At 59.6% G+C, this 54,549-nt stretch carries 58 protein-coding genes (2 of these 58 only partly in view); 33 read left to right on the plus strand and 25 right to left on the minus strand.

The features are described 5' to 3' along the window. On the plus strand, positions 1-41 hold the 3' portion of the coding sequence (locus ACA046_RS07585; RefSeq protein WP_003210667.1) for a YcgL domain-containing protein. 253 nt of this gene lie to the left of the window's left edge; only the last 41 of its 294 coding nucleotides appear in the window; its start codon lies beyond the left edge, outside the window; it ends in the stop codon at positions 39-41. Between the two features lie 117 nt (positions 42-158). Further along, complete coding sequence (locus ACA046_RS07590; protein WP_497676210.1) at positions 159-1,091, plus strand: D-2-hydroxyacid dehydrogenase; 933 nt, start codon at positions 159-161, stop codon at positions 1,089-1,091. A 36-nt stretch (positions 1,092-1,127) separates the two neighbouring features. On the opposite strand, the gene ACA046_RS07595 is transcribed toward ACA046_RS07590, so the two are convergent. Further along, positions 1,128-1,721 carry a nitroreductase family protein gene (locus ACA046_RS07595; RefSeq protein WP_459026791.1) on the minus strand — a complete coding sequence of 198 codons (594 nt, stop codon included), beginning with the start codon at positions 1,719-1,721 and terminating at the stop codon, positions 1,128-1,130. Positions 1,722-1,874: 153 nt separating this feature from the next. Here ACA046_RS07595 and ACA046_RS07600 point away from each other — a divergent pair, with 153 nt between their 5' ends. Continuing rightward, a complete protein-coding gene (locus tag ACA046_RS07600; protein WP_459026793.1) occupies positions 1,875-2,324 on the plus strand; it encodes a YcgN family cysteine cluster protein in 450 nt (149 codons plus the stop codon). Between the two features lie 12 nt (positions 2,325-2,336). Continuing rightward, a complete protein-coding gene (locus ACA046_RS07605; RefSeq protein WP_497676211.1) occupies positions 2,337-3,575 on the plus strand; it encodes a hypothetical protein in 1,239 nt (412 codons plus the stop codon). Positions 3,576-3,681: 106 nt separating this feature from the next. On the opposite strand, the gene ACA046_RS07610 is transcribed toward ACA046_RS07605, so the two are convergent. From ACA046_RS07610 to ACA046_RS07620, 3 genes are all read right to left on the minus strand, one after another. Beyond that, positions 3,682-4,032: a YgaP family membrane protein gene (locus ACA046_RS07610; protein WP_497676212.1), complete on the minus strand. Its 351-nt coding sequence runs from the start codon at positions 4,030-4,032 to the stop codon at positions 3,682-3,684. A gap of 69 nt (positions 4,033-4,101) precedes the next feature. Then, positions 4,102-4,569, minus strand: coding sequence for an RNA methyltransferase (locus tag ACA046_RS07615; RefSeq protein ID WP_167662725.1), 468 nt, complete (start codon positions 4,567-4,569; stop codon positions 4,102-4,104). 163 nt (positions 4,570-4,732) lie between these two features. Beyond that, the gene (locus tag ACA046_RS07620) at positions 4,733-5,107 is read right to left on the minus strand and encodes a YajD family HNH nuclease (RefSeq protein ID WP_003210675.1); all 375 of its coding nucleotides are present in this window, start codon (positions 5,105-5,107) and stop codon (positions 4,733-4,735) included. 150 nt (positions 5,108-5,257) lie between these two features. Between ACA046_RS07620 and ACA046_RS07625 the strand changes: the two genes are divergently transcribed. Beyond that, positions 5,258-6,172: a ParB/Srx family N-terminal domain-containing protein gene (locus ACA046_RS07625; RefSeq protein WP_497676213.1), complete on the plus strand. Its 915-nt coding sequence runs from the start codon at positions 5,258-5,260 to the stop codon at positions 6,170-6,172. Positions 6,173-6,731: 559 nt separating this feature from the next. Then, positions 6,732-7,616, plus strand: a complete 885-nt coding sequence (gene rarD, locus ACA046_RS07630; protein ID WP_258344222.1) for an EamA family transporter RarD — start codon at positions 6,732-6,734, stop codon at positions 7,614-7,616. Positions 7,617-7,638: 22 nt separating this feature from the next. On the opposite strand, the gene ACA046_RS07635 is transcribed toward rarD, so the two are convergent. Then, positions 7,639-8,325, minus strand: coding sequence for a spermidine synthase (locus ACA046_RS07635; protein ID WP_497676214.1), 687 nt, complete (start codon positions 8,323-8,325; stop codon positions 7,639-7,641). Positions 8,326-8,403: 78 nt separating this feature from the next. On the opposite strand from ACA046_RS07635, the gene ACA046_RS07640 reads away from it, so the two are divergent. Then, positions 8,404-8,691 carry a hypothetical protein gene (locus tag ACA046_RS07640; RefSeq protein ID WP_017479183.1) on the plus strand — a complete coding sequence of 96 codons (288 nt, stop codon included), beginning with the start codon at positions 8,404-8,406 and terminating at the stop codon, positions 8,689-8,691. Here the strand turns inward: ACA046_RS07640 and ACA046_RS07645 are convergent. Both ACA046_RS07645 and ACA046_RS07650 read right to left on the minus strand, forming a co-directional pair. Next, complete coding sequence (locus ACA046_RS07645; RefSeq protein ID WP_076014807.1) at positions 8,688-9,161, minus strand: cyclic nucleotide-binding domain-containing protein; 474 nt, start codon at positions 9,159-9,161, stop codon at positions 8,688-8,690. The genes ACA046_RS07640 and ACA046_RS07645 overlap by 4 nt on opposite strands. Positions 9,162-9,245: 84 nt before the next feature. Beyond that, on the minus strand, positions 9,246-11,300 hold the full coding sequence (locus tag ACA046_RS07650) for a S9 family peptidase (RefSeq protein ID WP_497676215.1): 2,055 nt from the start codon (positions 11,298-11,300) through the stop codon (positions 9,246-9,248). A gap of 21 nt (positions 11,301-11,321) precedes the next feature. Here ACA046_RS07650 and ACA046_RS07655 point away from each other — a divergent pair, with 21 nt between their 5' ends. The 3 genes from ACA046_RS07655 to ACA046_RS07665 are packed head-to-tail and all read left to right on the plus strand — an operon-like array spanning position 11,322 to position 13,228. Next, positions 11,322-11,867 (plus strand): MFS transporter, encoded by a 546-nt coding sequence (locus ACA046_RS07655; RefSeq protein WP_459026803.1) that lies wholly within the window; start codon positions 11,322-11,324, stop codon positions 11,865-11,867. Positions 11,868-11,897: 30 nt separating this feature from the next. Continuing rightward, a complete protein-coding gene (locus ACA046_RS07660) occupies positions 11,898-12,674 on the plus strand; it encodes a class II glutamine amidotransferase (RefSeq protein WP_003210683.1) in 777 nt (258 codons plus the stop codon). A gap of 11 nt (positions 12,675-12,685) precedes the next feature. Next, positions 12,686-13,228, plus strand: a complete 543-nt coding sequence (locus ACA046_RS07665) for a DUF2937 family protein (protein WP_017479178.1) — start codon at positions 12,686-12,688, stop codon at positions 13,226-13,228. A gap of 6 nt (positions 13,229-13,234) precedes the next feature. Here the strand turns inward: ACA046_RS07665 and ACA046_RS07670 are convergent, their stop codons facing one another. Next, complete coding sequence (locus tag ACA046_RS07670) at positions 13,235-14,164, minus strand: LysR family transcriptional regulator (protein ID WP_497676216.1); 930 nt, start codon at positions 14,162-14,164, stop codon at positions 13,235-13,237. 176 nt (positions 14,165-14,340) lie between these two features. Here ACA046_RS07670 and ACA046_RS07675 point away from each other — a divergent pair, with 176 nt between their 5' ends. Genes ACA046_RS07675 through ACA046_RS07685 form a run of 3 tightly spaced genes read left to right on the plus strand, consistent with a single transcriptional unit; the run spans position 14,341 to position 16,705 of the window. Beyond that, positions 14,341-15,084, plus strand: coding sequence for a 5-oxoprolinase subunit PxpA (locus ACA046_RS07675; RefSeq protein WP_497676217.1), 744 nt, complete (start codon positions 14,341-14,343; stop codon positions 15,082-15,084). Continuing rightward, a complete protein-coding gene (locus tag ACA046_RS07680; protein ID WP_459026810.1) occupies positions 15,081-15,785 on the plus strand; it encodes a 5-oxoprolinase subunit B family protein in 705 nt (234 codons plus the stop codon). The genes ACA046_RS07675 and ACA046_RS07680 overlap by 4 nt, the downstream gene beginning before the upstream one ends. Then, positions 15,782-16,705 carry a 5-oxoprolinase subunit C family protein gene (locus ACA046_RS07685; RefSeq protein WP_459026812.1) on the plus strand — a complete coding sequence of 308 codons (924 nt, stop codon included), beginning with the start codon at positions 15,782-15,784 and terminating at the stop codon, positions 16,703-16,705. Before ACA046_RS07680 ends, ACA046_RS07685 begins: the two co-directional genes overlap by 4 nt. A 136-nt stretch (positions 16,706-16,841) precedes the next feature. Here ACA046_RS07685 and ACA046_RS07690 read toward each other — a convergent pair whose 3' ends face one another. From ACA046_RS07690 to ACA046_RS07700, 3 genes are all read right to left on the minus strand, one after another. Continuing rightward, positions 16,842-18,020, minus strand: a complete 1,179-nt coding sequence (locus ACA046_RS07690) for a vWA domain-containing protein (protein ID WP_003210689.1) — start codon at positions 18,018-18,020, stop codon at positions 16,842-16,844. A gap of 11 nt (positions 18,021-18,031) precedes the next feature. Further along, positions 18,032-18,877, minus strand: coding sequence for an AAA family ATPase (locus ACA046_RS07695; protein WP_003210690.1), 846 nt, complete (start codon positions 18,875-18,877; stop codon positions 18,032-18,034). A gap of 236 nt (positions 18,878-19,113) precedes the next feature. Then, positions 19,114-20,190 carry a DUF748 domain-containing protein gene (locus tag ACA046_RS07700; protein ID WP_076014800.1) on the minus strand — a complete coding sequence of 359 codons (1,077 nt, stop codon included), beginning with the start codon at positions 20,188-20,190 and terminating at the stop codon, positions 19,114-19,116. Between the two features lie 123 nt (positions 20,191-20,313). Between ACA046_RS07700 and cysK the strand changes: the two genes are divergently transcribed. Both cysK and ACA046_RS07710 read left to right on the plus strand, forming a co-directional pair. Continuing rightward, positions 20,314-21,288, plus strand: a complete 975-nt coding sequence (gene cysK / locus ACA046_RS07705) for a cysteine synthase A (RefSeq protein WP_063032516.1) — start codon at positions 20,314-20,316, stop codon at positions 21,286-21,288. Between the two features lie 186 nt (positions 21,289-21,474). After that, positions 21,475-22,413 carry an aspartyl/asparaginyl beta-hydroxylase domain-containing protein gene (locus tag ACA046_RS07710; RefSeq protein ID WP_076014799.1) on the plus strand — a complete coding sequence of 313 codons (939 nt, stop codon included), beginning with the start codon at positions 21,475-21,477 and terminating at the stop codon, positions 22,411-22,413. Between the two features lie 43 nt (positions 22,414-22,456). Here the strand turns inward: ACA046_RS07710 and ACA046_RS07715 are convergent, their stop codons facing one another. Both ACA046_RS07715 and ACA046_RS07720 read right to left on the minus strand, forming a co-directional pair. Next, positions 22,457-22,630, minus strand: a complete 174-nt coding sequence (locus tag ACA046_RS07715; protein WP_159442631.1) for a hypothetical protein — start codon at positions 22,628-22,630, stop codon at positions 22,457-22,459. A gap of 43 nt (positions 22,631-22,673) precedes the next feature. Continuing rightward, positions 22,674-23,216, minus strand: coding sequence for a hypothetical protein (locus ACA046_RS07720; protein WP_497676218.1), 543 nt, complete (start codon positions 23,214-23,216; stop codon positions 22,674-22,676). 448 nt (positions 23,217-23,664) lie between these two features. On the opposite strand from ACA046_RS07720, the gene ACA046_RS07725 reads away from it, so the two are divergent. Then, positions 23,665-24,525, plus strand: coding sequence for a DMT family transporter (locus ACA046_RS07725; protein WP_459026820.1), 861 nt, complete (start codon positions 23,665-23,667; stop codon positions 24,523-24,525). Between the two features lie 31 nt (positions 24,526-24,556). On the opposite strand, the gene ACA046_RS07730 is transcribed toward ACA046_RS07725, so the two are convergent. Both ACA046_RS07730 and ACA046_RS07735 read right to left on the minus strand, forming a co-directional pair. Beyond that, positions 24,557-25,453, minus strand: coding sequence for a DMT family transporter (locus tag ACA046_RS07730; RefSeq protein ID WP_459026822.1), 897 nt, complete (start codon positions 25,451-25,453; stop codon positions 24,557-24,559). A gap of 72 nt (positions 25,454-25,525) precedes the next feature. Next, a complete protein-coding gene (locus ACA046_RS07735) occupies positions 25,526-27,151 on the minus strand; it encodes a methyl-accepting chemotaxis protein (RefSeq protein ID WP_497676219.1) in 1,626 nt (541 codons plus the stop codon). 411 nt (positions 27,152-27,562) lie between these two features. Here ACA046_RS07735 and aceK point away from each other — a divergent pair, with 411 nt between their 5' ends. The 9 genes from aceK to ACA046_RS07780 all read left to right on the plus strand — a co-directional run bounded on the left by aceK (position 27,563) and on the right by ACA046_RS07780 (position 39,094). After that, a complete protein-coding gene (gene aceK / locus ACA046_RS07740) occupies positions 27,563-29,284 on the plus strand; it encodes a bifunctional isocitrate dehydrogenase kinase/phosphatase (protein ID WP_459026826.1) in 1,722 nt (573 codons plus the stop codon). 70 nt (positions 29,285-29,354) lie between these two features. Further along, positions 29,355-33,266, plus strand: coding sequence for an ATP-dependent RNA helicase HrpA (gene hrpA / locus ACA046_RS07745; protein WP_497676220.1), 3,912 nt, complete (start codon positions 29,355-29,357; stop codon positions 33,264-33,266). 228 nt (positions 33,267-33,494) lie between these two features. After that, positions 33,495-34,616 carry a beta-ketoacyl-ACP synthase III gene (locus tag ACA046_RS07750; RefSeq protein ID WP_497676221.1) on the plus strand — a complete coding sequence of 374 codons (1,122 nt, stop codon included), beginning with the start codon at positions 33,495-33,497 and terminating at the stop codon, positions 34,614-34,616. 25 nt (positions 34,617-34,641) lie between these two features. Beyond that, positions 34,642-35,256 carry an RNA polymerase sigma factor gene (locus tag ACA046_RS07755; RefSeq protein ID WP_017479164.1) on the plus strand — a complete coding sequence of 205 codons (615 nt, stop codon included), beginning with the start codon at positions 34,642-34,644 and terminating at the stop codon, positions 35,254-35,256. Continuing rightward, entirely contained in the window at positions 35,250-35,483 is a 234-nt protein-coding gene (locus ACA046_RS07760) for an anti-sigma factor family protein (RefSeq protein ID WP_167662711.1), read from the plus strand. The genes ACA046_RS07755 and ACA046_RS07760 overlap by 7 nt, the downstream gene beginning before the upstream one ends. 338 nt (positions 35,484-35,821) lie before the next feature. Next, positions 35,822-37,156, plus strand: a complete 1,335-nt coding sequence (locus ACA046_RS07765) for an OprO/OprP family phosphate-selective porin (protein ID WP_497676222.1) — start codon at positions 35,822-35,824, stop codon at positions 37,154-37,156. 229 nt (positions 37,157-37,385) lie between these two features. Then, positions 37,386-38,510, plus strand: a complete 1,125-nt coding sequence (locus tag ACA046_RS07770) for a GNAT family N-acetyltransferase (protein WP_497676223.1) — start codon at positions 37,386-37,388, stop codon at positions 38,508-38,510. Positions 38,511-38,589: 79 nt separating this feature from the next. Further along, a complete protein-coding gene (locus tag ACA046_RS07775; protein WP_497676224.1) occupies positions 38,590-38,868 on the plus strand; it encodes a BrnT family toxin in 279 nt (92 codons plus the stop codon). Further along, on the plus strand, positions 38,846-39,094 hold the full coding sequence (locus tag ACA046_RS07780; RefSeq protein ID WP_459026839.1) for a BrnA antitoxin family protein: 249 nt from the start codon (positions 38,846-38,848) through the stop codon (positions 39,092-39,094). Before ACA046_RS07775 ends, ACA046_RS07780 begins: the two co-directional genes overlap by 23 nt. A 54-nt stretch (positions 39,095-39,148) precedes the next feature. On the opposite strand, the gene aqpZ is transcribed toward ACA046_RS07780, so the two are convergent. The 5 genes from aqpZ to ACA046_RS07805 form a co-directional block, all read right to left on the minus strand. Continuing rightward, the gene (gene aqpZ / locus ACA046_RS07785; protein WP_318302372.1) at positions 39,149-39,847 is read right to left on the minus strand and encodes an aquaporin Z; all 699 of its coding nucleotides are present in this window, start codon (positions 39,845-39,847) and stop codon (positions 39,149-39,151) included. Between the two features lie 179 nt (positions 39,848-40,026). Then, a complete protein-coding gene (locus tag ACA046_RS07790; protein ID WP_459026841.1) occupies positions 40,027-41,859 on the minus strand; it encodes an ABC transporter ATP-binding protein in 1,833 nt (610 codons plus the stop codon). An 83-nt stretch (positions 41,860-41,942) separates the two neighbouring features. Beyond that, positions 41,943-42,506: a peptidylprolyl isomerase gene (locus tag ACA046_RS07795; RefSeq protein ID WP_076014786.1), complete on the minus strand. Its 564-nt coding sequence runs from the start codon at positions 42,504-42,506 to the stop codon at positions 41,943-41,945. A gap of 3 nt (positions 42,507-42,509) precedes the next feature. Next, positions 42,510-43,313 carry an alpha/beta fold hydrolase gene (locus ACA046_RS07800; protein WP_076014785.1) on the minus strand — a complete coding sequence of 268 codons (804 nt, stop codon included), beginning with the start codon at positions 43,311-43,313 and terminating at the stop codon, positions 42,510-42,512. A gap of 13 nt (positions 43,314-43,326) precedes the next feature. Continuing rightward, positions 43,327-44,250, minus strand: coding sequence for a PA3225 family LysR-type transcriptional regulator (locus ACA046_RS07805; RefSeq protein ID WP_459026844.1), 924 nt, complete (start codon positions 44,248-44,250; stop codon positions 43,327-43,329). 49 nt (positions 44,251-44,299) lie between these two features. On the opposite strand from ACA046_RS07805, the gene ACA046_RS07810 reads away from it, so the two are divergent. The 5 genes from ACA046_RS07810 (at position 44,300) to ACA046_RS07830 (ending at position 47,916) form a co-directional block, all read left to right on the plus strand. Then, positions 44,300-44,614, plus strand: a complete 315-nt coding sequence (locus ACA046_RS07810; protein WP_459026846.1) for a 3-phosphoglycerate kinase — start codon at positions 44,300-44,302, stop codon at positions 44,612-44,614. A gap of 151 nt (positions 44,615-44,765) precedes the next feature. Further along, entirely contained in the window at positions 44,766-45,365 is a 600-nt protein-coding gene (locus tag ACA046_RS07815; RefSeq protein ID WP_459026848.1) for an FMN-dependent NADH-azoreductase, read from the plus strand. Positions 45,366-45,568: 203 nt separating this feature from the next. Next, complete coding sequence (locus ACA046_RS07820) at positions 45,569-46,438, plus strand: carboxylate/amino acid/amine transporter (protein WP_459026850.1); 870 nt, start codon at positions 45,569-45,571, stop codon at positions 46,436-46,438. A gap of 141 nt (positions 46,439-46,579) precedes the next feature. Next, entirely contained in the window at positions 46,580-47,551 is a 972-nt protein-coding gene (locus tag ACA046_RS07825; protein WP_497676225.1) for a hypothetical protein, read from the plus strand. Between the two features lie 2 nt (positions 47,552-47,553). Continuing rightward, a complete protein-coding gene (locus ACA046_RS07830) occupies positions 47,554-47,916 on the plus strand; it encodes a hypothetical protein (protein WP_497676226.1) in 363 nt (120 codons plus the stop codon). Positions 47,917-47,963: 47 nt separating this feature from the next. On the opposite strand, the gene ACA046_RS07835 is transcribed toward ACA046_RS07830, so the two are convergent. After that, complete coding sequence (locus ACA046_RS07835; RefSeq protein WP_459026856.1) at positions 47,964-49,262, minus strand: mechanosensitive ion channel family protein; 1,299 nt, start codon at positions 49,260-49,262, stop codon at positions 47,964-47,966. A gap of 193 nt (positions 49,263-49,455) precedes the next feature. Between ACA046_RS07835 and ACA046_RS07840 the strand changes: the two genes are divergently transcribed. Beyond that, complete coding sequence (locus tag ACA046_RS07840; protein WP_459026858.1) at positions 49,456-50,802, plus strand: DEAD/DEAH box helicase; 1,347 nt, start codon at positions 49,456-49,458, stop codon at positions 50,800-50,802. Between the two features lie 46 nt (positions 50,803-50,848). On the opposite strand, the gene ACA046_RS07845 is transcribed toward ACA046_RS07840, so the two are convergent. Next, positions 50,849-51,124 (minus strand): hypothetical protein, encoded by a 276-nt coding sequence (locus ACA046_RS07845; RefSeq protein WP_457347187.1) that lies wholly within the window; start codon positions 51,122-51,124, stop codon positions 50,849-50,851. A gap of 154 nt (positions 51,125-51,278) precedes the next feature. On the opposite strand from ACA046_RS07845, the gene ACA046_RS07850 reads away from it, so the two are divergent. Next, a complete protein-coding gene (locus ACA046_RS07850; RefSeq protein WP_497676227.1) occupies positions 51,279-51,668 on the plus strand; it encodes a transcriptional regulator in 390 nt (129 codons plus the stop codon). 3 nt (positions 51,669-51,671) lie between these two features. Here ACA046_RS07850 and ACA046_RS07855 read toward each other — a convergent pair whose 3' ends face one another. The 3 genes from ACA046_RS07855 to ACA046_RS07865 form a co-directional block, all read right to left on the minus strand. Then, positions 51,672-52,538: a DUF6279 family lipoprotein gene (locus ACA046_RS07855; RefSeq protein WP_497676228.1), complete on the minus strand. Its 867-nt coding sequence runs from the start codon at positions 52,536-52,538 to the stop codon at positions 51,672-51,674. Positions 52,539-52,604: 66 nt separating this feature from the next. Then, the gene (locus tag ACA046_RS07860; protein ID WP_003210721.1) at positions 52,605-53,330 is read right to left on the minus strand and encodes a TorF family putative porin; all 726 of its coding nucleotides are present in this window, start codon (positions 53,328-53,330) and stop codon (positions 52,605-52,607) included. A gap of 206 nt (positions 53,331-53,536) precedes the next feature. Continuing rightward, complete coding sequence (locus ACA046_RS07865; protein ID WP_003210722.1) at positions 53,537-53,716, minus strand: PFL_1563 family small protein; 180 nt, start codon at positions 53,714-53,716, stop codon at positions 53,537-53,539. 324 nt (positions 53,717-54,040) lie between these two features. On the opposite strand from ACA046_RS07865, the gene ACA046_RS07870 reads away from it, so the two are divergent. Beyond that, a protein-coding gene (locus ACA046_RS07870; protein ID WP_008438162.1) for a CvfB family protein crosses the window boundary here: on the plus strand, positions 54,041-54,549 show its 5' portion. It continues 328 nt past the right edge of the window; 509 of the gene's 837 nt are visible here — the first part of the coding sequence; it begins with the start codon at positions 54,041-54,043; its stop codon lies off the right edge, out of view.

Below are 54,549 nucleotides of genomic sequence, written 5' to 3' on the forward strand. Positions count from 1 at the left end.
ACTTGCCCGAAGAGCTGCTGCGACGTAATGACCCGATGTGATCGGTCAGTGCCCCGTCCGGGGCACATTCATCAATGGAATTCAATTTTTGGCGGCGGCCGCAAGGGACAGTGAAGTGGACCGGCGGCCGCCTGCAGTGTTTTTGAAAGGTTTGAACCATGCGCGTTCTGATTGCTGAACACGATCACCCGCTGTACGCCCGTCTGCTGCGCGAAGCGGCGCCGGACCTTGAGGTCATGACCAGCGGCGACTCCGCTGAATTGTCGCGCCTGGCGGCCGACTGCCCGGTGTGGCTGGGCCAGCCGGATCTCCTGGCCACCTTGTTGCGCCAGGGCCATCAGCCACAATGGCTGCAATCGACCTGGGCAGGCATCACGCCGCTGCTGGCTGAAGGCCTGCCCCGGGATTATCGCCTGACCCGCGCCGTAGGCATTTTTGGCCAGGTGATGGCCGAATACGTGCTGACCTACATGCTCGGTCATGAGCGTGAAGTGCTGGCGCGCCTGGTCAGCCAGGTCGAGCGCAAGTGGGATAACCGCATGGGCCAGAGCCTGGCGGGGCGCAAGGTGCTGATCGTGGGTACGGGTGATATCGGCCGTAGCGTTGCGCAGTTCCTGCAGCCGTTTGGTGTTGAGTTGTATGGCATCGCCAGCGAAGCCCGTGAGCAGGCGCCGTTTATCGAAGTCGCCGGGCTGGAAGAGTTGCCGCGCCTGGTGGGCGAGGTGGACTACGTGGTCAACCTGCTGCCCAACACGCCGAACACCCATGATTTGTACAATGCGGCGTTGTTCAAACAGTTCAAGCCGACCGGGTTGTTTATCAACGTCGGGCGCGGTGTGGCGGTGGTCGATGCGGACCTGGTGGAAGCCTTGAAGGAAGGCCATCTGGCGGGCGCGGTGATTGACGTTTGCCGGCAAGAACCATTGCCACAGCGCCATCCGTTCTGGACCGCCTGGGGCTTGCTGCTCACCGGCCACAGCTCGGCGCCGACTTCGCCGGGGATGATGGTGCAGTTGTTTGTCGAAAATTTACGGGCGTACCAGGCGCAGGAAACGTTGCGCGGTGAAGTGAGTTTCGAGCGCGGTTACTGATAGCGCGGGAGCCGGGAAGCCGGCTCCCGCATTGCCTTACAGGTTGAAATCCCCTTCCGATACCAACTCGTTCAACGGCTTGCGCGGGCTCGGGGTTTCCCGGGCTTGCAGGTAATCGGCCAGGGTCGATTTGTCACCCAGCTTGCCAATCGCCACGGCGGCGTGCAGGGCGTAACCTTCAGGAATCTTCAATTCCTTGCGGGTCAGTTCCTGGTCGAAACCGGCCATGCCGTGGGTGTGCCAGCCGCTGAGGCTCGCTTGCAGCGCCAGGTGGCCCCAGGCCGAACCGGTATCAAAGGTGTGCCACAGGGCCGGGGTTTCTTCGGTGGCGCCCGGTACCAGGAAGTCGGTTTTCGACGCTACGATTACCAGTGCCGAGGCATGCTGCGCCCAGCCACGGTTGAATTCGTTCAGCAGGCCCAGGAAACGTTCCCAGTTCGGCGTGTCGCGGCGCGCGTAGAGAAAGCGCCACGGCTGCGAGTTGTACGCCGATGGCGACCAGCGCGCGGCTTCGAAGAAGCTCAGCAGGGTGTCCACCGGGATGCTTTCGCCGGTAAAGGCGCGCGGTGACCAGCGGTCGGTAAATTGTGGGTGGATCGGGTAGTCGGCGACGCGTGGGTTGCTGCTCATTGGGCTGATCCTGATGAAAAACCGGGGTTCAAAACTACTTCGCCGCCGGGTGGCTGACAAGTCTTGTTCTACCGGCAGTCGTAAGCGCTTGGCCCCGGGGCCCATGGGCACTAGACTGGCGGCCTTTTAACATACCGATACTGATGTAGAGCCATGGCCGCTAAAGTCGAACCTTTCTGGATCCGCAAAACCCTCGAACAACTCGACCAGGATGAGTGGGAGTCGTTGTGCGACGGCTGCGGCCTGTGCTGTCTGCAAAAGCTCGAGGATGAAGACGACAACAGCGTCTATTACACGCGCATCGCCTGCAAACTCCTGGACCTGAAAACCTGCCAGTGCACCGATTACCCCAACCGCCGGGACTCGGTGCCCGATTGCATCCAGCTCACCCCGGGCCAGGCCGACCAGTTCAAATGGCTGCCGCCTACCTGTGGTTACCGGCTGGTCAGCGAGCGCAAGGAGCTACCGCTTTGGCACCACTTGGTTTGCGGTGATCGCGAAGTCGTGCACCAGCAACGCATATCCCAGTCCGGGCGCATGCTCAGCGAAGGCAGCGTGCCCGAGGATGACTGGGAGGATTACCTGATTTTCCGTGCGGGCTGAAAAGGAGTGTGTATGACGGTTGGAGCCAAGCTGGCGGCAAGCCTGCTGTTGCTCGCATTGAGTACGTCGGCGTGGGCTGCGAAGAAAGTCGACCTGGACTATCACGTCAAGCTGCTGCCCCAAAGTGATCAGGCAGAGGTGCGCTTGAGCCTGTCTCAGGGCTCTGCTGTGCGCAGCCTCAACTTCGACCTGGGTCGCGACGGCGACTACAGCGACTTCAAGGCCGATGGTCAATGGCAGGTGTTGCCCGGCAATACGCCGGGTGACAGCCGTGGCCTGTGGCAGCCCGGCGCCGACAAGGCCAGCCTGACCTACCGTGTACGCCTGACCCACGCACGCAAGAAGGGCGTTTACGAAGCACGCATGAGCCCGAGCTGGGCGCTGTTTCGCGGCGAAGACCTGGTGCCCGCCGCACGCCTGGATCAACAGGACGGCATTGAGCTGGTGTCGCGCCTGATGTTTGAACTGCCCGCCGGCTGGAAAAGCGTCGAGACGTCCTGGCCGCGTATCGGCAAGAATAAATTTCGCATCGATAACGTTTCCCGCCTGTTTGACCGGCCTACCGGCTGGATGCTCGCCGGCAACCTGGGCAGCCGCCGGATGCGCCTGGGGGAAACCGAGATCACCGTGGCTTCACCTAAAGGTCAGGGTATGCACCGCATGGATGTGCTGACCTTGCTGACGTTTGTCTGGCCCCAAGTACAAGCGGCGTTCCCACGGCACCCGGCAAAACTGCTGGTAGTAGGCGCCAGTGACCCAATGCGGCGTGGTGCTTACTCGGCGCGGGACTCGATCTACCTCAACAGCCGTACACCGCTGGTCAGTGAAAACGGCAGCAGCCCGTTGATCCGTGAAGTGGTGCAGGCCATCGGTCGCTTCAACGACCATCAAGGCAGCGATTGGATCAGCGAGGGCTTGGCGCAGTATTACGCCATTGAGCTGATGCGCCGTGCGGGTGGCATCAGTGACGATCGTTACGCCGCGATACAGGCCCGGCTGGCCAAGGAAGGCAAGGACGTGACCACCCTGCGGGTCGAGCACGCCAACGGCGCGACGGTGTCACGGGCGGTGGTGCTGTTGCAGGAACTGGACCGCGAGATTCGTGTGAAAACCCACAACAAACGCTCGCTGGATGATCTGACTCAGGCGGTGATGCGCTTGAACAGCATCAGCACAAAGGAGTTTGTGCAGTTGGGCGAGAGCATTATTGGCGAGTCGTCGGTAGTACTCGATACCAAACTGCTGCACTGAAACCAATGTGGGAGCGGGCTTGCTCGCGAAAGCGGTGTGTCAGAAACACTTTCGGTGACTGACACTCCGCTTTCGCGAGCAAGCCCGCTCCCACATTTGATCGAGGTTAACCCGTGGTTTTGGTCGCTTTTTCGGCCGCCACTTCTGCCTTGGTCTTGAGGTTTTTCAATTCCTCACCGGCGCGTTCGATCTTGGTCCGCACGGTGTTCATCTCCTGGCGGCTGCGCTCCAGCAACTCTTTCGCCGAGCTGTGCCCGCTGATTCCGCGCGCCAGCGCCACGCCGCCAATCGCTACTTGGATCAAACCGAAAAAGCCGCCACGGCGCAGGCCTTTGCCCATCATCACTATACCGCCAGCCAGGGAGCCGATGCGTTCCCAGCCCTGGACGTTTTGCGTGGGCTGGCTCTCGAACGGCGTGGACCGGATAACGGGTCGCAGGGTTTTGCTGTCGCTCATGATCTGTCTCCAACAAAGGCTTATTGATATGCAACTGACTGCACACAGGCCTCGGACGTTCCCAAAAAATCAGTACTTGGGACCCGAACGGGTGTTGTTGCCCTTGGCCAAGCGGTCGTAGAGCACCACGTTGACGGTGGCGGCGAGGTTCATGCAGCCGGTGGTCGGGATGTAGATCACGTCTTCACACCAGTCGCGAATCTCTTTATCCAGGGAGCCGTCTTCCGGCCCGAAGATATACAGCGCGCGGTCCGGGTGGGTGTACTCGGGGAGAGGGCGTGCGCCTTCCACCAGCTCGACGGCGACGGGGATGCAGCCCAGGGGCAGGATCTTTTTCAGGTCGTCGATACCGATCAGCGGAATGTCGTGGTGGACCTTCTTGGTGTCGGTAATAAAGTCCCGGGCCCGCTCATAGCGCTTGCCGGTGTAGAACACCGAGGCCACGCCGTAGCAGCCGGCGGCGCGCATCACCGAACCGACGTTTTCGGGGGATTTGGGGTTGTACAGACCGATGCAACTGTAGCGTTTAGTGCCCACGGGAAAGGGTGCCTTCGAGAAAAGCCGCAATTATACGGCCTCGGGCTAATGTATTGCTTGGGCGATCGCTATCGCGGGCAAGCCCGGCTCCCACATTTGGAATGCATTCCCCTGTGGGAGACGGGCTTGCCCGCGATGGGGCCGTCACATTCAGCGAAGATACTCAGTCGTCTTTCTTCATCAGCCCGGCCAGCGCCGCAAACGGGTTGTGGGTCGCCTTGGCAATCGTCGGGCTGCTGGTGGAGCCTTCGCCGAAATACTGCTGGTCGGTATAACGCGAGTGTTCGTTGTCGTGGCAATACAAGCACAGCAACTCCCAGTTGGAGCCGTCCTGGGGGTTGTCGTCATGGTTGTGGTTGCGGTGGTGTACGGTCAGTTCGCTCAGGCGCTTGCCGGCGAATTCGCGGGCGCAGCGGCCACACACGTGGGGGTACATCTTCAGGGCTTTGTCGCGGTAGCCCATTTCCCGGTCACGCTGGGCATCGGCGAGGATGCGGTCCAGCTTGGCGGTGTGGGAGGGCGGGTTGGTCGAGCTCATCATGGCTCCTGTCTTTTAGTGGATCACGGATAGCGTTGATTCTAGCTGCTTGCGGGGCAATAAACCTCCGGCTTTTTCAGCTGCAGTACGCGCAGGTGTCGGGGGATTGTTTGTAGTATCGGTGAACTGAATTCATAAGGAGCGGTACCCATGCGGATGCATACAGGATGGTGGGCGTTGCTGTTATTCGCCGTCAGCGTTCAAGCCCAGGCGTTATCCACGCCCAAGCCGGGCCAGGTGATTGATGTGGCACTGGAACAACTTCATCCGACCCAGGCGGTCATCGGCTTTGATCAGATCCATTACAAGCTGGGGGTGTTCGCCGAATCACCCAAGTTGGTGTTCGACGAATATTGCGAAACCAATGGCCAGGGCGGCACCAAAAAGGTTCCCAAGGATGCGAACCTGCAGAATCCCGACAGCTTCACCTGCAAAGAGCCGGTGGGCACTCATCCGGCGGACATGAAAACCGTGGTGGTCGGTCCCGCAGGCCAGTTGTACCTGACTGACGGTCACCACAGTTTCAGCACTTTGTGGGAGCAGCCGGGCGCCGGGCCGCAGTTGAAGATGTGGGTAAGGGTGACGGACGATTTCAGTAATAGCCCGGACATGGCAACCTTCTGGAAACGCATGGAACAAGGCCACAAGGTCTGGCTCAAGGACCGCAACGGCCAAGCCATAACGCCTGCGCAACTTCCCGCGCACTTGGGCTTCAAGAACCTGAGTGACGATTCCTTCCGCAGCCTGGTGTACTTCGCCCGCAAGGCGTCCTATGGCAAACCGAATTCGGGCGCGGTCGTGCCAGAGTTTCTGGAGTTTTATTGGGGCAACTGGCTGCGGCCGCTGATTGACCTGCGCGCCTTCAACCTGAACAAGCAGGGCGGGTATCAGGATGCGATCGAAGCGGTCGCCCAGCGCATGGTCAGCCTGGCGCCGGATGCGCCGGTGGGAGACAGCGGCTTCAACGCCCGGCAACTCGGCGGTTTCACCACGCTGAATCGCAAAGAACTGAAGAGTACCTTCGAAAAGAAAGTGCCCTACGTTATCGACAGTAGAAGCAAATAGTTGGCGGCTGGCGGGGGCGGCCTTGTGTCGCTTCTGCAAAGTGTATAGCGGCTAAATATACAGTAATGGTCGACCTGATATCGATATAAATGCAGTTAATTAGTTGAAATCTAAAAATAGTTAGAGCGGGCAAGAAAGTAGTGGACTAACGTTGGCAGCTTCTTTAGTGTGGCGTCTCCTGGCCCACTGTCAGGTATTCAATGGCCCAGGTCTTTCCTGGCAACTGTTAGTTTCCCGTAAATCGGGATTTCCCTTCACGATATCAGCCCCTGTGGCTGACGTTGTGGCGTTTCAAATCAGAGGCGCTCGTCCAGAGCGTGCTGCTTCCAATGACCGAAACCGGGTTGGTTGAAGAGTCTGATGATCGTCTTGCAAATAATAAAAAAATCGACGAATTAACCTGTTCTCGTAAGTTTATAACTTAGGGCTTATGTCTTCATGAGTTATAAATTTGTGGTGCCTGTTAATAAGTTCTGATCTTCATCTCGCTCCTATTCGCACTGCGTGAATATAACGACCGGCTTCAATTTAAAACATGCAATTTTTTGTAGAGGCTGTTGTGTCTAAAGGTGTTGTTCTGGCGGTTTCCGCTTCCTTCCTGTTTGGTGTGCTGTATTTCTTTACCTCCCTTCTTGAGCCCTTGAATGGTCAGCAGATATTTGGCTGGCGAATGCTCATTTCGTTGCCCTTCATGACGTTGCTGCTGGTCGTCTCCGGGGACTGGAAGTGGGTGCCGCTGATCTACAAACGGCTGCGGGAGAAACCCGCGCTGCTGCCCTGTGTCGTGGTCACCAGTGCGCTGGTGGGGGTGCAGTTGTGGATATTCATGTGGGCGCCCCTCAATGGCCACGGCCTGGATGTGTCGCTGGGCTATTTCCTGTTACCGCTGACCATGGTCATCACTGGCCGCATCGTTTACGGCGAACGCCTTTCACATCTGCAAAAGATAGCCGCAGCGCTGGCGGCGGTGGGCGTGGCCAATGAGTTGTACCGCACGGGCGGGTTCTCCTGGACCACGTTGGTGGTGTGCGTGGGTTATCCAATGTATTTCGTGCTGCGTCGGCGTTGCGGCACCGACAACCTGGGCGGGCTGTGGCTGGACATGATGCTGATGATCCCGGTCGCACTGTGGTTCGGCCTGGGTGGCGAGCCGATCAGCGAGACCCTGGCGCAACGCCCGGCGCTCTATTGGCTGGTGCCACTGATGGGATTGGTCAGCGCAGCGGCGGGTTATTCCTACATCATGGCCAGCCGGCTGTTGCCGTTCAGCCTGTTCGGTTTGCTCAGTTACGCAGAGCCGGTGCTGCTGGTGGCTGTGTCGCTGATGCTGGGAGACGCCCTCAAGCCGGGCCAGTGGATGACCTACCTGCCGATCTGGCTGGCGGTGGTTGTGTTGGTGCTGGAAGGCTTGAGGCATTTGAATCGACTGCGCCGGTCGATCTGACGGCAACCCACGCAGTTAATGCTTAGCCCTTGAGCTTTTCAGCAATCCAGATGGTATGCCGCGTGCCCTTGTTGCCATGGGCAAACACCTGCACTTCCTCGGCCTTGAAGCCGGCCTTACGCAGTTTGTCGCTGAACTGTTTGTCGGCGCTGGCCGACCACGCGGCCAGCACGCCCTTGGGGCGCAGGGCCTTGGCGCAGGCGCTGAGGCCGCCAGCGGAATACAGCCAACTGTTGGCTTTTTGCGTCAGGCCTTCGGGGCCGTTGTCGACGTCCAGCATGATCGCATCAAAGCCCTGGGGCTCGGCCTGCAGCACCTTGGCCACGTCTTCCAGGCGGATCACGGTGCGCGGGTCCAGCAGCGGGCGGCCGGACTTTTCCCCCAGCGGCCCGCGATTCCATTCCACTACGCCAGGCACTAACTCGGCGACCACCACTTCGGCAGTCTTGCCCAAATGCTTGAGCGCCGCCGCCAGGGTAAAGCCCATGCCCAGGCCGCCAATCAACACCCTGGAGCCGGGCCGACCGGCGACCTTACGGCACGGAATCTCCGCCAGCGCATCCTCGGAACCGTGCATGCGCGTGTTCATCAACTGGCCACCGTCACCGCCCTGAATCTTGATGACAAAATCCTCACCGTATTCGAACAGGCACAAGGCACCGCCGTTGTCGGGGATCGGGGTGGTGTCCAGCAGAACAAAACGTTTCATGGAAATCTCATTGGGAAGGGCATTCTTGCGCGGTTGGGAGTAGCCTTACGACTTTACGGTCAGGCCATGGAGCCATCGATGAAGTGCAGCATTCTAACGGTCATTGTGTGGAGCGCGCTCGCCCTTGGCGGTGTGGCCCAGGCTCAGGAGTCGCAAACCGTACCGATTACCCCCGCGCCCACTGCGGGTTCGCCGGGTACTGCAACGCCCACACCGTACCCGCAAGTCACGCCACCGGCGACGCCAAAGGCGGCCGGCAGTGGTGAACCGTTGTTGGCGCCTATCGTGCTGCCCACGCCGCCGAAGGACCAGACAATCCCGGGCTTGCAGCAGAACGACATCAAGCCCAAGACCCCAGGCGGTTAAAACTGCTGGGACAGCAATTGCCCGTCCGCCATGCGCAGGCGCCTGGACAGGGCGATAGCAATCGCACGAATGATCTTGGCCGCGATTTTCGGTGCATCGTTGAGCATTTTTTCCAGGGAATCCTTGCCCAGGTTCAACAGCACGCAATCGCTGGCTGCCACACAGCTGGCGGACCGGCGCTCGCCATCCAGCACGGCCATCTCGCCGAAGGCCCGTCCACTGCGCAAGGTGGCGATGGTCAGCCGCTGACCTTCATGGTTGGTCTTCTGCACCGCCACCTGGCCTGAGTGGATGATGCACATGAAGGTGCCGGCGTCGCCCTCCAGGAATATCACTTCATCGCGGGCGATGGTGCTGATGTTGAAATAGCCCGCCGCTACGTGGAAGTCTTCCGGCAGCAACGGGTCGAACAGGCCGCAATCCATCAGCATGTCGCGGATTTCGTTATTGAGTAAGGTCGGTTCTGGCATGAGGCTTACAGTCTTCGTCCATAAATCGTGCAGGGCGCGCGCCCGGCGGTCAGGTGTTCAGACCCGCCCGCCAGGCGGAGTTCCTTAAATCAGCCCCAGCGCCTTGAAAACAAATGCATATTCGAGTGCTACGTCACGTAATCCCTGGTAACGCCCACTCATACCGCCATGGCCTGCGCCCAACTCGGTCTTGAGCAGCAGCAGGTTATCGTCGGTCTTGGTATCGCGCAGCTTGGCCACCCACTTGGCCGCTTCCCAATATTGCACGCGGCTGTCGTTGTAGCCGGCGATCACCAGCGTCGCAGGGTAAGCCTGGGCGCTGACGTTTTCGTACGGCGCGTAGGCCTTGATCCGCTCATACACCTCGGGCTCCTCAGGGTTACCCCATTCGTCGTACTCGGTGATGGTCAGCGGCAATTCAGGGTCGAGCATGGTGTTGAGCACGTCGACGAACGGCACTTCGGCAATCGCCGCCTGGAACAGCTCCGGGCGCTGATTGAGCACTGCGCCAATCAACAGGCCGCCGGCGCTGCCGCCGCTGATCGCCAGTTGCTTGGAGGTAGTCAGGCCCTGGGCGATCAGGTGTTCGGCGCAGGCGATAAAGTCGCTGAAGGTGTTTTGCTTGTGCTCCTGCTTGCCGGCGCGGTACCAGGCTTCGCCCAGTTCGCCGCCGCCGCGCACATGGGCAATGGCGAAGGCCACGCCACGGTCCAGCAGGCTCAGGCGGGCGTGGGAGAACCACGGGTCGAGGCTCTGGCCATACGCGCCATAGCCGTACAGGTAGAGCGGCGTTGGCTTACCCAACTGGTCGCGTCGGACTACAAGGCTGATCGGCACCTGAGTGCCATCCGCCGACGTCGCCCACAACCGTTGGCTGACGTAGTCGTCGGCGTTGAACACGCCCAGCACCGGGGTTTCCTTGAGCACTTGTTGTGCGCCGCTGGCCAGTTCCAGCTGACGGACCTGGGCCGGGCGGTTCAAGGCTTCATAACGCAGGCGGATCTTGTCGCTGACAAATTCCAGACTGTTTTGCACATAGAGGCTGTAGGCCGCATCCGGTAATTCCACCCGATAAGCGGCCTGGCCTTGTGGGCGCACTTCGATGATCGGCAAACCACCGATCCGCAAACTCAGGGTCATGGCCCGGGCATTGAGGCTCACGCCATCCAGCATTACTGCGTCGTCGTGGGGGATCAGGTTCTGCCAGTCGTCCTGGGTCGGCACGCTGCCGGTGTCGGCGGCCTGGAACAGGGCGAAGTTGATGCCGTCGCGGTTGCTACGGATAAACCAGGTCCACTGGTCGTCCAGCTTGCCGTGGTCGACGTCATATTCATGGCCTTCGACCCGTGGTGCCAGGCAGGTAAACGCCTGCTGCGGCTGCTCGGCGTCCAGGGCCCAGATCTCGCTGGTGGTTTTGCTGCCCAGGGCCAGCAGCAACTGGCGCTCGGAGCTTGAGCGGTAGCAGTGCAGGAAGAAACGGCCGTCGGGCTCGTGGAACACTTCTTCGGCGGCGGTACCGTCCAGGCGATAGCGATACAGCTTGTGCGGGCGGTGGGTGTCGTCCAGTTCAGTGAAGAACAGGGTCAGGCTGTCGTTGGCCCAGGTCATGCTGCCGTCGCAATCTTCGAACTCCAGTTCGCTGACCTTGCCGGTGGCCAATTCCTTCACGTAGAGGGTGTAAATCTCTTCGCCGTTGGTGTCCAGGCTGTAGGCCAGGCGCTGGTGGTCCGGGCTGATGCTGAAGGCACCAAGGGAGAAAAAGCCGCCATTGGCCAGTACGTTCGGGTCGAGCAGCAGCTCTTCCGCGCTTTCGTCGACCTGTTGGCTGTCATCCGCCGGGCGCGGGCAGCGGTAGTGGCGGGCGTACTCGTCGCCGGCGGTGGTGCGGGTGTAATACAGGTACGGGCCCCAAGGCGAGGGCAGGGACAGGTCGGTTTCGAGGATGCGGCCCTTGATCTCTTCGAACAGGGTCTCGCGCAGCGCCTGCTGGTCGGACAGTTGAGCGTCTTGCCAGGCATTTTCCGCCTTGAGGTAATCGAGCACCTCGGCGCTGTCACGCGCTTGCAGCCAGGCGTACGGGTCGGTGCCTGGGGCCTTGCGGGCGATCGGGGCGGCAGTGATGTGGGTCGCTGGGGGCATGGATCACTCTCTGTCTGGCGGTTGACCGACGGCATTGCAGCCTCGGCACTGAAAAGCCGTTATCATAGCGGCCTGTTTGCCTACCTTGCCATGGACACCATGACCGAGAACGACTATCTGATCGCTTGGGGCCTCTACGCCTTCGCAGCCCTGGGTTGCCTGCTGGTGTGGTTTGCCATGACCCGCTGGATGTGGCGCTGGCTGCGCGAGCCGCTGCGGTTGCTGATGGCGGTGCTGCTGTTCAGCCCGACCATTGTCGACCCGGTGAAGACCCAGTTCGCCCCGGCCGTGGCCATCACCGCCCTGGACCTGGTGCTCAAGGTCGGCAACAACGCCTGGCGGGCGATTTCCGATCTGTTCATGTACTCCATGATCGCGTTTGGCGTGTACCTGGTGTTTGTGCTGATCCGCTGGCCCATCGAGCGTGCCTCCAGGGCCCGCCGTGAGCAGAAGGCCGCCGCTGCGGCAGCCGCTGCCGCCGAGCCGGATGACGACGAACCCTTCGCCGATGAGCGATACGGTCGCCCGGCCCCTGTCAGCGGTATGCGGGTCGAACCGCGCCTTTAACGTTGTACGCCCTGTATCGAGAAGCCTGGCATGTGTGAATTATTGGGCATGAGTGCCAACGTACCGACCGATATCGTCTTCAGCTTTACCGGGCTGATGCAGCGCGGCGGACGGACCGGCCCCCACCGCGACGGTTGGGGCATTGCCTTCTACGAAGGCCGCGGCCTGCGGTTGTTCCAGGACCCGGCGGCCAGCAGCGAATCGGAAGTCGCGCTGCTGGTGCAGCGTTATCCCATCAAGAGTGAAGTGGTGATTGGCCATATCCGCCAGGCCAATGTCGGCAAGGTGTGCCTGTCCAATACCCACCCGTTCGTGCGTGAACTGTGGGGCCGTAACTGGTGCTTCGCGCATAACGGCCAACTGGCGGACTTCAACCCCCGCGCCACGTTCTACCGCCCGGTGGGCGATACCGACAGCGAAGCGGCGTTCTGCGATTTGCTCAACCGTGTCCGCGAAGCGTTTCCGGAACCGGTGGACATCGAACAGGTGCTGCCGGACCTGATTGCCGCCTGCAGCGAATACCGCAGCAAGGGCGTGTTCAATTGCCTGCTCAGCGACGGTGACTGGCTGTTCTGCTATTGCTCGACCAAACTGGCACAGATCACCCGGCGTGCACCGTTTGGCCCCGCGCGGTTGAAAGATGTCGACGTTATCGTCGATTTTCAGGCCGAAACCACGCCTAATGATGTGGTGACGGTGATTGCCACCGAACCCCTGACCGAAAACGAGACCTGGACCCGCTACGAACCGGGCCAGTGGAGCCTGTGGCGACGCGGCGAATGTGTCAGCCAGGGCAAAACGGAATAAGGACGTCGAATATGTTGCTCAGCTATTTGCGACTGGTGTTGTTTGCCGTGGGTCTGTTGGTCGGTGTGCAGGTGCCGGGGTTTATCAGTGACTACGCCAAGCGCGTCGAAGCCCACCTGATCGAGGCCCAGACCGGCCTGCGTGGCTTTGATGCCACGGCGCAGCAGTTCTTCAACGGTGACTTGCAGGCGCTGGTGGCCCACTACCGTGCCAGTGACGACCCGGTGTTTCGCAGCGATGCCAACAGCCTGGGCACGTTGCTCGACCGCCAGGTGGCGTTGGATAAACAGTTCCAGGCGATGCAGGGCCCGTGGTACATCCGCGCGCTGCAAGTGGCCGTGGCCGCCGACCCGGCGATTCGCCAGGAAACCTGGAACGGCTACAGCTACATGTTGTTGCTGACCCCGGAAGCCATGGGCTGGGGCCTGGGCGGTGCGATGCTGCTGTCGTTTGGCCTGGAATGCCTGTTCCGCCTGATCGACTGGGTGGTGTTGGGCGGCAAGCGCCTGCGCCAGAGCCGGCCGATTGAAGAGCGGGACTTGAAGGGGCTGTAAGGCCGATCACCCTCCGGTCGAGGATTTGCTCAACACCATCAAGTCCTCGCCCACCTTCTGCGCGTACTGCTCCACCACGCTCTGGCACAGCGCCACAATCTCCTCCACCAATTCCACGCCTATTCGCCACGACACCACCACCTGCAGGTTCGGCGGTCGTTGTTCCATGGGCAGCATGGTCAATTCTCCTCGTGCCAGCTCTTCGCTGACCAATACGGGCGGGAACGCACCAATCCCGAACCCGTCCCGCAGCAGGCGGGTGATCGCTGACACCGAGTTCACACAGTTCATCCGTGGGGCGGATACGCCATTAGCCTGCATCAGGCTGAGCACGTCCTGGTGCGGACAGGAGTTTTTCGAGTAGGTGATGATGCGCTCCTGGGCCAGTTCGGCGAGGGATGCGTAGTCGCGGTTGTAGATCGAGTGGCTGGCGACGATCCAGCCCATGGGGTGGCTGGCCAGTTCCAGGCTGCGCAAGGTTTCCTGACGCAGCAGGTCGGTTTGCAGGATCAGGTCGAGAAATCCTTTTTGCAGCTGATCGCTGAGGTTCAGCGCGGTATCGGCGACCAACTCGATTTCTACCCGCGGAAAGTTGTCCGTCAGTTCTGCCACCAGCGCGCTCAGCCAGGTGTGGATCACCGTGTCCATCACGCCGATGCGGATGCGCCCGACCTTGCTGCTAGTGGTTTCCAGGGACTGCTTGAGCCCTTGCATGGTCGCCATCATCTGCTCGGCATAATCGAGCACCTTCAAGCCTTCCGGCGTCAGGCTCACACCTCGGGAATCGCGCAGGAACAGCTTCACCCCCAACTCGCTTTCCAACACGGCGATGCGGCTGGAGATCGAGGCCTGGGTAGTGAACAGCTTCTCTGCCGTGAGACGAAAGCTCTTGAGCTTGGCCACCCAGACGAAGGTTTCGAGGAACTTCAAATTCATGGGATCAACTTTTCTTATGCATGGATTGTTTTTTATTAGTTGGACGCAGCGTGCCGCAACCGCCAAAAATCGAGCTGTCTCACGATAAGCGTCGTTGGGGTTCGGGACAACATCATTGCGAGATCTTGGTAAAAGATCCCACACTACAAAAAAATAAAGCCTACAGGAGCCCTACCGTGAGCCGCCTGCTATTGAACTGCGACATCGGCGAAAGCTTTGGCAACTGGACCTTGGGTCTGGACGCCGAGGTCATGCCGTTCATTGACTGCGCCAACGTTGCCTGCGGTTTTCATGCGGGCGACCCGAGCATCATGCGCAAGACCGTCAGCCTGGCTTTCGAGCATGGCGTGCAGGTGGGTGCGCACCCGGCGTACCAGGACCTGGTGGGTTTCGGCCGCCGTTCCATGGCCTACACCCCGCAGGAAATCCAGGACCTGTTGCATTATCAGATTGGCGCCCTCGACGGCATTTGCCGGGCTCAGGGTGGGCGGGTCAGCTATGTCAAACCCCATGGTGCGATGTACAACGACATGATGGCCAAGCCGGCGCAATTGCGCGCGGTGGTCCAGGCCGTGGCGGCCTACGACGCCAGCCTGCCCTTGATGCTGATGGCCACCCGCGACAACAGCGCCGCCCAGGCCTTGGGTGACGAATATGGCGTGACCCTGTGGTTCGAAGCCTTCGCCGACCGTGCCTATGACAGCGCCGGGCATCTGGTCTCCCGCCAGTTGCCGGGCGCGGTACATCACGATCCGGAAAAGATCATCCAGCAAGCCTTGATCATTGCTCGCGGTGAGCACCTGGTCGCCAGCGACGGCAGCCCGTTGCACCTGCAGGCCAATACCTTGTGTGTACACGGCGATAACGCCAGCTCGGTGGCCGCCGTGCAGCGCATCCGCGAGGCGTTGACCCCAGCATGAAACCACGGATTGAAGTCGTAGCCATCGACAGCCTGATGGTGCGCCTGTTTGATGTGATCGCCGAAGACAACATGCCCTGGATGCTCGCCGCCACCCGCCGTTTGCGGGAAGGTTTTGGCCCGGCGCTGGTGGACCTGGTGCCGTCCTACACGACCCTGATGGTGCATTACGACCTGATGGCGCTGAGCCCGGCCCAGGCACGGGAGCTGATCGATCAGGCGCTTAAAGCACTGCAACCAGAGCCCAAGGGCAGCGGGCAATGCCATGTGTTGCCGGTCTGGTATGACTTGAGCGTCGGCCCCGAACTACCGTTGCTCGCGCAGCGCAGTGGGCTGGCGGTGGATGAGGTGATACGCCGCCATAGCCAGCACGAGTACCAGGTCTTCGCCTTGGGCTTTGCCCCGGGGTTTGCCTTTATGGGCCTGGTGGACGAACTGCTCGCAGCACCTCGGCTCAATACGCCGCGCAAGCGGGTGGCGGCGGGCAGCGTGGGGATCGCCGAGCGGCAGACGGCGGCCTATCCGGTGGTATCGCCGGGTGGCTGGAACCTGATCGGCCGCACACCGGCCAAGTTGTTTGATCGCGAACGCGACGGCTACAGCCTGATGCAGCCGGGGGACACCGTGCGTTACGAAGCGGTTAGCCATAGCGAATTCATCAACCTGGGTGGCGATGACACACCGTTGGAGGCCCAGGCATGAGCCGCTTGTTGATCGAGGCCAGCACCCCGCTGTGCCTGTTGCAGGACGCCGGACGTTTTGGTGTGAGGCATTTGGGCGTGACCCAGGGCGGCGCGCTGGATTGGGTGTCGATGTCGTGGGCCAATTGGTTGCTGGGCAACTCCCTGGATGCGCCTGTGGTGGAAATCACTTTGGGTGGTTTCACCGTGCAGGCCGAGGATTACTGCCTGCTGGCATTGGCCGGGGCGGACCTGGGCGCTTATGTCGATGAAAGAGCGATCATCCCGGGGCGCAGTTTTATTCTGCAAAAAGGCCAGCGATTGCGGTTTACCCAGCCGTTCAGCGGCGCGCGGGCTTACCTGGCAGCGCCGGGCGGGTTTGATGCGCCGCAGGTGCTGGGCAGTTGCGCCACGGTGGCGCGTGAAGAGCTGGGTGGGCTGGACGGCTTTGGCCGCGCGCTGGCGGAGGGCGGGCAACTGGCGTACTCAGGTGTGGGCGGCGCGATGCGGGAGTTGTCCGCCGGGCAATTGCCGAAACTGGATTCGAAGGCGCCACTGGAGGTCATCCTCGGGGCGCAGATCGGCCAGTTCGGCGGGCAGAGTCTGTTTGATGTATTCAACAGCGAATGGACCCTCGACAGCCGCGCCGACCGCATGGGTATGCGCCTGCTGGGTACGCCGCTGGAATATCAGGGGCCCTCGCTGATTTCGGAAGGCATCCCGCTTGGCGCGATCCAGGTGCCGCCGGACGGGCAGCCGATCGTGTTGCTCAATGACCGGCAGACCATTGGCGGTTATCCGCGACTGGGGGCGTTGACGCCATTGGCGCTGGCACGGCTGGCCCAGTGTTTGCCGGGGGAGAAAGTGAGGTTGGCGCCGGTGGTGCAGGAGACGGCGCATCGGCAGCAGGTGGAGTATTTACGCCGCTTCGCCAGAAACTAAAGGCCACCGCAGGACAAAGTGTGGGAGCGGGCTTGCTCGCGAAAGCGCAGTGTCAGTCACCGAATATATTGGCTGATACACCGCCTTCGCGAGCAAGCCCGCTCCCACATTTGTTCGTGGTTGCCTGGGAAACGGGTTACTTCGACAAAAAGCGCATCCCTTCCTCAAGCCCGCGCAAGGTCAACGGAAACATCTGGTCCTCGATCAAGTCCCGAACAATCCCGGTGGACGCTGTATAGCCCCAAGTATCTTTCGGATACGGATTAATCCAGATCAGCTTCTTGTACTTCTCCATGAACCGCTGCATCCACACATAGCCTGGTTCTTCATTCCAATGCTCGACGCTGCCGCCGGCCTGGGTGATTTCATACGGCGCCATGGCCGCATCGCCGATAAAGATCACTTTGTAGTCGGCGCCGTACTTGTGCAGCAAATCCTGGGTCGAGGTGCGTTCCGAACCCCGGCGCATGTTGTTCTTCCACACCGATTCATAAATGAAGTTGTGGAAGTAGAAATACTCCAGGTGCTTGAACTCGGTCTTGCACGCGGAGAACAGCTCTTCGCAGGTCTTCACATGGGCATCCATCGAGCCGCCGATGTCGAACAGCAACAGCAGCTTGATGGTGTTACGCCGCTCCGGGCGCATCTGGATATTCAGCAACCCGGCATCCCGCGCCGTATGGTCGATGGTGCCGTCGATGTCCAACTCTTCCGCCGCACCCTGACGCGCGAACTTGCGCAGGCGGCGCAGCGCGATCTTGATGTTGCGGGTGCCCAGTTCCACCGAGTCATCGAGGTTCTTGTACTCGCGCTGGTCCCAGACCTTGACCGCCTTGCCCTGGCGTTTGCCGGCATCACCCACGCGAATGCCTTCGGGGTTGAAACCGCCGGAGCCGAACGGGCTGGTACCGCCGGTGCCGATCCATTTGTTGCCGCCGGCATGGCGTTCTTTCTGTTCTTCGAGACGTTTCTTGAACTCTTCGATGAGCTTGTCGAGACCGCCGAGGGACTGGATCTGCGCGCGCTCTTCGTCGGTCAGCGAGCGTTCGAATTCCTTGCGCAGCCAGTCTTCGGGAATCAGTGCCTGCAGGTGATCGTCGAGTTTTTCCAGGCCGTTGAAGTAGGCGCCGAAGGCCCGGTCGAACTTGTCGAAGTGCCGTTCGTCCTTCACCAAAATCGCCCGGGCCAAGTAGTAAAACTCGTCCATGTCGGCGAAGGTCACGCGCTGTTTCAGCGCGTTGATCAGGTCCAGCAGCTCACGCACCGACACCGGCACCTTGGCTGCACGCATTTCATTGAACAGGTTGAGCAGCATGGCAATCGCCCTTATCGGTTACCGCGACGGCTCATGAACGCCAGGCGCTCCAGCAACTGCACGTCTTGCTCGTTCTTCACCAGGGCACCGGCCAGGGGCGGGATGGCTTTGGTAGGGTCGCGCTCGCGCAGTACCGCTTCGCCGATGTTGTCGGCCATCAGCAGCTTGAGCCAGTCGACCAGTTCGGAGGTGGACGGTTTTTTCTTCAGACCCGGGACTTTACGCACGTCGAAGAACACATCGAGGGCTTCGCTGACCAGGTCTTTCTTGATGTCCGGGTAGTGCACGTCGACGATCTTTTGCAGGGTGGTGCGATCCGGGAAGGCGATGTAGTGGAAGAAGCAGCGGCGCAGGAACGCGTCCGGCAGCTCCTTCTCATTGTTGGACGTAATGATGATGATCGGGCGCTTCTTGGCCTTGATGGTCTCGTCGATTTCGTAGACGTAGAACTCCATCTTGTCGAGTTCTTGCAGCAGGTCGTTGGGGAATTCGATGTCGGCCTTGTCGATTTCATCGATCAGCAGGATGACCCGCTCCTCGGACTCAAAGGCTTCCCAGAGCTTGCCCTTTTTCAGGTAGTTGCGCACGTCGTGGACCTTGTCCACGCCCAGCTGCGAGTCCCGCAGGCGGCTTACCGCGTCGTACTCGTACAGGCCCTGATGGGCCTTGGTGGTGGACTTGATGTGCCAGGTGATCAGCTTGGCGCCAAAGGATTCGGCCAGTTGCTCGGCGAGCATGGTCTTGCCGGTGCCCGGTTCGCCCTTGACCAGCAGTGGCCGTTCCAGCGTGATGGCGGCGTTGACGGCCAGTTTCAGGTCATCGGTGGCAACGTAGGCCTGGGTGCCTTCGAACTTCATCTATCAATCCTCGAACGTGACGCCGAACGGTCGGGGACCGAAGCGGGCGAGTAATCAGCTTGCCCCGACTATACCGTGCAGCCCCGGCGACTGTGAACGCAGACGGGCTATTCAGTCTCTGAATTGTAGGAGCGAGCTTGCTCGCGAAAAACGTCAACGATGACGCGTGCATTCTGAATAAACGCGGCGCCTTGAGGCTTTTCGCGAGCAAGCTCGCTCCTACAGGGGCCAATGTTTCAGTCTGCGCTGGGCTTGGGCTGTTCGTAGCGGGCGTTGAAGGCCTGGACGAAACCATTGCGCAAAATCTGCAAAAACGCCTGGAACGCGCTGATATCTTGCTGGTGTACGTTGCCACTCAGCTCCACGCGGGTGGCGAACTGGTTTTTACGCTGGTTCTTCAGCACGGTTTCGCTGACGCCGACCACCGCCTCCCAGATCGATCGGAAGATGCCCTTGTCCTTGTTCTCGACATCCTGCTGCCAGTTGAACACCTCGACATCCCGCAGCAAGGGCTTGATGTAGCCGGTCAATTGGCCTTTTTCAGCCTGGGCTTCCACCACCAGGTCGCCGTTGCCGGCACTGAAGTCGAACTTGCCGTAGGCCGAGGCGAAGTCATTCATGCGCTTGAGTTCGATATCCCGGGCCCGGAAGCGGAATTCGAAGTTTTCGAAATTGCTCAACGGGTCGAACGTGGCGGTGGCTTCCAGCGGCGCCTGGCCCAAAAACAGCGCCTTGCCGTCGAAGCGCGCGTCGCGCTGGCCTTTGACGTCCACCACATTGGTCAGGTTGTAGAAGCTGGCGTTGACCTGGGTCGCGTACATATTGACCGGCGGTTTCGAGCTGAAGTTGTGGAAGGCGATTTTCCCGTCGTCGATGCGCACCTCGTTCAGGGTGATCGGCAACAGTTTGCTCAGTTGGGCCCGCCAGTCGGTGCCCTGACCGGTCTGGGATGCCTGCTTGTTGGTGCCGCCGTCGACGAAGTTCAGCTCCGGCTTGATGAACTGTGCCTCCGCCACCACTGCGTGGTCGTACCACAGCGAATGCCAACTCACCGACAGGTCGATCACCGGCGCCTTCACGAACGGTACCGGCACCTTGCCGTCGACCTTGACGATCTGCAACCCGTTGATTCGATAGGCGCCGCGCCACAGCGCCAGGTCGACATCGGTGACCTGGCCACGGTAATCGCCCATGTCGGCGAGTTTGTCATTCAGGTAATTGCGCACCAGATAGGGCAGGGCGATATCCAGGACGACCAGCAGTACCACGACCCCGACAAGGGTCCAGAGCGGCCAACTGTAGCGACGTTTCATAGGAATTTTCTCCATCCGTGTAGGCGATTGACTCCTACAGCCGCTGGACGTTCGCTTGACTGGACGCTTCGCAACACGAGGCATACCCTTGGGACCTTCCTGAAATTGCCTTAAGGACCCGTTATGAGCCGCATTTTTGCAGACAACGCGCACTCCATCGGTAACACGCCCCTGGTTCAGATCAACCGCATCGCCCCGCGTGGCGTGACCATCCTGGCCAAGATCGAAGGGCGTAACCCGGGGTATTCGGTGAAGTGCCGGATTGGCGCAAACATGATCTGGGACGCCGAAGGCAGCGGCAAACTCAAACCGGGCATGACCATTGTCGAGCCGACTTCCGGCAATACCGGGATCGGCCTGGCGTTTGTTGCCGCCGCCCGTGGCTACAAGCTGTTGCTGACCATGCCCGCCTCCATGAGCATTGAGCGACGCAAGGTGCTCAAGGCCCTCGGCGCCGAACTGGTGTTGACCGAGCCGGCCAAGGGCATGAAGGGCGCGATCGAAAAAGCCGGCGAAATCCTCGCCAGCGACCCGGCCAAGTACTTTATGCCGGCCCAGTTCGAAAACCCGGCCAACCCCGCGATCCACGAGAAAACCACCGGTCCGGAAATCTGGAATGACACGGATGGTGCGGTAGACGTGCTGGTGGCAGGCGTGGGCACCGGTGGCACCATCACCGGGGTGTCGCGCTATATCAAGAACACCCAGGGCAAGCCGATCCTGTCAGTGGCGGTGGAACCGATCAGCTCGCCGGTGATTACCCAGGCGCTGGCCGGTGAAGAGATCAAGCCCAGCCCCCACAAGATCCAGGGCATTGGCGCCGGTTTTGTGCCGAAAAACCTCGACCTGTCGATGGTCGACCGGGTCGAACTGGTCAGCGACGAAGAGTCCAAGGCCATGGCGTTGCGCTTGATGCAGGAGGAGGGGATTTTGTGCGGTATCTCCTGCGGCGCGGCAATGGCCGTGGCGGTGCGCCTGGCAGAGAAGCCGGAAATGCAGGGCAAGACCATCGTGGTGGTGCTTCCGGACTCCGGTGAACGTTACCTGTCGAGCATGTTGTTCGCCGATTTGTTTACCGATCAGGAAAACCAGGCTTGATTCAAATCAGCACGATAGCGCGGCCCTTATGCATAATTGGCCCGTTATCGCGCACCACTAGATGCTGATTGTTGGAGTGCGCGGGTTTTTCCCGAGGCCCGGAGTGTTTATCATGGCCGGCTGCTACGTCTGGTTTCCCCATAACGGGAGGCTAATGGCCAGACGCCTATTTCCAGGAGTTGCTGCATGACCTTTTCTTTGGCCGCCAAACTGTCGGTGTTGCTGCTGTTCATCGGCAGCACGCTGTATGTGCATTTGCGTGGCAAGGCCCGTTTGCCGATGTTGCGTCAGTTCGTCAACCATTCGGCGCTGTTCGCCCCGTATAACGCCTTGATGTACATCTTTTCCGCCGTGCCGTCCAAGCCGTACCTGGACCGCAGCAAGTTTCCGGAGCTGGACGTGCTCAAGGACAACTGGGAGGTGATTCGCGAAGAGGCCATGCACCTGTTTGACGAGGGCTACATCCGCGCGGCCGAGAAGAACAACGACGCCGGTTTCGGTTCGTTCTTCAAGAAGGGCTGGAAGCGTTTCTACCTCAAGTGGTACGACAAACCGTTGCCGTCGGCTGAACTGCTGTGCCCGAAAACCGTGGCCCTGGTCAGCAGCATTCCCAACGTCAAGGGCGCGATGTTTGCCCTGTTGCCCGGTGGTAGCCACCTCAACCCGCACCGTGACCCGTTTGCCGGTTCCCTGCGTTACCACCTGGGGCTGTCCACGCCGAACTCCGACGACTGCCGCATCTTCGTCGACGGCCAGGTGTATGCCTGGCGTGACGGTGAAGACGTGATGTTCGACGAGACCTACGTGCACTGGGTGAAGAACGAAACCGAGCACACCCGGGTGATCCTGTTCTGCGACATCGAACGCCCGCTGAGCAGCCGCGTGATGACGCGCATCAACCGTTGGGTCAGCGCGCAGTTGGGCCGCGCTACCGCGCCGCAGAACCTGGATGATGAACGCGTTGGCGGGATCAACCAGGCGTATGCCTGGAGCAAGCGCTTCAGCGACAGCTTCAGCGGCGTGGTCAAGCAGTGGAAGCGCAAGCATCCGAAGGCTTATCGCATCCTGCGGCCGGTGTTGGCGGTGGTGGTGCTGACGGCGTTGGGGTATTGGTTGTTTGGTTAAGGCTTTTACAGGCATAAAAAAACCGCTCGATTGAGCGGTTTTTTTATGCTTTTGATTTGTCGGGGTTGCCCGCTAATAGGCTGGGCTCATCAACGCTGGTCGTCATGGCTGCACTGAGAAAACGACGCTGATTGGCGGTGAGTGCTGGTGCTCCAGGCTCTTTTATTAGCTTCGATGATGATTTCTGGGTGACGGAGTTTTTAGGAGCTGCTCCCATATTAGCCTCCACTGTTGATCAATAATTGAGCATGGTTACGATGCTAAGCCTTCTCTACTGCTATCACAAGCCTTCCTTGGGAGTCGAAGTCAAAGCCTAGATTTCTATAGACGGGAATTGCACCAGCCGCGGGTTCTTGAATCTCTATCCACTGACTGCCAATGATCTGTGCGTAATGATCAACGGCGATCATCGTCAGCGCAGCGATACGGCTTTTCAATGGATGGGTTTTTCCGGGTTTTCCTTCTAGGCGGATGATTTTGATCCGCAACCGACTTTGATTTGGGTTGGCAAAGCACAATCCACATAATTCGACGTCGAACCAAATGGACAGGTCAAACGCCAGTGGCTCATGCGCTTTCCACGTTGCAATCTCCTCCCAGTAAAAGTGTGGGGCCTCATCCCATTCTTGATAGGCAATCAATGCCTCGGTGTTGATGGGCTCAAATCGTACCTTGGTCAAGTCGACGTCATTGCTTTCATCCTGTTTAAGGGCTTCGTACCACTGCCTTGTAGAGGCTTTCGCAAGGTGTAGCGCCTTTGAGCGGTATAACTGATAACGCAGAGAATCGGGTTTTTTTGGCATTGGTCATCATGAGTTAAAAGCCCCCCGGATTCGGAGCGGATTGGTTTTTCCCAAGGCTAGTGGCGTTGACCCAAGCTGTCCTTACTGGCCTTTTGGCGAAGTCATTGCAAAGCATGTCCCCAGCTGGTTATAGTCGGCCACAGGTGTTCTCAGACACCTTGTTTATCCCCTCAAAAAAGATCAGCACATGCCAGCTTCCTTGCGCATAGCGGTAGTCGATTCAGCGGTCATCGCTGCGGTCGTGCCGTGCGGGAGCCAGCAGCCTGCGCAGATCAGTCACTACCCCCCACCTGTCAGTAGCACGCCGGTGTACGCAGTCGTATCACCGCCGGGTGTTGGCATTTCGGGCTGATCAGCTGATGGCTGTTTCCCTGTGCCCGCCTGAAAAAAACCTACTGAATTTCAGCCTTTGCTGAGTTGGCTTTTTGCCTGATTACAGGTGGTACCCATGTCTGTTCTTTCGAAACAATCCGTGGCCGCGGCGGCCTCGACGAGCCTGTTTGTCTTGTTGTGGAGCAGCGGGGCGATTTTCTCCAAATGGGGCCTGGCCCACGCTTCGCCCTTTGCGTTTTTGCTGATCCGTTTTGCCATCGCCCTGGCGGGGTTGGTGATACTGGTCCCGATCCTCAAGCTGAAGTTGCCGCGCCCTGGCAGGCCGATGCTCTACGCGGCGGCCACCGGGCTGGTGTTGTTGGGGGCCTACCAGATTTTCTATCTGCTGGCCCTGGACCTCAAAGTCACGCCCGGCATGATGGCGACCATCATGGGTGTGCAGCCGATCCTGACCGTGGTGTTGATGGAGCGTCAGCGTTCCTGGAGCCGGATGTTCGGCCTGGCGCTGGGGTTGGCGGGGTTGATCATGGTGGTGTATCAGGGCATCGGCATGTCCGGCATGTCACTGGCGGGCATGCTCTTTGGCCTGTTGGCCCTGGCCAGCATGACCTTTGGCTCGATCATGCAGAAGCGCATCACCGATAACCCGCTGGGCACGCTGCCGGTGCAGTACCTGGCCGGCTTGTTGTTGTGCTCGGTGTTTGTACCGTTCCAACCATTCCACTTTGAACACAGCAGCGGCTTTTTCGTGCCGGTGCTGTGGATGGGGTTGGTGGTGTCGCTGCTGGCGACGCTGTTGCTGTACCGGCTGATCGCTCGGGGCAACCTGGTGAATGTCACCAGCTTGTTCTACCTGGTGCCCGCGGTGACGGCGGTGATGGATTACCTGATCTTCGGCAACAAGCTGGCAATCCTGAGCTTGCTGGGGATGGGCCTGATCATTGTCGGATTGGCTTTTGTATTCCGTAAGAGCTGATCAACCCCACGCTGTAGGAGCCGAAACGCTCCTACAGCTTCCCGGCCAATTTCCCCGGGCGGAGCACCAGCCACAACGCTCCCGCAATCAACAGCCCGCCATACAGATGCGCCATGGACAGCGGCTCATCCAGCAGCAACGCCCCCCACAACACCCCGAACGGCGGAATCATGAAGGTCACGGTCATCGACTTCACCGGGCCGATGGACGTCAGCAAGCGGAAGTACAGGATGTAGGCAAACGCCGTACATACCAGTCCCAACCCCAACAAAGACATCCACACAGGCCAGCCGCCCCAACTGACCGGTGGATGGCTGATGGCACTCCAGGCAAACATCGGCAGCAGAAACAGCGTGGCCCCGAGCATGCTGCCCAAGGCCGCGAGGCGGCTGTCCAGCCCGCCCCGTTGATCGAGCCAGCGCCTTGCCAGGAAGCCCGCAAAGCCATAACAGGTAGTCGCCAACAAGCACGCCAGCGCGCCCATCAGCAGTTCCATGTCGAAGGCCACCGGCCCGGCTCGGGTCAGGATGCCAACGCCGAACAGCCCCAGGCACACTCCGGCAACTTTCGACGGTGTCAGGCGCTCACTGAAAAACAGCCCGCCAATCAGCACGCCCATCAGCGGCGTCGTGGCATTGAAGATCGCCGAGTAACCGGCCGGCAGCACTTGGGCCGCCACCGAATACATGGTCGCGGGAATCCCCGAGTTGATGACGCCCAGCAACAGGACCGTCTTGAACTTGCCCTGGAAATCCCAGCTCACCCGCATCATGGCGAGGATCACCAGCAGCCCGGTGGCGGCAATCGACACCCGGAAAAATGCCGTAGGAATGGTGCCGATTTCCGGCGCGATAATTCGCATGAACAAAAAACTCGCGCCCCAGATAGCGGCCAGCACCAACAGGTGCAGGGTGTCGACAGGTCTCACGGAAAAACTCCTGTTTGATAAGGGCGGAAGTGTTGCCCACGGACCTGTCTGACACAATCGCTAATACATGTTTTACAGCACGAAACGCGTCACCAAGCCATTGAGGTCTACCGCCAGCCGCGACAGTTCCTGGCTGGCCGCCGAGGTCTGGGTGGCACCGGCGGCGGTTTGTGTCGACAGGTCCCGGATGTTCACCAGGCTGCGGTCCACCTCACGCGCCACCAACGCTTGCTGCTCGGCGGCGCTGGCGATCACCAGGTTGCGCTGGCTGATCTGCGAGATCGCCGCGGTGATTTTCTCCAGTGCACAGCCGGCGCTGTTGGCCCGCTGCAAGGTCAGGCCGGCGTGTTCGGCGCTGCTGTTCAAGGCACCGACGGTGTCCTGGGTGCCTTGCTGGATACCGTTGATCATCTGCTCGATTTCTTCGGTGGAGTCCTGAGTGCGTTGCGCCAGGGAGCGCACTTCGTCCGCCACCACGGCAAAACCGCGACCGGCCTCGCCTGCGCGGGCCGCCTCAATCGCCGCGTTGAGCGCCAGCAGGTTGGTCTGGCCGGCAATCCCGCGAATTACTTCGAGTACCTTGCTGATGTCCTGGGCCTGCACCGCCAGGCCTTCGGCCTTGGTCGAGGCCTCGAGCACTTCGTCCACCAGGTTCTGGATCGAGCTGATGGTTTCGCTGATCTGGTAGTGGCCGTGCTTGCTGTCTTCGTCGGAGGCCTTGGACGCTTCGGCGCTGGACACCGCATTGCCCGCCACTTCGTCCACTGCCGCGCTCATCTGCGTCACCGCGGTGGCAGCCTGTTCGATTTCATCGTTCTGCGCCTGCAGGCCGCGAGTGCTCTGTTCCATCACCGAACTCATCTCTTCGGCCGCCGAGGCCAACTGCTGCGACGATTCGCTGATGCCACGGAGGGTGTCCTGCAGGTTGGTCTGCATGGTGGCCAATGCGCTGAGCAATTGCGCCGGCTCATCCTTGCCTTCCACGACGATCGGCCGGCTCAGGTCGCCGGACGCGATGGTGCGGGCCACCGTCAGTGCCTGGCCAATGGGCGTGGTGATGCTGCGGGTCAGCAGCCAGGCCAGCAGTAACGTTGCCATCAGGGCGGTGACGATGATGCTGCCGACCACCCATTGGGCGCTGGTGTACATCTGCGCCGCCGACGTTGCGGCGTCTTCCACACCTTTTTGGTTGAAGGTGATCATGTCTTCCAGGCTTTTATTGAGGACCATGCCTTGGGGCGCCAGGCGGCTGTTGAGCAGGTCCATGGCGTTTTGCTGCTGGTCCTGGTCGACCAGTTGAATCATCTGGGCGACGATCGTCATGTAGCTCGCAACGTTGGCTTTCAACTGCTTGAGCAGGTCGCGTTCTTGCTCGCTGCTCAGCAGGGTTTCGTGACGGTTCAGCAGTTCTTCAAGGTCGCCGCGCTGGCGGGTGATCAGGTTTCTGCTGTTGTCACGCACCCGGGACTCGTCGGTGGTGAGCAAGCGCAACGCTTCCAGGCGGATGCTGGCAACATAGGCGGCGCTGTCGTGAATGTTTTCAATGCTTGGCATCCACGATTCTTCGATGATCAGCGCGCTTTCCCGCAGCTTGGCCATCTGGCCTAAACCAAACAGGCCGACCACGATCAACAGGCTGGCCAAAACCCCGAAACTCAGACTGGCGCGCAGACCGATCCCCATATTCCTCAATGACATCTCAATGCTCCTTGGGCGATTAGAACCTGTTCCCGGACCGGTCTTCTGACCTTGTTAGGTGGGAGAGGGCGCGCTATATAGCAAAGAGCCATCATGAGGGTAATCAGGGTTTCCCTTACGTTGGATCCAATGCTCCAAAGGGAACCGAGGTCCAGCGTGCTAGAGCAAATACTCGGGTTTTCCACGGGCTCCCGGGGGAGGCCCGTGGTTAGAGGCCTTCAGATGAAACGTTTAACTTGGCTGAAATGACTTTGAGGTTTTTTATTGACCGAATAGTCGACTTAATAAAATTGAAAATAAATGTACAAAGTGAACAAACCTGTACAAGGCTGAACGAAAAAATGTCCCTTCTCCTGTTCCTGCACACTGGCTAAGCTCAGCTCACTCCAAATGCCCGCAGAGGTTTCCCAAATGCCGCAGCAAACGCCAGCCCTCGACATTGCACAGATGATCCTCGACGGCTTCGACGACTACCGCGAGCACTTCCGCCAGATAACCGATGGCGCCCGGGAGCGTTTCGAAAAGGCGCAGTGGCAGCAAGGGCAGGCGGCCTCGGCGGCACGCATCAACCTGTATGAAGACAAGGTCAGTGAAGTCACGGCGCGGCTGCGGGCAGCCTTCGATGAAGCGGTATTACTCGACATTGCCGCCTGGCCGCTGGTGAAAAGCGCCTACATCAGCCTGATCGACCTGCGGTTTGATGATGAGCTGTCCGAGACCTGGTACAACTCGACGTTTTGCGGGCTGTTCAGCCATGACCTGATCAGCGACGGTTGCATGTTCATTCACACCACGCGGCCCAGCCTGCGCCGTGCCCGAGCCGCGCAAACCCGCACCTACAAGCCGGGCGGCAAGCTGACGGGCATGCTGGAACAGATTTTTGCCGACTACAGTTTCAGCGAACCCTACGCCGACTTGCCCGCCGACCTGCGTCGCCTGGAAGCGCAATTGCGCGAGAACCTGCCAGATTGGGTCTGCAAGGACCCGGACCTCAACGTCGAACTATTCTCCTCGGTGCTGTACCGCAACAAAGGCGCGTACCTCGTAGGACGCATCTACACCCGCGACGAACAGTGGCCGCTGGTGATCCCGCTGCTGCACCGGGAAGGGCGCGGCATCCAGATCGACGCGCTGATCACCGACGAAGCGGATGTGTCGATCATCTTCTCGTTCACCCGCTCCTATTTCATGGTGGATGTGCCGGTGCCGGCGGAGTTTATCGGCTTCCTCAAGCGCATCCTGCCGGGCAAGCACATCGCCGAGCTGTACACCTCCATCGGCTTCTACAAGCACGGCAAATCCGAATTCTACCGGGCGTTGATCAACCACCTCGCCACCACCGACGACCAGTTCATCATGGCCCCGGGCGTGCGCGGCATGGTCATGAGCGTGTTTACCCTGCCGGGCTTCAACACCGTGTTCAAGATCATCAAGGACCGCTTTTCACCGTCGAAAAACGTCAACCGTGCCACGGTGATCGAGAAGTACCGGCTGGTGAAAAGTGTTGACCGGGTCGGGCGCATGGCTGATACCCAGGAGTTCGCCGACTTCCGTTTTCCGTTGAGCAAGTTCGAGCCTGAATGCCTGGCCGAGTTGCTTGAAGTCGCCGCCGGCACCGTCGAAGTGGAAGGCGATACGGTGCTGATCCGCCACTGCTGGACCGAGCGGCGCATGACCCCGCTCAATCTCTACCTGGAAAACGCCAACGAAGCCCAGGTGCGCGAAGCGCTGGAAGACTACGGCCTGGCGATCAAGCAACTGGCGGCGGCAAATATTTTCCCCGGCGACATGCTGCTGAAGAATTTCGGCGTTACCCGTCACGGTCGCGTGGTGTTCTACGACTATGACGAAATCTGCTTTCTCACCGAGGCTAACTTCCGCCACATCCCCGCGCCGCGTACCCCGGAAGATGAAATGGCTTCCGAGCCCTGGTACTCCATCGGTCCGCTGGATGTGTTCCCGGAGGAGTTTCCGCCATTCCTGTTTGCCGATGCCAGCCAGCGCCGGCTGTTCGACGAACTGCACGGCGAGTTGTACAACGCCGACTACTGGAAAGGCCTGCAAGACGCGATTCGCGCCGGCAAGGTGATTGACGTGTTTCCCTACCGTCGCAAGGGCCTGGACAACGAATGAGGGGAGCGCGTGGCGGCGCTTTTCTGCGACAATCCGCCCCCTGCATACATAGACGACCTTTGCGTACCTGATGACTGACCAAGCGCCCGCTATCGACCAACTGCTGAAAAACCTCGATCACGCCATGCTCGCCGACCGCCACCGCTTGCGGCGGCAGCTGCTTGAGCTGCGCAAGAAACCCGATGAGGAAAAACTTGCGCAGTGGGTGACGCGGATGCAGGCCTCCTGCGCGCAAGTGACGGCGCGGCGTGCCAGCTTGCCGGTGATTCGCTATGACGACAGTCTGCCGATCGCCGCCAAGCGCGACGAAATCAAGGCGGCGCTGCTCAAGCATCAGGTGCTGATCATTGCCGGTGAGACCGGCTCGGGTAAAACCACGCAGTTGCCGAAAATCTGCCTGGAAATCGGCCGCGGCCAATACGGCCTGATCGGCCATACCCAGCCGCGCCGGATTGCGGCGCGCAGTGTTGCCAGCCGGGTCGCCGAAGAGTTGGCCACGCCGCTGGGTGCGTTGGTCGGCTATCAGGTGCGCTTCGAAGACCAGAGCGATTCCAACACCCTGATCAAGCTGATGACCGACGGCATCCTGCTGGCCGAAACCCAGAACGACCGCTACCTCGAACGCTACGACACGATCATCGTCGACGAAGCCCACGAGCGCAGCCTGAACATCGACTTCCTGCTGGGCTACCTGAAAACCCTGCTGCCGCGTCGTCCCGATCTGAAGGTCATCATTACCTCGGCGACCATCGACCTGGAGCGCTTTTCCAAGCACTTCGACGATGCGCCGATTGTCGAGGTGTCGGGCCGCACCTTCCCGGTGGAAACCTGGTACCGCCCGCTGACCCTGGAGCAGGACGAGGAGGGCAACCGCGTCGAGGACGACCTGACCGTCGACCAGGCGATTCTCGCCACCCTCGACGAAATTGCCGCCTTTGAACGCAGCGAGCGCAAGAGCCCCGGCGATGTGCTGGTGTTCCTGCCCGGCGAGCGCGAGATTCGCGACGCTGCCGACATGCTGCGCAAGGCCCAGCTCAAGCACACCGAAATCCTGCCGCTGTATGCGCGCCTGTCACCGGCCGAGCAACAGCGGATTTTCCAGTCCCACCCGGGCCGGCGCGTGGTGCTGGCGACCAACGTCGCGGAAACCTCGCTGACCGTGCCGGGCATTCGGTATGTGATCGACAGCGGCACCGCGCGCATCAGCCGCTACAGCTACCGCGCCAAGGTCCAGCGCTTGCCGATCGAGGCAATTTCCCAGGCCAGCGCCAACCAGCGTAAAGGCCGGTGCGGACGCGTTGAACCTGGCATTTGCGTGCGCCTGTTCAGCGAAGAAGACTTTATCGGGCGTCCGGAATTTACCGACCCGGAAATCCTGCGGACCAACCTCGCGGCCGTGATCCTGCAGATGCTGCACCTGCGCCTGGGCGAGATCACCGACTTCCCGTTTATCGAGCCGCCGGATGGCAAGGCCATCAGCGACGGTTTCAATTTGCTGCAAGAGTTGTCGGCCGTCGACCGTAACAGCCAACTCACCCCGATGGGCCGCCAGTTGGCGCGTTTGCCGGTGGACCCGCGCATGGGCCGCATGTTGCTGGAAGCCGCCAAGCTCGGCAGCTTGCAGGAAGTGCTGATCGTTGCCAGCGCCATGTCGATCCAGGACCCGCGCGAGCGTCCGCCGGAACGCCAGCAAGCCGCCGACCAGGCTCACGCACAGTGGAAGGACCCGGATTCGGACTTCGCCGGATTGGTGAATCTATGGCGTGGTTTTGAAGAACAGCGCCAGGAACTGACCGCCAGCCCGCTGCGCAACTGGTGCCGCAAGAATTTCCTGAATTACCTGCGCCTGCGGGAGTGGCGTGACTCCCATCGCCAGTTGAGCCTGATCTGCCGCGACATGCAGCTGACCGTCAACAAGGAACCGGCGGACTTCCCGAAACTGCACAAGGCGGTGCTGTCCGGCCTGCTGAGCCAGATCGGCCAGAAAACCGAAGACGGGGATTACCTGGGCGCGCGTCAGCGGCGTTTCTGGATTCACCCTTCCTCGGGCATCGGCAAGAAGCGCCCGCAATGGCTGATGACCGCCGAACTGGTGGAAACCACCAAGCTGTATGCGCGGATGGTGGCCAAGATCGACGCCGACTGGATCGAGCCGTTGGCCGGGCACTTGATCAAGAAAAACCACTTCGAACCCCATTGGGAGAAGAAGCGCGGCCAAGTGGTGGCGTTTGAGCAGATCACTCTGTTCGGGTTGATCATCGTCGGTCGCCGGCCGGTGCATTACGGGCCGATTGATCCGGTGACGTCCCGTGAGCTGTTTATCCGTGAAGGCTTGGTGCGCGGCGAGATTCAGTCCCGGGCCCGCTGCCTGACGGCCAACCAGCAACTGCTGGAGCAGCTCGACGAGCTGGAAGCCAAGGCCCGCCGGCGCGACATCCTGGCGGACGAAGAAACCCTGTACGCCTTCTACGATGCGCGCCTGCCCGCCGAGATCCACCAGACCGCAACCTTCGACAGTTGGTACAAGGTCAACAGCCAGAAAGACCCGCAACTACTGATCATGCGCGAAGAAGACGTGCTGGCCCGCGAGGCCAGTGAAGTCACTGCCGCCCATTACCCCGACACCTTGCACCTGGGCGACCTGGCCCTGGCCTTGAGTTATCACTTCGAGCCCAACCATCCCCGGGACGGCGTGACCTTGCGCGTGCCGGCGCCGCTGTTGCCGGCCTTGCCGCCCGAGCGCCTGGAATGGCTGGTGCCCGGTGTGATTGAGGCCAAGTGCATTGCCCTGGTGCGCAACTTGCCCAAGGCCCTGCGCAAGAACTTCGTGCCGGTGCCGGATTTCGTCAAGGCAGCCCTGCAACGCATCGAATTTGGCCAAGGCTCGTTGCCCCAGGCGCTGGGGCGCGAATTGTTGCGCATGACCGGGGCACGGGTCAGCGATGAAGCCTGGGCCGAGGCCGCGCAACAGGTGGAAAACCACCTGAAGATGAACCTTGAAGTGGTCGACGGCCAAGGCAAGTTCCTCGGTGAAGGCCGCGACCTGGCCGAGCTGACCGCACGTTTCGCTGAAGCCAGCCAGGCCGCGTTGGCCGTACCGCAGACGGCGAAAAGCCAGCAGCCGGTGGAAGCCAAGGTGTTCGCGGCGGTGGCCGAGAAAACCCAGCAAAACATCGCCGGGTTGTCGATGACGGTGTATCCGGCATTGGTGGAAGAAAACGGCACGGTCAAGGAAGGGCGTTTCTCCACCGCCGCCGAGGCGGAGTTCCAGCACCGTCGGGCCTTGCAACGTTTGCTGCTGCAGCAATTGGCCGAGCCGGCAAAATTCCTGCGGGGCAAGTTGCCCGGCCTGACCGAGTTGGGGCTGATGTACCGCGAGCTGGGGCGTATCGAAGCCTTGGTGGAAGACATTCTGCTGGCCAGCCTTGACAGCTGCGTGCTGGAAGGCGAAGCCAGCCTGCCGCGTGACGGCGCCGGCCTGGCCGCCTTGGCCGAGCGCAAGCGCGGCAGTTGGGCCGAACATGCCGAGCGCCAGGCGCGCTTGACCCTCGAAATCCTGAAACTGTGGCATGGCCTGCAAAAACGCTTCAAAGGCAAGATTGACCTGGCCCAGGCTGTGGCTCTCAATGACATCAAGCAGCAACTGAGCAACCTGGTGTATCCCGGTTTCGTGCGGGAAACCCCGGCGCAATGGTTCAAGGAGCTGCCGCGTTTCCTCAAGACCATCGAGTTGCGCCTGGAGAAACTGCCGAGCCAGGTGCAGAAGGATCGGGTCTGGAGTACCGAGCTGGGTGGGTTGTGGAGCCAGTATCAGAATCGCCTCAACAAGCACGCCCAGGAAGGCAAGCGCGACCCTCAGCTGGAGCTGTATCGCTGGTGGCTGGAGGAATACCGGGTGTCGCTGTTTGCGCAGCAGTTGGGCACCAAGGTGCCGATTTCCGACAAGCGTCTGAGCAAGCAATGGAGCCTGGTCGAAGCGTGACCACGATCCTGGGGACAGGCGCCTGTCGAGCAAATGGCGCCAAACCCCAGGCTTTATGGCAAACTTCGCGGTTATAAATGCCGGGATCGTCGAGTTGGGCTGGCGCAGCCGTGGCGCGATGGAATAAAGCGTTACCAGTTTGAAGGCCGCTGGGCGGCATAAAACTACTTACGGTTTGGTACGACGGTACCAATACCCTTCTGCCTGAACAGATTTAGAGGAACGACCGTGCATAACGTCGTCATCAGCGGCACAGGCCTGTACACCCCGGCCAACAGCATCTCCAACGAAGAGCTGGTGCAGTCTTTCAATGCTTACGTGCAACAGTTCAACCTGGATAACGCCGCAGCCATCGAACGCGGCGACGTCGAGCCACTGACTGAATCCAGCGCCGCCTTCATCGAAAAGGCCTCGGGCATCAAGAGCCGCTTTGTCATGGACAAGGCTGGCATTCTCGACCCGCAGCGCATGGCGCCGCGCCTGCCGGAGCGCTCCAACGACGAGTGGTCGATCCTCTGCCAGATGGCCGTGGGTGCTGCCGAGCAAGCCTTGCAGCGCGCCGGCAAGACCGCCGCCGACATCGATGGTGTGATCGTTGCCTGTTCCAACCTGCAGCGGGCGTACCCGGCGATTGCCATTGAAGTCCAGGAAGCGCTGGGTATCCAGGGTTTCGGCTTTGACATGAACGTGGCCTGTTCCTCGGCGACCTTCGGTATCCAGAATGCCGCCAACAGCATCCAGTTGGGCCAGGCCCGGGCGATCCTGATGGTCAACCCGGAGATTTGCACCGGCCACCTGAACTTCCGCGACCGCGACAGCCATTTCATCTTTGGCGATGCGGCCACCGCCGTGATTCTCGAGCGGGCCGACCTGGCCACTTCCGCGCATCAGTTCGACGTGGTGAGCACCAAGCTGCTGACCAAGTTCTCCAACAACATCCGCAATAACTTCGGCTTCCTCAACCGCGCAGCAGAAGAGGGCATTGGCGCCCCCGACAAGCTGTTCGTGCAAGAAGGCCGCAAAGTCTTCCGTGATGTCTGCCCGATGGTCGCTGAGTTGATCGGCAAGCACCTGTCGGAAAACCAGCTGAATGTCGGCGATGTGAAGCGCTTCTGGCTGCACCAGGCCAACCTCAGCATGAACCACCTGATCGTCAAGAAACTGCTGGGCCGTGAGGCTTCGGTGGAAGAAGCGCCGGTGATCCTCGATACTTACGCCAACACCAGCTCCGCGGGTTCGGTGATTGCGTTTCACACCTACCAGGACGACTTGCCCAAGGGCGCGGTGGCCGTGCTCAGCTCGTTTGGCGCCGGGTATTCGATTGGTAGCGTGATTCTGCGCAAACGCTGATCATGTTTTGAAATCGAGGTCTTGAATGGCAGCAGCGGACGACGCGCACCTGCTTGAACGATTGCTCAAGGGTGAGCAGCGGGCGTACAAGGAGTTGGTCACCACCTACCAAAGCGCGATGCGTGCCGTGGCCTATGCCATCGTTGGCCAGCGCCATGCCGATGAGGTGGTCCAGGACGCCTGGCTGTCGGTGGTGCGCAACCTGGCGAAGTTCGAGGGACGCTCCAGCCTCAAGACCTGGCTGCTGACCATCACGGCCAACTCGGCAAAAGGCCGCTACAAGCAAAATCGCCGGGAAGTGCTGCTTGATGACCTGCCGTCACCCCACGGCACCATCGGCGATGATCGCTTTGTGCCTGACGATGGCCACTGGGCCGTCGCGCCGTTTGCCTGGCATCAGGACACTCCCGAAGCGCTGCTTACCGAAGACGAACTGCGTAAATGCCTTGAGCACACACTGGCGAGTCTTTCCGAACTGCAAAGCAGCGTGCTGCTGCTGCGCGAGCGTCAGGGCCTGGAGTTGGAGGAGATTTGTAATCTTCTGACGCTATCGCTCTCAAATGTTCGTGTGCTGTTGCATCGAGCACGGCTTAAAGTCTTCGCCACGGTGGAGCATTTTGAGGAAACCGGCGAATGTTGACCTGTAAAGAACAAGTGGCGCGTTCCAGCGACTATCTCGATGGGCAACTGACCTTTCGCGAACGCCTGTTGGTGCGTCATCACCTGATGTTCTGCGCCAACTGCCGACGCTTTATCCGGCAGATGCGCTTGATGCAGGCGACACTGAAGATCCTGCCCGAGCCGCCCATCGCCGATGTCGACGCGTTGGCCGAACGCCTGGCCGCCGAGCGTTCCCGCGACCAGTAATACCCGTCACTTTTCACACAAAAACCAAGCCCGCATCGATAAATGATGCGGGCTTTTTTTTGCTCAAAAATAATCAACATGAAAAATTCTTCATTTTTCTCGGGTGTTTTTACATTTTGCAACATCTGGCATTTTCACCAGTTTTAAGGGCTGGAGCCTTGATTTACGTAGGCTTCAGCTTATTTCCAATGGCTATAAAAAAGTTCCCGAGTAACAAAATCTTTATGTTCCAGCAACCCGGCTGAAATATCCCCTCGCCAAGATCGCCCCCCAACACCAGCGGCTCTAAACCGCGTGTTTTACCAATGCACAAGACCATCAATTAGGGGAATTCTTCGATGATCCGTAAGCACTTCGCCGGTTTCGCGGCCAGCGCCTTGGCCCTGGCTGTCACCGCCCAGGCTTTCGCCGGTACTGTCACAACTGACGGCGCCGATATCGTTGTCAAAACCAAGGGCGGCCTTGAGGTTGCAACCACCGACCAGAATTTCAGCTTCAAGCTGGGTGGTCGTTTGCAGGCCGATTACGGCACGTTTGATGGCTATTACACCAAGAACGGTGACTCGGCTGATGCGGCCTATTTCCGCCGCGCCTACATCGAGTTTGGCGGCACCGTCTACAAGGACTGGAAATACCAGGTCAACTACGACCTGTCCCATAACTCCGGCAACGCAGACGATGGCTACTTCGATGAAGCGTCCATGTCCTACACCGGTTTCAAGCCTGTCGTGATTCGCGCCGGTCGCTTCGACGAAGACTTCGGCCTGGAAAAAGCCACCAGCTCCAAGTGGGTCACCGGCGTTGACCGCAACGCAGCGTATGAAGTCGCGGACTGGATCCACTCCCACGCCAACGGCATGGGCATCCAGGCCAGCTCGGTGGTCGGCGACATGGCTTACCTGTCGGCCAGCGTTTCTTCCAAGGACATCAACGACAAGAACGGCAAAGGCGTGAAGCAATTCAACGCCCGTGCGGTGTTCGCGCCGATGCATGACACCGGCAACGTGCTGCACCTGGGCCTGGATTACGCGGTACGTGACCTGAAGGACACAGCCTTCGACTCGCGTATTCGTCCGCGTCTTGGGGTTCGCGGCGTTTCCACCAACGGCGGCAACGATGCGGGCGCCAACGGCAACCGTGCGACCTTCGGCGGCGGTGTGGGTCTGGATTCCGGCAGCCTGACGGCGAACGATGCCTACGACACCGACACCGTTTTCGGCGGCGAATTTGCATTCGCCCGTGGTCCGTTGTCCCTGCAGGGCGAATATCTGAACCGCAAGCTGAAGGCCGACAGCAGTGCCTATCAGGACGTGAAAGCCAGCGGCTTCTACGGCCAGGTGGCCTACACCCTGACCGGCGAGTCCCGTGTCTACAAACTCGACGGTGCCAAGTTCGACACCATCAAGCCCGAGAACAAGCAGTACGGCGCGTGGGAAGTGTTCTACCGTTACGACAACATCACCGTTGATGACAAAAACGTAGTGCGCAACACCGCCACCCGTGAAGTGGGCGATGCCAAGGCCAACATGAACATCATCGGGGTGAACTGGTACGCCAACGAGGCGGTAAAAGTCTCCGCCAACTACATCAAGGCCAAGACCGACAACGTGGTTAACGCCGCCGGCGACGACAGTGGCGACGCTATCGTGGCCCGCGTGCAGTACGTGTTCTAAGCAACCTGTAATACCGCTCCAAAGCGCTCTTTCTTCATCCGTCAAAGCGCTCCTCATTTGGTTTGCCCCGCCGTTTGGCGGGGCTTTTTTTTGCGTCGGGTCTGGTAGGCGCGAGCTTGCTCGTGAAGAACCAGAGGTCGCCGCGTTCTGTCAGAATGGTCGCGTTATCGTTAACGACCATCGCGAGCAAGCTCGCTCCTACACAAAGCCGTGACCGTCGGGGAATGGGATGCCGTTACAACGTTTGAATAACCTGTCCGAGATTGCGCCCGATGAATGGAATGCGTTGGTCCCCGCTGATCAGCCGTTTCTGCGCCATGCGTTCCTCAGTGCCCTGGAAGACAGCGCCAGCATCGGCCCGCACTCTGGCTGGCAGCCGGAGCATTTGCTGCACTATGAAGGTGGCCGGCTGATCGCCGCGTTGCCCAGCTACCGCAAATGGCATTCCTATGGCGAATATGTGTTCGACCATGGTTGGGCTGACGCCTGCGAGCGTGCCGGCATTGATTACTACCCGAAGCTGCTGACGGCCGTGCCCTTCAGCCCGGTCAGCGGCCCGCGTCTGTTGGCTGCCAGCGCCGAGGACGGTTTCGAGCTGCTTAAAAGCCTGCCCGGTTACCTGGAGATCGAAGGCCTTTCCAGCGCCCATATCAACTTTACCGACGCCCTGGCGGATACCGCGCTGGCTCAACAGCCAGGCTGGCTGCGACGCCTGGGCTGCCAGTTTCATTGGCAGAACCGGGGTTACCGTGACTTCCAGGACTTCCTCGACGCCTTGAGTTCGCGCAAGCGTAAACAGATGCGCAAAGAACGTGAACAGGTGGCGGGGCAGGGCATTGAGTTTGAATGGTTGCAGGGCCATGAGTTGAGCGAGGCGCAGTGGGATTTTGTCTATGCCTGTTACGCCAATACTTACGCCATCCGCCGACAATCGCCGTACCTGACCCGGAATTTTTTCAGCCTGCTGGCCGAGCGCATGCCGGAGGCGATTCGTGTGGTGCTGGCCAAACAAGGCTCACGGCCGGTGGCCATGGCCTTCAGCCTGATCGGCGGCGACAGCTTTTACGGGCGTTACTGGGGCTGCCTGGCCGAGTTCGACAGGCTGCATTTCGAGACGTGTTTCTATCAGGGCATGGACTACGCGATTGCCCATGGCCTGCAGCGTTTTGACGCCGGTGCTCAAGGCGAGCACAAGTTGATTCGCGGGTTTGAGCCGGTGATCACGCATTCCTGGCATTACCTGCGACATCCGGGATTGAAGACGGCGGTGGCGGATTTCCTGGAGCGCGAAAGCGTGGGGATTCTCGCGTATGCCGAGGAGGCGAGGGCAGCCCTGCCTTATCGGCAGGGCTGAACCACTGATCGGTTGACAGGTGCCGAGGGCGGGAGCACTTCGCTATAGTGTATGTACAAAAGTAAATACAGGATGCACCATGCGTTTTGAGTGGGATGAATCCAAAAACCAAGTAAACATCCGCAAGCACGGCATAGACTTCAACGACGTATCGGATATTTTTCAACATCCAATATTGTCACAACGTGATTCTCGGACGGATTATGACGAAGAACGCTGGGTCAGCATTGGCTGGATAAAATTACTGGTAGGTGTAGTTGTATACACCGAGAGGCGGGGTGACGTAATTCGCATTATTTCCGCCCGAAAAGCAACCAAACTGGAGGCCAAATACTATGTCGAAAGCATCGAAAACTGACTGGGAGCGCCTGGCTAAGATGGACGATCGGGAGATCGATACCAGCGACATCCAAGAGTTGGGAGAAGACTTCTTCCGTCGTGCCGAATTGCGTGTGCCGGTCAAGCAGGCAGTTACTATCCGTCTGGATGCTGACGTTCTTGAGTGGTTCAAGGGGCAAGGGACTGGCTATCAGACGCGTATCAATCAGTTGCTGCGCCAGTATATGCAGGCACATCAAGGCTGATAGAGCACTGGCGAGGTCAGCCCTGCCTTACCGGCAGGGCTGAATCCGTTTGGCTCAGGCGGTTTTTTCCGCGCCCAGCCATCGATAGGTAATGCCGCCGATCACTGCACCCAGGATCGGCGCGAGCCAGAACATCCACAGTTGCTGGAGCGCCCAGCCGCCGACAATCAGTGCCGGGCCAGTACTGCGGGCCGGGTTGACCGAGGTGTTGGTGACCGGGATCGAGATCAGGTGGATCAGCGTCAACGCGAGGCCGATGGCGATCGGCGCGAACCCCGCCGGCACACGGCGGTCGGTGGCGCCGAGGATGATCAGCACGAACATCGCCGTCATCACCAGCTCACAGACAAAGCCTGCCGCCATCGAATAACCACCGGGTGAATGCTCGCCGTAGCCGTTGCTGGCCAGGCCCGAGGCCAGTTCGAACCCTGGCTTGCCGCTGGCGATGTAATACAGCAACGCGGCGGCGACGATGCCGCCGATGACCTGGGAGATGATGTACGCCGGTAACTCCCTGGCCGGAAACCTTCCGCCCACTACCAGCCCCACTGACACCGCCGGGTTAAGGTGGCAACCGCTGATGTGCCCGATGGCAAATGCCATGGTCAGCACTGTGAGCCCGAACGCCAGGGCCACACCCAGTACCCCGATCCCGACAGGCGACGACGCAGCCAGTACCGCACTGCCGCAGCCACCCAACACCAGCCAAAACGTACCCAGTCCTTCCGTAACGGAACGCTTGAACAGTGACATGAACACATCCTTAGTAGATTGCTCTATCTGATTAACGGGTCTGTGACGCTTCCCTGCTGCCTTAAATCTGGGCCCTCCTGGGGCCTGATTGCAGTACAGCAGGATTGTGTCGCAAGACCAGCGGGATAGAGAAAACTGTCAGAATTGTTCGGAATTGAGGGTGCAGTTAACCAACGGAATCAGTCTATTCCGACGAACCCGCCGGTCTGGTGTTGCCACAATCGTGCATACAAACCGCCGTGTGCGAGCAATTCGGCATGGCTGCCGGTCTCGGCAATCTGGCCTTTTTCCAGCACCACCAGCCTGTCCATTCTGGCAATGGTGGAAAGCCGGTGGGCAATGGCGATTACCGTCTTGCCCTGCATCAGGGTTTCCAGGCTTTCCTGGATTGCCGCTTCGACTTCCGAATCCAGTGCCGAGGTGGCTTCGTCCATGATCAGGATCGGCGCGTCCTTGAGCAGCACCCGCGCGATGGCGATCCGCTGACGTTGCCCGCCGGAGAGTTTGACCCCGCGTTCACCGACGTGGGCGTCCAGGCCAGTACGGCCCTCGGCATCCGACAGCAACGGGATGAACTCGTCGGCGCGGGCCTTGTGCACCGCGGCCCAAAGCTCTTCGTCGGTAGCGTCCGGCTTGCCATACAGCAGGTTGTCGCGGATCGAGCGGTGCAGCAGCGAGGTGTCCTGGGTGATCATGCCGATCTGTTCGCGCAGGGTTTCCTGGGCGACTTCGGCGATGTTCTGGCCGTCGATCAGGATGCGTCCGCCTTGCAGGTCGTACAAGCGCAGCAGCAGGTTGACCAGAGTGGATTTACCCGCGCCGGATGGACCGATCAGGCCGATTTTTTCACCCGCTTTAATGTCCAGGTTCAGGCCGCCGATGATTCCGCTCTTCTTGCCGTAGTGGAAGTCCACCTGATCGAACCGCACCTCGCCATGGGGCACTTCCAGGCGCGGGGCATTCTCACGGTCGGTGACTGCCAGCGGCTGGGCGATGGTTTTCAGGCCGTCCTGAACCATACCGATATTTTCAAAAATGCCGTTGACCACCCACATGATCCAGCCGGACATGTTGACGATACGAATCACCAGGCCGGTGGCAAGGGCGATGGCGCCTACCGAAATCAAGGATTGGGTCCACAGCCACAAGGCGAGGCCGGTGGTGAAGACAATCAGCAGGCCGTTCATGGTGGTGATCACGATGTCCATGCTGGTCACGACGCGGCTGGCCAACTGGGTTTTCTCGGTCTGCTCGACGATGGCTTCCTTGGCGTAGTTCTGCTCGAAATTCGTATGAGCGAACAGCTTCAAGGTGGTGATGTTGGTGTAGCCGTCGACAATCCGTCCCATCAATTTGGAACGTGCCTCGGAGGAAATCACCGAGCGTTCCTTGACCCGTGGCACGAAGTACCGCAGGGCCAGGCTGTAGGCGATGATCCAGGTAATCAGCGGGATCATCAGGCGCCAGTCGGCTTCGGCGAACAGCACCAGGGCGCTGATGGCGTAGATCGCCACGTGCCAGATCGCGTCCACGGCGGCCACCGCGGAGTCGCGCAGGGAGTTGCCGGTTTGCATGATGCGCTGGGCAATGCGCCCGGCGAAGTCGTTCTGGAAAAAATTCAGGCTCTGCTTGAGCACATAGTTGTGGTTCTGCCAGCGGATCAGGCTGGTCATGCCCGGGCTGATGGTCTGGTGCACCAGCAGGTCATGCAGGGCGCCGAAGATCGGGCGCAGCAGCAGGGCGACCACGGCCATCCAGATCAGCTCATTGGCGTGGATCTGGAAGAAGTTGGCGGGCGGCGTGCCCTGGGCCAGGTCGATGATGCGACTCAGGTAGCTGAACAGCGCCACTTCGATCAGCGCACCGATCAGGCCCACCACCAGCAAGGCGGCAAAACACGGCCACACCTGGCGCAGGTAATAGATGTAGAACGGCAGGACTTTATCGGGAGGGGCCGCGCTGGGAGCATCGCGGAAGATGTCGATCAGTTGTTCAAAACGACGATAGAGCATTAGGTATGACGCCCGCGCGGCGGGCTCTCCTGTTCAAAGGCGCGCGGTGCCTCGGGGGCACCGCGCGAAACTCCCTGTAGCCTTCAGTCGATGCGCTTGGCCGACTTGATCAGGACAGGATCGATTGGCACGTTCTGCATGCCCTGTTTGGTGGTGGTTTGCGAGTTGACGATGATGTCGACCACGTCCATGCCCTTGACCACTTTGGCGAATACCGCGTAACCGGCATCACGGCCGGGGTCGAGGAAGGCATTGTCCGCAACGTTGATGAAGAATTGGCTGGTGGCGGAGTTCGGGTCGTTGGTACGTGCCATCGACAGGGTGCCACGCACGTTATGCAGGCCGTTGCTGGCTTCGTTCTTGATCGGTGCTTCGGTCGGCTTTTGCGACATTTGCGACGTGAACCCACCGCCCTGCACCATGAACCCCGGGATTACCCGGTGAAAAATGGTGTTGGTGTAGAAGCCCTTGTCGACATAGGCCAGGAAGTTCTTGGTACTGATCGGGGCCTTGACCGGGTCCAGTTCGATTTCGATGTCGCCATTGGTGGTGCTGATCAAGACGTGGGGTGCCTTGGCGGGTTCGGCCGCCATCAGGTTGGCAGCGAACAGTACGGAACCGGCAAAGAAGGCGATTTTTTTCAGCATGGGTCAGTGATCCTGGGTTGTGGTTTCGACTGTCTTGAGAAAATCGAGCAGGGTGTTGTTGAAGTGTTCGGGTTGATCCAGCGGCGTGGCATGGCGGGAATCCTCGATCACCACCAGCCGCGCATCGGGCAGCAGTTTTACATAGATTTCTTTCTGCGCCACGGGCGTGTAGTCGTGGTCGGCGCTGATGACCAGGGTTGGACAGGAGATTTTCGAAAGTTGTTCCTGTACGCCCCAGCCAACAATCGCATCGAAGCTGGCGAGGTAAGCACGTTTGTCGTTTTTTGCCCAGCGTTCAGCCATCTTGCGGCGCAGTTCGGCCTGTTCGGGCTTGGGAAACAGCATGTTGCCCAGGGCTTTGCCGATGGTGCTCAGGCTGAGGACGCGCGCCAGGCTCCAGCGCTTGGCCCACTGCCAATAATCGCCGGCAGTGCGAACCTTGACCTGGGGCGCACTGTTGACGATGCACAGGCTCTTGAGCATTTGCGGCTCATCCACCGCCAGTTGAAAGGCGATCATGCCGCCCATGGACAGGCCCACCACGTGGGCCGGGGGCAGTTGCAGGTGTTCGATCAAGGCCACCAGGTCGGCGGTGAAGCCCGCGATGCTGTAGCGCTCCCGGGGTTTGTCGGAGCGTCCGTGACCGCGCACGTCTACCAACACCAGCCGGTAGTGCTGCGCCAACACGGGCACCTGCAACTCCCAATCCAGGCAACTGGAGCCCAGGCCGTGGATCAGGATCAGCGGCGCGCCATGGCCATATTCCTCGTAATGCAGGGTGCAACCTTCATGTTCGAAATAGGCCATGGGAACTCCTTGTTCAGGCTTGCTGCGGTGCGGCGAACGGCGCGTCCAGTGGGGCGGTGTCGAACGTGCGCAGCAATTCGACGAGAATTTGCGTGGCCGGGCCCAGGGGTTTGTCCTTGTTCGAGTAAAGATAGAAGGTCGGGTTGCGGCTGCCACCCCGTTCCAGGGGCAGTAGCTTTAGCAGGCCTTCCTTGAGTTCGCGTTCGATCAGGTGCCGGGGCAACCAGGCGAAGCCCAGGCCGCTGCTGACGAAGGTCGCGGCGGTGGGCAAGCTGCCGACGGTCCAGCGCTGTTCGGCACCGAGCCAGCCGACGTCCCGTGGCTGCTGGCGGCCGGAGTCGCGGATGACGACCTGCATGTGGCTTTCCAGGTCCTGGAAGCTCAGTTCGCGGTGCAGCCGATGCAGTGGGTGTTCCGGGTGGGCCACGGCGACAAATTCGACGTCGCTCATTTCTGTGCCCAGGTAACCGGGAATGATAAAGCTGCTGATGGCCAGATCGGCCATACCGTCTATCAACAGCTCTTCGACACCGGACAGCACCTCTTCACGCAGGCGCACCCGGCAGCCGCGGCTTTGCGGCATAAAGGCGGTAAGGGCGCGCACCAGGCGGGCGTTAGGGTAAGCGGCATCGACCACCAGCCGCACCTCGGCTTCCCAGCCTTGTTCCATATGATGGGCCAGGTCTTCCAGTTGGCTGGCGTTTTTCACCAGTTGCCGGGAGCGGCGCAGCAGTACTTCGCCGGCTTCGGTCAGTACCGCTTTGCGCCCGTCGATGCGCAGCAGCGGCACACCGAGTTGGTCCTGCATGCGGGCCACGGTGTAGCTTACCGAGGATTGCGAGCGGTGCAGCGCTTCGGCCGCTTGGGCGAAGCCGCCATGGTCGACCACGCCTTGCAGGGTGCGCCATTGATCGAGGGTAACGCGGGGCGCTTTCAAGATGAGCTCCTCTTGTCCTAAGCTGGCGGTCCTTATTGGAGACTGCCGAATGAGAAAATTCTGTTGTGTGCTGCTGGCGCTGCTGCCGTTGAGTGCGTTTGCATTCAGTACCGATGTGACGAAAGACATTCAGGGCGTGAAGATCGATTACCGCGCGTCGGACGTCGACAGCAATATCAGTTCGATCCAACTCACCAACTACGGCCCCAATGACGCGGAGTGCAAGGTACGCTTTACCAATGGTCCGGAAGCCCCGCGTACCCGCAAGGTCACGGTCGCAGCAGGGAAAACCACCAATACCACGGTCAATTTCAGCCGTGCCGTTATCAAGATGCGTATCCAGCTCACCTGCGCACCGAAATAAGGCAAAAGCGGAGGATGCCCACAGCAATACTCCGCTTATAAACAAATTTCTAGATGGGTTATAGCAATTTTTTACGCTTTTTAATCGAACGGGCTCTGATTAACCTTCACTCCATCGCCTTACAGCATTCACCGATGGAGCTTACATAATCATGGCCCGTGTTCTGATCATCGAAAGCAGCGCCCGTCAGCAGGACTCAATCTCCCGCCAACTGACCCAACAATTCGTCAGCCAATGGAAAGTCGCTCACCCGGCTGATCAAATCACCGTACGTGACCTCGCCATCAACCCGGTGCCGCACCTGGACGCCAACCTGCTGGGCGGCTGGATGAAACCTGCCGAACAGCGCAGCACGCTCGAACAGGCTTCCCTAGAGCGCTCCAACGAATTGACCGATGAGCTGCTGGCCGCCGATGTATTGGTCATGGCCGCGCCGATGTACAACTTCGCGATTCCGAGCACCCTGAAAGCCTGGCTCGACCATGTGCTGCGTGCCGGTGTGACCTTCAAGTACACCGCCACCGGCCCGCAGGGCCTGCTGACCGACAAGCGCGCCTTTGTGCTGACTGCCCGCGGCGGCATTCATGCTGGCGGCAGCACCGACCACCAGGAACCGTACCTGCGTCAGGTCATGGGCTTTATCGGCATCCACGACGTCACGTTCATTCATGCCGAAGGGGTGAATCTGGGCGGTGATTTCCAGGAAAAAGGCGTGAACCAGGCCAAGGCGCTGCTCGCCCAAGTGGCGTGAGATGTTAATCGTCAGATAATCGCCCGCTGTTTAGATAGCTCCACGCAACCCTTCAAGTACGCGTATCGAACCTCCCTTTGCACTTTTTGCTCCTGAGTGCTCCCGCCCGACTGACGCTTTTAGCGAGGTCGGGTTTTTTTTGCCTTGAGTTTCGTAAAGCCCGGAAAACCGCTAATGTCGCGCCCATTCAAAATGAGGCGAGCATGGGCTATCTACTTGTTGTGACGCTGATCCAGGCGTTTTCCTTCAGCTTGATCGGCGAATACCTGGCCGGTCACGTCGACAGTTACTTCGCGGTGCTGGTGCGCGTGCTGTTGGCCGGGCTGGTGTTTATCCCGCTGACCCGCTGGCGCTCGGTAGAACCGGCGTTCATGCGCGGCATGCTGTTGATCGGCGCGCTGCAGTTTGGCGTGACTTACGTGTGTCTGTATTTGAGCTTCAGAGTACTGACGGTGCCGGAGGTGTTGCTGTTCACCATCCTGACGCCGTTGCACGTGACCCTGATCGAAGACGCCTTGAACCGCCGCTTCAATCCGTGGGCGCTGGTGGCCGCATTGGTAGCGGTGACGGGAGCGGCGGTGATCCGCTTTGACCAGATCACCCCGAACTTCTTCGTGGGCTTCCTGCTGCTGCAACTGGCCAACTTCACCTATGCCGCCGGGCAGGTGCTCTATAAGCACTTGGTGGCCCGCCATCCGAGTGATCTGCCGCACTACCGGCGGTTTGGTTACTTCTACCTTGGTGCCTTGGCGGTGGCGTTGCCGGCGTTCCTGATGTTCGGCAAGGCCAACTTCTTGCCGGAAGCGCCGTTGCAATGGGGCGTTTTGGTGTTCCTCGGGCTGGTCAGCACGGCACTGGGCATGTACTGGTGGAACAAGGGCGCGTGCATGGTCAACGGCGGCACATTGGCGGTGATGAACAACCTGCATGTGCCAGTGGGGCTGCTGCTGAATTTGCTGATCTGGAATCAGCACGAGCCGTTGGGCAGGCTGTTCCTGGGTGGCTCGGTGATCCTGGCGGCGGTGTGGATCAGCCGGTTGGGCATAAAGTCGTCCGGCAGTTTGGCTCGTTAACTCGAGGTGTTTTTGTAGGCCATGATCACTTGCTGAGTAGGTGATTTTCCAAATGTGATTTCACCTTTCCAGGCTTGTGTCCCGGGCGTACTCGCCTGCTTATATTCCGACGCCATATTCATTACATCAGGGATGTAAGTTATGGCGCAGGGATACATCAATGAGCGCACCACGGACTACCTCAGTTTGAAGTCCCGGTTGCTGACCGGGTCCAATCGGCAACGCTCCGATCAATTCGATGCGCTGAATCTGCATTTGCGCCAGGACCTGCTGGTAACGCCGGGACAGATGGTGATCATTCCAGACGACTACGGTGTGGCGTGTACCGCCGACGATGCGTGGTTGATGCGCCATGCCCAAGAGATTCGCCGCAATCTGGAACTGGACGCATCGTCGGGGGCGGCGGTGATCAATAACTATGACTTGTTGCAAAGTTTGCTGGGGTACACCTCGATTGGCATCGGCAGTGCGGCGTCTGCCTGGGGGCGGCATTTGGATGAGGTCAAGCACACGCTGGAAGCGATTGAACGGTTGCATCAGCACCTAAAGAGTGGTGCTTTGAACAAGGACGTGTTTATCCAGCAACGGCAAATGTTATTCCGTCGTTTGGATGCTCAACTGCAAGGCGCGGCGCGGTTGGGTACCAGCCTGCAAACGAATAAGTCGCTGAAGAAAGTGTTGGGGATTTCCACCAAGAGCTATTTGCACAAGAGTGAAATCGTCGGGTATACGCAGCGGATTCGCAGTATTGCTGAAACGTCGGAATTTTTGGGCAAGGGGACTTATATAGGTTTAGCGTTGGATGTTGGCGTGACGGGGTTAGAGATTAAAGAGGCGTGCATGCAAGGGCGGGAAGCGCAGTGCACTCGGGCGAAGTATGTGGAGGGGGGGAAGTTGGTGGGTGGTGTGGTGGGAGCAGCACGAGGCGGAATTGCTGGCGCTGAGGCTGCGCGGCGTGTTTGCAGCTTGGTCCTGGGAGTGGTTCTGAAGGGCGCTGGAAAGCTTGCTTGCGGGATAGTGGGCGGAGCGGCTGGAGGTTATGCGGGAGGTAGCCTTCTAGGGGCAGGTGGAGAAGAGGTAGGCGATCTTATGTATGAATCAGTAGGGCAATAATCATGTCCCTGGGTATTGCCTTCGTAATAGTTCTGTTCATTGAGGCCTTAGTCATGTTGGGCGCAGACCTGTTTGTCAAATACAAAAAACTGGATGAGCTGGAAAGCTATTTTAGTGAAAACGAAGCCATTCAGCGCAACAAGCGTTTCTGGCGAAAAAATCGACTGATCGATAAAACTATGCGTTTGAGCGTGATTATTGGTTTTCTGATGCAACCTCAAGCTCATATTAAAGCTGGGGAGGTTACTGCGAAGGAGCTGGCGTCAGTTCCTTTTGCCCTAAGACGTTGGGCAACCTGGCCGTTTTACTTTGGGATCGCTTGGCTCCTGGCTTGCTGCATCGGGCTTGTTTGGCAAAAATGGTGACGCCCGTGGCGAGGGGGCGGCCCTCTCGCCACGGCATGCCGACCTAATTAGCCACGACGTAACTCAACCTCTGGCAAATGACTGGCCCCCAGCACCGCCGGCAACATCCCCGCCCGCAAGTCACCGCCACTCGGCTGCTGGTACAGGCTCAAGCCAAATTCCGGCAGCACCGCCAGCAGGTAATCGAAGATATCGCCCTGGATCCGCTCGTAGTCGGCCCATGCGGTGGTGCGGGTGAAGCAGTAGATCTCCAGCGGAATGCCCTGGGCCGTGGTCTGCATCTGCCGCACCATGCAGGTCATGTTCGGCTGGATTTCCGGATGGCTTTTCAAATAGGCCAACGCATACGCGCGGAACGTGCCGATATTGGTCATGCGCCGGCGGTTGGCCGACATCGCGGCGACATTCCCCTGGGCTTCGTTCCAGGCTTGGAGTTCGGCCTTCTTGCGGCTCATGTAGTCGGTCAGCAGGTGTACCTGGGTGAGCTTCAGCTCTTCGTCGTCGCGGATGAAACGCACGCCGCTGGCGTCGATATACAGGCTGCGCTTGATCCGCCGGCCGCCTGAGGCCTGCATGCCGCGCCAGTTCTTGAACGACTCGGACATCAAGCGCCAGGTGGGAATCGAGACGATGGTCTTGTCGAAGTTCTGCACTTTGACGGTGTGCAGGGTGATGTCCACCACGTCACCGTCGGCGCCGACCTGGGGCATTTCGATCCAGTCGCCGACCCGCAGCATGTCGTTGCTGGTCAATTGCACGCTGGCGACGAACGACAGCAGGGTGTCCTTGTAGACCAACAGAATCACCGCCGACATTGCACCCAGGCCGGAAAGCAGCAGCAGCGGCGAGCGGTCGATCAGCGTGGCGACGATGATGATTGCGCCAAACACGAACAACACCATTTTCGCCAACTGCACGTAGCCCTTGATCGAGCGGGTGCGGGCGTGTTCGGTACGGGCGTAGATGTCCAGCAGGGCGTTGAGCAGGGCGCTGATCGCCAGCACCATGAACAGGATGGTGAACGCCAGGGCGACATTGCCGATGAACAGGGTGGCGGTCTTGCTGAGGTCCGGCACCAGGTAAAGGCCGAACTGGATTACCAGTGACGGCGTCATCTGCGCCAGGCGGTGGAAGACTTTGTTGTGTCGCAGGTCGTTGAGCCAGTGCAGCGCGGGTTGCCGGCCCAGCAACTTGACGGCGTGAAGGATGAGGTAGCGAGCCACTCGTCCGAGCAGCAATGCCACCACCAGCAACACCATCAGCGCCAGGCTGGAATGCAACAACGGGTGCTCGTCGAGGGTGCCCCAAAGGTCTTTGACGTTGAGCCAGAGCTGTTTGATATCCATGGGTAAACGCGATTCTTCTGTAGGACGTGACGGGGCGATTAGAGCATTTAAGTCAGTCAAAGTTGTCGTTGTGGACAAATTCCCTGACAAAAAAGCGGCTGATTAACGCAGTTCGCGTAAAGAAACTCGGCCTGAGCGCCCGAAACCGTTACCCTATGCAGCTGTTTTTTTGTATTTCTTCGAGGTAGCACCCGTGTTTTCCCAATTCGCCCTGCACGAACGCCTGCTCAAAGCCGTGGCCGAGCTTAAATTTGTCGAGCCAACGCCTGTGCAAGCAGCGGCCATCCCGCTCGCGCTCGAAGGGCGTGACCTGCGGGTGACGGCTCAAACCGGGAGTGGCAAGACCGCCGCTTTCGTCCTGCCGATTCTTAACCGTCTGATCGGCCCGGCGAAAGTCCGCGTCAGCATCAAGACCCTGATCCTGCTGCCAACCCGCGAACTGGCCCAGCAGACCTTGAAGGAAGTGGAGCGCTTCTCGCAGTTCACGTTCATCAAGTCCGGCCTGATCACCGGGGGCGAAGACTTCAAGGTCCAGGCCGCCATGCTGCGCAAGGTGCCGGATATCCTGATCGGCACTCCGGGCCGGATGATCGAGCAACTGAACGCTGGCAACCTGGACCTCAAGGAAGTTGAAGTCCTGGTGCTCGACGAAGCCGACCGCATGCTCGACATGGGCTTTGCCGACGACGTGCAGCGCCTGGTGCAAGAGTGCGTGAACCGCCAGCAGACCATGCTGTTCTCGGCCACCACCGGTGGTTCGACCCTGCGCGATATGGTCGCCAAGGTCCTGAACAACCCTGAGCACTTGCAGGTCAACAACGTCAGCGACCTGAACTCGACCACCCGTCAACAGATCATCACCGCTGACCACAACGTGCACAAAGAACAGATCCTTAACTGGTTGCTGGCCAACGAGACCTATCAGAAGGCTATCGTGTTCACCAACACCCGGGCCATGGCCGACCGCATCTACGGTCGCCTGGTAGCTCAGGAGTACAAGGCGTTCGTCCTGCACGGTGAGAAAGACCAGAAGGACCGCAAGCTGGCCATCGACCGCCTCAAGCAAGGCGGCGTGAAGATCCTGGTCGCCACCGACGTTGCCGCCCGCGGCCTGGACGTGGATGGCCTGGACATGGTGATCAACTTTGATATGCCCCGCAGCGGCGACGAATACGTACACCGTATCGGTCGTACCGGGCGTGCCGGCAACGATGGCCTGGCGATCTCACTGATCTGCCATGGTGACTGGAACCTGATGTCGAGCATCGAGCGCTACTTGAAGCAGTCGTTCGAGCGCCGCACCATCAAGGAAGTCAAAGGCACTTACAGCGGGCCGAAGAAGGTCAAGGCATCGGGCAAGGCTGTTGGCGTGAAGAAGAAAAAAGTCGACGCCAAGGGCGAGAAGAAGAAGGCCGGCGCCAAGTCGCCGACCAAGCGCAAGATTGCCAACCGCCCGAAGACCGACAACCTGTCGTTGGTCAGCAAGGATGGCATGGCGCCTCTGAAGCGCCGCAAGCCGGAAGCTCCGGCTGCCGAGTAAGGCTTTAGCCACAAAAAAACCGGACGATGTCCGGTTTTTTTTTGCCTCAATTTTTGGCTTTTGCAGCGGCCTCGTCCATTTCCTTGAGGCGCTGGTCGATCAGTTGGCACTTGTCGGGCAGGTCTGCGCTGGCGGTTTCCAGCTTCATGTTCTGCAGCTCTTCGTTGATCTCCTTGGCCTTCTCAGGATTCTGTTGGGTGAGCTTGGTCACCTCCTTGGCCAGTTGCTCACGTTTGGCAGTGGCTTCTTCCAGCGTGCAGGCCCAGGCGGGCAGGGCGGCGAGCAGTGTGGCGGCGACGGCCACGTTCAGCAGGGTTTTCATTGTTCGGACCTCCATGGCGATGATGTCCGGTTGAGGGCCGCAAGCGCTGAAAAGTTCAGCGAAATTGCGCCTGTCCGCTAGGCTGAACGGACGATGGGTCCGGCATGTCACACCTTTGAAGGGCCTATTTCGTGTGCCTTCAGGAGGAATCAGGATGACGACTTACGATTGGGATTTGATCGAACGCTTGCTGCATGAGGTACAGAACGGTGGCGCCAGCTTCGCCCCGCGCAAATATGCCGAAGAGGAAGCGACTAAAAGGGCTGCCGCCGGAGAGCGCATCGGTAATCTCGATGAGTTTAAAAAGCTTGCAGCAGATTACGAGGCGTTATTGTTCAAGCACGGCTTTATTGAGTCGAGGTCAGAGGAAGAGTGCGGCAATGGTGAGAATTTCAAATTAACCCCGCGCGGCTCACAGTTGCTGAGCCTGATCGACAGCTGCATTCCCGGCGATAATCACCCGCGCCAGGTGCTGGACGAGCAGGCGGATGCGCTGGATCCGGCGACGTTTGATGAAGTGTCGTCGAAAGCACAGATTGCCTGATGACTACGGGGTGCCAGCCTTCAGGCATTTAAGGGCTTTGAAGTCGCTGCGCACCTTGTCGATCTTCTGTGTCAGCTTCTGGCGTTGCTGCACGGTGCTTTCAGCCATCAAATCGACGATCAGGCTGCGGGCGGCAGTTTCGGTCTGGGCGTAGGCCTGGCGATATTCCGGCGTCCACAGGCTTTCGCGGTCCACCAGCAGTTGCTCGATCTTCTGGGGGAAGTCGCTGTTGTGGCGGTCTTTGACCGCTGCGATAAAGAGGGTTTGCCAGTGGGCGCGGTTGCCAATCCATTGTTGGTTCTGCTCACCCAAGGCGATCGACCAGGCGGTGACGCGATTCTGCTGGCTGGCGCTTAGCGGGCCGAGCCAGGCATCGAGGCGCTTGTTCATGCGCTCGGCGCGTTCCTTGATCTGCTGCTCGAGGGGTGGTTTCAGGTACTCGTCCTGACGCTTGCGAAGGTCCTTGGCGAATGCTTGCTCCATATCCCGTACTTGCTGGTCGTCCAGCCCCTGCAATAATTCGACGGCGGATGGCGTGATTGCGCGGGCGCTTTCGGCAATGGCTTGCTTGGCCTCGGCGGTGCGGGTTTGCAGGGCGGCGTCGGTGACCTGGTTGTTGTCGACCATCTGTTGCAGGCGGTCGAGCCAGTCCAGGTAACCCGGCAATTGCGTGGTGCAATGCCAGGCCAGGTGTTCCTTGAGTGTATCGTTGAACCAGCTCTTTTGCCCGGCATTCATGTCCAGGTAGTCGCTGAGGGTCCAGGGGATGATCACATCCAGATTCCGATAAGCCAGGCCTACCCGATTGCAGCCGGCGAGCACCAGGCTGAGGGTCAGCAACATCACCAGAAGTTTTAAGCGACGCAGCATGGGCGAGTCCTTGCGCAGACGAGGTTATTGCATCTGAACCCGTCAGTGCAGCGACAGTTCAGCTCATCAATAAAACGCCCGCTCTGCTTTCAGGGTCAATAGTCCGTCGCATTGCGAGTTGTGTCCGGAGTAAGCCGAGCAATCGCCGCCGCTGAGGCTGGAATCGCTGTAGATCAGGTTCAGGTCGACGCCCATCCACGGCCGGGAGAATTGCACCGACCAATCGCTGAAACTGCGGATGGAGCTGCCATCGGCGACCGAGACCGGCGTGCCCAACTGGTGGGTGGTGTACTTCATGCTGACGCCGATGCCGAAAGGCTTGGTGCCGCCGAGGTCGGCAAACAAGGTGCTGTCCTGGCGGTCCGGGTCGTTGCTGAAGGACGCGCCGAAGCGGTTGCCCAGCAAGGTCAGGCCGCCGTAGAACTCCTGGCTGTCGAGTGGGCTCAGCTTGGGATAGCTGTAGTGAATCATCCCCAGTTCATAACCCAGGGTCTGGTCAAAGGGCCGCTTGAAGCCCAGGTAGGAATCGACTTCCAGGTTGCTGGTAGGGGAAATCCCCATGCTCGGTGAGAATTGGCCGAGATACAGGCCGCTGCCGTGGCTCAGGTCGAGTCCGCCGTGGAACGAGTCGCTCCCGGGTGCGGTGGGTTTTACCAGGCCTTGGGCCATGCTGCGGCTGGGCGTGGTGCCCAATTTAAGGTCGAAGTCACCCAATTCACGCTGGAAAACCTGCGCTTCGGCGAGGGGGCTGGCCAACAAGGCACCGGCCAGGAAAATGCAGGATTTGAGCATGCTTCACTCCATGAAAAGCGAGGAGCAGTAACGGGAAATATCAGGCAAATGCCCGATCTAGACGTGTGCAAGCATACCGGCGATGGTTCGCAGATGAAGCCCGTTCGTCGATTGGTGTTAAAGGGGGTGGATCAGGGGGTGTTACGGGCTCTAGTCCTAGCGCCTTGAAAGGCAAAGCGCTTAGGGACCAGGTGTGATGCGCGGTATTACTTTTTACCCAGGGTGATCTGCTTGGACGGGCCGAAAGTCTGGCCGCTTACGCCTTTGGCAATTTGCTGGATTTCGCCGCCCTGCTTGAGGAATGCAGCAATTTGGCTGTTGATCGATTCGCTGGTTTCAACGGCGGGAGCTGGCTTTGCTTTGCTGTTGGATGCTTTTACGCGCATGGCGGCCACTAACCTGTAGAAAATTAACTTGGCCATGCATCGTACATGAAATGCTTGACAATTGCTTGGCAAATATCCCCCTGAAATATACAGAGGGTTTATGAATCGCCCGAAATTTGTGATTGAAATAGTCACCTAACTCGCTGTTTTAACTACAAACCCAGGGGAAAAACAGGCCGTAGGCACCGGCAGAATTCAGGTGGCTGATCTGACGAGCGGGGCGCTGCCCGGCAAACCCGTGATTTTTCAGGCCTGTGCGCCGCTACACGGGACCGCCGCCGCCAACTCGGGTAGAATGCCGCCCACGCAATGAGGGTATTTGAGATGGCTTTAGTCGGGCGCTACAACAGCTTGCAAGTGGTTAAACACACTAACTTTGGTTTGTACCTGGATGGTGATCAAGAGGGCGAAATCCTCTTGCCCAACCGTTATATCCCCAAAGATATTCCCAGTGAAGATGAAGACTGGCTCAACGTTTTTATTTATCTGGACAGCGATGACAAACTTATCGCGACCACCGAAAAACCAAAAGTACAGGTGGGTGAATTTGCCAGTCTGAAAGTGGTTGAAGTCAACAGCATCGGTGTATTCCTCGATTGGGGCCTGCCCAAGGATTTGCTGCTGCCTTACTCCGAAGAAAAGCGCCAGTTGACCGCCGGTGAATATTGCGTGGTACACGTGTACCTCGACAAACACACCAAGCGCATCACCGCCACCGCGCGCCTTGACCGTTACCTGGACAAGACTCCGGCCACCTATAAGGTTGGCCAGGAAGTCGACCTGCTGGTGGCCGAGGCTACCGACATGGGCTTCAAGGCCATTATCAACAATAA

Source organism: Pseudomonas sp. LBUM1641, assembly GCF_059716235.1.

What these genes read in the sequence shown, in the direction of transcription:
- ACA046_RS07590 (WP_497676210.1), top strand. Translation starts at nt 159, where the DNA reads ATGCGCGTTCTGATTGCTGAACACGATCACCCGCTGTACGCCCGTCTG.
- ACA046_RS07595 (WP_459026791.1), bottom strand. Translation starts at nt 1,721, where the DNA reads ATGAGCAGCAACCCACGCGTCGCCGACTACCCGATCCACCCACAATTT.
- ACA046_RS07600 (WP_459026793.1), top strand. Translation starts at nt 1,875, where the DNA reads ATGGCCGCTAAAGTCGAACCTTTCTGGATCCGCAAAACCCTCGAACAA.
- ACA046_RS07605 (WP_497676211.1), top strand. Translation starts at nt 2,337, where the DNA reads ATGACGGTTGGAGCCAAGCTGGCGGCAAGCCTGCTGTTGCTCGCATTG.
- ACA046_RS07610 (WP_497676212.1), bottom strand. Translation starts at nt 4,032, where the DNA reads ATGAGCGACAGCAAAACCCTGCGACCCGTTATCCGGTCCACGCCGTTC.
- ACA046_RS07620 (WP_003210675.1), bottom strand. Translation starts at nt 5,107, where the DNA reads ATGAGCTCGACCAACCCGCCCTCCCACACCGCCAAGCTGGACCGCATC.
- ACA046_RS07625 (WP_497676213.1), top strand. Translation starts at nt 5,258, where the DNA reads ATGCGGATGCATACAGGATGGTGGGCGTTGCTGTTATTCGCCGTCAGC.
- ACA046_RS07635 (WP_497676214.1), bottom strand. Translation starts at nt 8,325, where the DNA reads ATGAAACGTTTTGTTCTGCTGGACACCACCCCGATCCCCGACAACGGC.
- ACA046_RS07640 (WP_017479183.1), top strand. Translation starts at nt 8,404, where the DNA reads ATGAAGTGCAGCATTCTAACGGTCATTGTGTGGAGCGCGCTCGCCCTT.
- ACA046_RS07645 (WP_076014807.1), bottom strand. Translation starts at nt 9,161, where the DNA reads ATGCCAGAACCGACCTTACTCAATAACGAAATCCGCGACATGCTGATG.
- ACA046_RS07650 (WP_497676215.1), bottom strand. Translation starts at nt 11,300, where the DNA reads ATGCCCCCAGCGACCCACATCACTGCCGCCCCGATCGCCCGCAAGGCC.
- ACA046_RS07660 (WP_003210683.1), top strand. Translation starts at nt 11,898, where the DNA reads ATGTGTGAATTATTGGGCATGAGTGCCAACGTACCGACCGATATCGTC.
- ACA046_RS07665 (WP_017479178.1), top strand. Translation starts at nt 12,686, where the DNA reads ATGTTGCTCAGCTATTTGCGACTGGTGTTGTTTGCCGTGGGTCTGTTG.
- ACA046_RS07670 (WP_497676216.1), bottom strand. Translation starts at nt 14,164, where the DNA reads ATGAATTTGAAGTTCCTCGAAACCTTCGTCTGGGTGGCCAAGCTCAAG.
- ACA046_RS07680 (WP_459026810.1), top strand. Translation starts at nt 15,081, where the DNA reads ATGAAACCACGGATTGAAGTCGTAGCCATCGACAGCCTGATGGTGCGC.
- ACA046_RS07685 (WP_459026812.1), top strand. Translation starts at nt 15,782, where the DNA reads ATGAGCCGCTTGTTGATCGAGGCCAGCACCCCGCTGTGCCTGTTGCAG.
- ACA046_RS07690 (WP_003210689.1), bottom strand. Translation starts at nt 18,020, where the DNA reads ATGCTGCTCAACCTGTTCAATGAAATGCGTGCAGCCAAGGTGCCGGTG.
- ACA046_RS07695 (WP_003210690.1), bottom strand. Translation starts at nt 18,877, where the DNA reads ATGAAGTTCGAAGGCACCCAGGCCTACGTTGCCACCGATGACCTGAAA.
- ACA046_RS07700 (WP_076014800.1), bottom strand. Translation starts at nt 20,190, where the DNA reads ATGAAACGTCGCTACAGTTGGCCGCTCTGGACCCTTGTCGGGGTCGTG.
- cysK (WP_063032516.1), top strand. Translation starts at nt 20,314, where the DNA reads ATGAGCCGCATTTTTGCAGACAACGCGCACTCCATCGGTAACACGCCC.
- ACA046_RS07710 (WP_076014799.1), top strand. Translation starts at nt 21,475, where the DNA reads ATGACCTTTTCTTTGGCCGCCAAACTGTCGGTGTTGCTGCTGTTCATC.
- ACA046_RS07715 (WP_159442631.1), bottom strand. Translation starts at nt 22,630, where the DNA reads ATGGGAGCAGCTCCTAAAAACTCCGTCACCCAGAAATCATCATCGAAG.
- ACA046_RS07720 (WP_497676218.1), bottom strand. Translation starts at nt 23,216, where the DNA reads ATGCCAAAAAAACCCGATTCTCTGCGTTATCAGTTATACCGCTCAAAG.
- ACA046_RS07725 (WP_459026820.1), top strand. Translation starts at nt 23,665, where the DNA reads ATGTCTGTTCTTTCGAAACAATCCGTGGCCGCGGCGGCCTCGACGAGC.
- ACA046_RS07735 (WP_497676219.1), bottom strand. Translation starts at nt 27,151, where the DNA reads ATGTCATTGAGGAATATGGGGATCGGTCTGCGCGCCAGTCTGAGTTTC.
- aceK (WP_459026826.1), top strand. Translation starts at nt 27,563, where the DNA reads ATGCCGCAGCAAACGCCAGCCCTCGACATTGCACAGATGATCCTCGAC.
- hrpA (WP_497676220.1), top strand. Translation starts at nt 29,355, where the DNA reads ATGACTGACCAAGCGCCCGCTATCGACCAACTGCTGAAAAACCTCGAT.
- ACA046_RS07755 (WP_017479164.1), top strand. Translation starts at nt 34,642, where the DNA reads ATGGCAGCAGCGGACGACGCGCACCTGCTTGAACGATTGCTCAAGGGT.
- ACA046_RS07760 (WP_167662711.1), top strand. Translation starts at nt 35,250, where the DNA reads ATGTTGACCTGTAAAGAACAAGTGGCGCGTTCCAGCGACTATCTCGAT.
- ACA046_RS07765 (WP_497676222.1), top strand. Translation starts at nt 35,822, where the DNA reads ATGATCCGTAAGCACTTCGCCGGTTTCGCGGCCAGCGCCTTGGCCCTG.
- ACA046_RS07770 (WP_497676223.1), top strand. Translation starts at nt 37,386, where the DNA reads ATGCCGTTACAACGTTTGAATAACCTGTCCGAGATTGCGCCCGATGAA.
- ACA046_RS07775 (WP_497676224.1), top strand. Translation starts at nt 38,590, where the DNA reads ATGCGTTTTGAGTGGGATGAATCCAAAAACCAAGTAAACATCCGCAAG.
- ACA046_RS07780 (WP_459026839.1), top strand. Translation starts at nt 38,846, where the DNA reads ATGTCGAAAGCATCGAAAACTGACTGGGAGCGCCTGGCTAAGATGGAC.
- aqpZ (WP_318302372.1), bottom strand. Translation starts at nt 39,847, where the DNA reads ATGTCACTGTTCAAGCGTTCCGTTACGGAAGGACTGGGTACGTTTTGG.
- ACA046_RS07790 (WP_459026841.1), bottom strand. Translation starts at nt 41,859, where the DNA reads ATGCTCTATCGTCGTTTTGAACAACTGATCGACATCTTCCGCGATGCT.
- ACA046_RS07795 (WP_076014786.1), bottom strand. Translation starts at nt 42,506, where the DNA reads ATGCTGAAAAAAATCGCCTTCTTTGCCGGTTCCGTACTGTTCGCTGCC.
- ACA046_RS07800 (WP_076014785.1), bottom strand. Translation starts at nt 43,313, where the DNA reads ATGGCCTATTTCGAACATGAAGGTTGCACCCTGCATTACGAGGAATAT.
- ACA046_RS07810 (WP_459026846.1), top strand. Translation starts at nt 44,300, where the DNA reads ATGAGAAAATTCTGTTGTGTGCTGCTGGCGCTGCTGCCGTTGAGTGCG.
- ACA046_RS07815 (WP_459026848.1), top strand. Translation starts at nt 44,766, where the DNA reads ATGGCCCGTGTTCTGATCATCGAAAGCAGCGCCCGTCAGCAGGACTCA.
- ACA046_RS07820 (WP_459026850.1), top strand. Translation starts at nt 45,569, where the DNA reads ATGGGCTATCTACTTGTTGTGACGCTGATCCAGGCGTTTTCCTTCAGC.
- ACA046_RS07825 (WP_497676225.1), top strand. Translation starts at nt 46,580, where the DNA reads ATGGCGCAGGGATACATCAATGAGCGCACCACGGACTACCTCAGTTTG.
- ACA046_RS07830 (WP_497676226.1), top strand. Translation starts at nt 47,554, where the DNA reads ATGTCCCTGGGTATTGCCTTCGTAATAGTTCTGTTCATTGAGGCCTTA.
- ACA046_RS07835 (WP_459026856.1), bottom strand. Translation starts at nt 49,262, where the DNA reads ATGGATATCAAACAGCTCTGGCTCAACGTCAAAGACCTTTGGGGCACC.
- ACA046_RS07845 (WP_457347187.1), bottom strand. Translation starts at nt 51,124, where the DNA reads ATGAAAACCCTGCTGAACGTGGCCGTCGCCGCCACACTGCTCGCCGCC.
- ACA046_RS07850 (WP_497676227.1), top strand. Translation starts at nt 51,279, where the DNA reads ATGACGACTTACGATTGGGATTTGATCGAACGCTTGCTGCATGAGGTA.
- ACA046_RS07855 (WP_497676228.1), bottom strand. Translation starts at nt 52,538, where the DNA reads ATGCTGCGTCGCTTAAAACTTCTGGTGATGTTGCTGACCCTCAGCCTG.
- ACA046_RS07860 (WP_003210721.1), bottom strand. Translation starts at nt 53,330, where the DNA reads ATGCTCAAATCCTGCATTTTCCTGGCCGGTGCCTTGTTGGCCAGCCCC.
- ACA046_RS07865 (WP_003210722.1), bottom strand. Translation starts at nt 53,716, where the DNA reads ATGCGCGTAAAAGCATCCAACAGCAAAGCAAAGCCAGCTCCCGCCGTT.